We start from the raw sequence: 54,565 nt of genomic DNA, 5'->3' as shown, positions 1-54,565 counted from the left end.
CGTAGGTGCCGAAGCTCCAGATGTTCCCCTCGACGTCCCGGGCCATGTAGTCCCGAGCGCCGTAGTCCTGGTCCGTCGGGGGCATCAGGATCTCCGCGCCATGGTCAACGGCGCGCTGGTGGTGGGCGTCCACGTCGTCCACCACGACGTACACCCCGGTCGGGCCCGCGCCCCGCATGGCCTCGTCGAAACGGCCGCCGCGGCCCTTGGAGCCGAGCATCACCGCGCCGTTGCCCAGCACCAGTTCGGCGTGCTGCACCAGGCCGTCCTCGCCCTCGTACACCGACAGCTCCGTGAAGCCGAAGGCCTCGGTGAGCTGCTTGACGGCCGCCTTGGCGTCCGCGTACAGCAGCGTGGGGTAGATGCTCGGTCGCCCGTCCGTGCCTGCCATGCCGATCACTCCCTTGCGAGTCGGTCCCGTGCCGTGAGCCGGTGGCGGCCGAAGAGTCTTCGGCCCGCGGTTCAGTCTGGCACCCGCCACTGACAACGCCCCGGGCTCCGGCACGGACGCGTCGGAGGGGGGAGCGCCCACGCAGGAGCGCCGCCCCCGAGGGGTGACCCGCTCGACGCAGCGCACACCCGCACCCTGAAAAAGCGCTTGCACGCCCCCGTTAGACTGGTCCCCATGGCCATTCTCCTCGCGCATTAGACGGCGGGAACGTCCTCAGCCGCCCATCCCGCCACCCACTGCCCTGGAGTCTGTCCGTGATCTCCGCTTCCGGCATCGAGCTGCGCGCCGGTGCCCGCATCCTCATCGAGAACGCCTCCTTCCGCGTCGCCAAGGGCGACCGCATCGGCCTGGTCGGCCGCAACGGCGCCGGCAAGACCACCCTCACCAAGGTCCTGGCCGGCGAGGGCATCCCGGCCGGGGGCACCGTCACCCGCTCCGGCGAGGTCGGCTACCTCCCGCAGGACCCCCGCACCGGCGACCTGGACGTGCTCGCCCGTGACCGCATCCTGTCCGCGCGGGGCCTGGACGTGCTGATCCGCAAGATGCGTGAGAACGAGCAGCGGATCGCCGTCGGCAAGGGCGCCACCCGCGAGAAGGCGATGAAGCAGTACGAGCGCCAGGAGACGGAGTTCCTCACCAAGGGCGGGTACTCCGCCGAGGCCGAGGCCGCGACCATCGCCGCCGCCCTCAACCTGCCCGACCGCGTGCTGGGCCAGCCCCTGCACACCCTCTCCGGCGGTCAGCGCCGCCGTATCGAGCTGGCCAGGATCCTGTTCTCCGACGCGGACACCCTGCTGCTGGACGAGCCGACCAACCACCTCGACGCGGACTCGATCATCTGGCTGCGCGACTACCTGAAGACCTACCGCGGCGGCTTCATCGTCATCTCGCACGACGTCGACCTGGTCGAGACGGTCGTGAACAAGGTGTTCTACCTCGACGCCAACCGGTCCGCGATCGACATCTACAACATGGGCTGGAGGCTGTACCAGCAGCAGCGCGAGGCCGACGAGAAGCGCCGCAAGCGTGAGCGCGCCAACGCCGAGAAGAAGGCCGCCGCGCTCAACGCCCAGGCCGACAAGATGCGCGCCAAGGCCACCAAGACGGTCGCCGCGCAGAACATGGCCCGCCGCGCCGAGAAGCTGCTGTCCGGTCTGGAGGAGGTGCGGCAGCAGGACAAGGTCGCCCGCCTGCGCTTCCCCGAGCCCGCGCCCTGCGGCAGGACGCCACTGACGGCCGAGGGCCTGTCGAAGTCGTACGGCTCGCTGGAGATCTTCACCGACGTCGACCTGGCCATCGACAAGGGCTCCCGGGTCGTCATCCTCGGCCTCAACGGAGCGGGCAAGACCACCCTGCTGCGGCTGCTCGCGGGCGTGGAACAGCCCGACACCGGCATGGTCGTCCCCGGCCACGGCCTCAAGCTCGGCTACTACGCCCAGGAGCACGAGACCCTCGACCCCGACCGCACGGTGCTGGAGAACATGCGCTCGGCCGCCCCCGACATGGATCTCGTCGAGGTCCGCAAGGTGCTGGGCTCCTTCCTGTTCTCCGGCGACGACGTCGACAAGCCGGCCGGCGTCCTCTCCGGCGGCGAGAAGACCCGTCTGGCGCTCGCCACCCTGGTCGTCTCCTCCGCGAACGTCCTGCTCCTCGACGAGCCGACCAACAACCTCGACCCGGCCAGCCGCGAGGAGATTCTCGGCGCGCTGCGCACCTACAAGGGCGCGGTCGTCCTGGTCACCCACGACGAGGGCGCGGTGGAGGCGCTGCAGCCGGAGCGGATCATCCTGCTGCCCGACGGCGTCGAGGACCTGTGGGGCGCCGACTACGCGGACCTCGTCGCCCTGGCTTGACCGAACGGTTGATCAACTGCGTATGGATCATTCGGCCCATCGGTGATCCATCATCTGTGTGAGATCTCCTCGTACCGGGGTGTGTCCTACATCGATTTCCCGGCCGAGCCCTTATCTGCCAAGGGCTCGGCCGCCGTGCACCGCTGACCAGGCACTTCGCGGAAGAACCCGTTCGGCGGTACGCACGCGATCGCGTGGAGTGGCCGATTCCGTATGTGCGCACGCGCTCCTGTCGTCACAACCCTGTCTCACGGACCTTGCCGAATGGGTGGCCATCACGCCCCGGAGGGGTGATCATGAGGGGACCAGAGCGCACTTCCCATGAGGAGGCACGGGTGGCCGAGACTCTGAAGAAGGGCAGCCGGGTGACCGGCGCCGCGCGCGACAAGCTCGCGGCAGACCTGAAGAAGAAGTACGACGCCGGGGCGAGCATTCGGGCGTTGGCCGAGGAAACCGGCCGCTCGTATGGCTTCGTCCACCGGATGCTCAGCGAGTCGGGTGTCACGCTTCGTGGGCGTGGCGGGGCGACGCGGGGCAAAAAGGCCACGACGGCCTGACCGCGGGCGGCCCATCGGCTTTCGATGGTGGCCACCCGGTCGGTCGACCGATCGGCCGGGTGGTTACTGTGCAGTCACTTGAGGATGCCCAGGTACGGCATCCTGGACGACCGCACCCATCGGAGGCGCTCCATGGAATCGCCCGAGCACGACCTTGATCCTGTACCCGGCAAGGGTGCCGGACCGGTACTCGACAAGGACGGCGTGCGGCTCACCGTCGACGACGCGATCGCCACGGTGACGCTGACCAACCCGGCCAAGCGCAATGCGCAGAGCCCCGCCCTGTGGCGGGCGCTTGCCGAGGCCGGGCGGCTGCTGCCGGGCTCCGTCCGCGTCGTGCTGCTGCGCGCCGAGGGCAAGTCGTTCTCGGCGGGGCTCGACCGGCAGGCGTTCACGCCCGAGGGCTTCGACGGTGAGCCGTCGTTCATCGATCTCGCCCGTGGCGGCGACGCCGAGCTGGACTCGACCATCGCCGAGTACCAGGAGGCCTTCACCTGGTGGCGGCGCAGCGACATCGTGTCCGTCGCGGCTGTACAGGGACATGCCGTCGGCGCGGGCTTCCAGCTGGCGCTCGCCTGTGATCTGCGCGTCGTCGCGGACGACGTGCAGTTCGCCATGCGCGAGACCAGCCTCGGGCTGGTGCCGGACCTGACCGGTACGCATCCGCTGGTGGGGCTGATCGGCTACGCCCGCGCGCTGGAGGTCTGCGTGACCGGGCGGTTCGTGACCGCCGAGGAGGCGGTGAGCACGGGGCTGGCCAATCTCGCCGTGCCCCTGGACCAGCTCGACGTGGCCGTGGCGGACCTGACGGCGGCGATCCTGGCCGCCCCCCGGAACGCCGTGATCGAGACCAAGGCGCTGCTGCGCGGTGTCCAGGGACGGTCGTACGAGGAGCAGCGCCAGGCCGAGCGGGCGGCCCAGGCCCGGCGGCTGCGGGACCTGGCCGGCGTCGGCGAGTGAACGGTCAGCCCACCGCGGTGACCACCACCGCCACCGTGGGCTGATCCCCGAGCGCCTCGCCCGCCGCCGCACGCACCTGCCGGGCCACGTCCACGGTCCGGTGGGCCGCGTCGACCGCCACCTCCACCCGGACGTGGCGGCGCGGCAGGGCGGTGCCCGTCCGCCGTTCCTCGACGTGCACCGCGCGGCCCAGGCCGCCCAGCGTGCCCGTCAGCCGGGCCACGCCCGGGACGGCCAGTACGGCCGCTGCCACCCGGCGCTCCTCCGTCCCCGCCGCGTCCCCCGCCGTCGGCGGCTCGGGCGGTTGCACGGGGGCGGCCTCCGGCGCCCGTACGGCGGCCTCCGGCTGCTCGTCCAGCAGGGCCGTCACCCGCAGGTCGATGTCGCCGACCGTCAGGCCGAGGCCCTGCGCCGCGGCGGCCGCCAGGGTCCCGCGGAGGCGGGCCGCCGTCGCCGGGAGCGGCTCGTCCGCGGTTGCCGCGAACTCCGCCGACACGCGCAGAGAACCCGGCGACAGGGCGCTGGGCGGGGCCGGCACCGCGGGTTCGTGGGTCTCCTCGGGATCGCCCGGAGAGATCCGCAGGGCGCCCAGCCGCACACCCCGCACCTCCTGCGCCGCGCGCCGCAGCACCGCATTCGCCGCGCTCTCGGCGATCCACGCGGCATCCCGCGGGCCGCCCAGCGGCAGCAGCCTGCCGAGCGCCAGTTGGTGCCGCACCGTCCGGGTCCACCCGTCCGCCGTCGTCATTGCTCCAGCCTGCCGCATCCCTGGCGCGCGATCGCGCCGATCCGCCTACCGTGGATCGGGGACGACGACCGAAGGGACGCACGGCCATGACCGACGTGACGGAGCAGAACCGGACGAGGACCCCCGAGGGCGACAAGGACGTGCCGGAGACACCCGCGACCCGCAGGGCCCAGGCGACCCGCCGCGGTGGGGGTGACCCCGCCGCCCGGGGGCGGACCACCATCGCCGACGGAGTCGTGGAGAAGATCGCCGGGCTGGCCGCGCGCGACGTGCTCGGTGTGCACGCCATGGGCGGCGGGCTGTCGCGGACCTTCGGGGCCATGCGCGACCGGGTGCCCGGCGGTACCAAGTCGGTCACCCGGGGCGTGAAGGCCGAGGTCGGCGAGGTGCAGACCGCGCTCGACCTCGAAATCGTCGTCGACTACGGCGTATCGATCACCGACGTGGCACGCGCCGTCCGGGAGAACGTGGTCGGGGCCGTGGAACGGATGACGGGGCTGGAGGTCGTCGAGGTCAACATCGCCGTCAGCGACGTGAAGCTCCCCGAGGAGGAGGAAGAGGAACCGGAGCCGCGAATCCAGTGACGTACCGCCGACCGGGCGACCGCACACGTGAGGACGGGCCGAGGACGCTGAGGAGCGCACGATGAGCATGGCCGTCGCCGGCATGATCGCCGGCATGGCGCTGGGCTTCGCCGGGTACTTCGGCGGCTTCGGCGCCTTCCTGCTGGTGGCGGCCCTGGGTGCCGTCGGCTTCGTCGTCGGCCGGTTCCTGGAGGGGGACCTGGAACTCGGCGACTTCTTCCGCCCGCGCGACCACCGCCGGCGGTGACCCCGATGGGCGGCGGGACCGGCGAGGTCCGCAGATCCCCGGCCACCGTCGCACCGGGCGAGCGCGGCGCGATCCGGATCGCGGACCGCGTCGTCGCGAAGATCGCCGCGCAGGCGGCGCGCGAGGCGCTCGGGGCTCTGCCGCCGGACGCCGCGGCGCCGCACGCCACGGTCGTCGTGCGCCGCCACGCCCCCGGCTCCGCCCGAGCGGAACAGACCCCGGCCGACTCCGCGCACGTGCGGGTGTTCCTCGATCTCGGCTATCCCTGTGACATCGGCGCCCGCTGCCGCGCGGTGCGTCACCAAGTGGTCGAGCGGGTAGGCGCCTTGGTGGGAATGCGGGTGCCGGAGGTCGCCGTCCGGGTGGAACGGCTGCACCTGGTACCGGCACACGGCGCTGCACAGGGGAGGACGCGATGAGCGAGCCCCGGGGTACCGAGAGCACCACACAGCCCCTGCCCGTCATCGAGAGGGCGGCCGACGACGCACCCGGCCCGTCCGAGGCGGCGGCGGACCACGAGCCCCCGCCCGTGCTGGACGGCGGGAACGGGCGCACGCACCGCTTCTGGTCCTCCCGCCGGATCCCGGCCGGCATCGTCGCGCTGCTGCTCCTGATCGTCGCCGGGGCGTTCCTGTACGACGTCGTGGCCGTGCGTGCGCACCGGCCCGGCCTGCGCTGGCGGCGCGAGCTGGCCCGGCAGCTGGCCGCACGTCCGCTGGACGACACCTGGGTCCTGGTCGGCGCGGGCGTCACCGCGGTCCTCGGCCTGTGGCTCGTCGTGCTGGCGGTCACCCCCGGTCTGCGGAGCCTGCTGCCGATGCGGCGCCCGCACCCCGACGTACGGGCGGCACTGCACCGGGACGCGGCCGCCCTCGTGCTCAGCCACCGCGCCATGGAGATCGCCGGAGTGCAGTCGGTACGGGTCCGGCTGCGCCGCAGAAGGGCCGACGTGCGCGCACTGTCCCACTTCCGCGAACTCGACGAGGTGCACGCCGACCTGGACATGGTGCTCGCCGACGCGATCAGGGCACTGGGGCTGGCCCGGCCCCCCGCGCTGTCGGTGCGCGTCGCGCGGCCCAGGCGGAAGGGGTGAGGGCGTGAGCGGGGTCGTCAACCGAGTGCTGATCGGGTTGGTGGGACTGGTGCTGCTCGTGCTCGGCGGCTCGGTGCTCGCCGTCGGGCTCGGAGTGCGGCCGCCGTCGTGGTGGATTCACAGCGGCCGTCACGACGTCCTGCTCAGCACCGCCGAGCGGACCCGCTGGCGGGACGCCGGCTGGTGGTGGCCCACCGTCATCGCCGTGCCGGCCGTCCTCGTGCTGCTCGCCCTGTGGTGGCTGACGGCGGTGCTGCGCCGGCGCCGGCTCGGCGAGGTGCTGGTGGACACCGGCGACGGCGAGAGCGCACTGCTGCGCGGCCGGGCACTGGAGGACGTACTGGCCGAGCACGCCGAGGACCTGGACGGCGTACAGCGCGCCGAGGTCCGTCTGACCGGGCGCCGCCACGCCCCCGCGACCCAGGTGCGGCTCCTGCTGGAGCCGCACGTGGACCCGGGGACGGCGCTGCGCGACCTCACCGACCGAGCCCTGGCCCACGCCCGGGATTCGAGCAACCTCAGGGCCCTGCCGGCGGAGGTACGGCTGAGGTGCGTCAAGCACCGTGCGGAACGGGTGAGTTGACCCCAGGGGAACCGCGCGACCGGCCACGGACGGCCACCGGCGGACGCGTGACCACCTCGCCGTCCCGAACGAGCAGCCGCTCAGAACCCGCTGCGGGCCCCACCATCCACCGGAACCATGATCCCCGTCAGATACGACGCGGCCGGCGACAACAGGAACGCTGCCGTACGGCCGAACTCCTCCGGGGTGCCGTACCTCCGCAGCGGAATGCGGGCCTCGTTCGCCGCCCTGGTCGCCTCCGGATCCGCCGACAGCCCGTCCAGCTCGCGCACGCGATCGGTGTCGATGCGGGCCGGGAGCAGACCGACGGCACGGATGCCGCGTGGCCCCAGCTCGTCCGCGAGGGACTTGGCGAACCCGGCGAGACCGGGCCGCAGACCGTTGGAGATGGTCAGCCCGGGAATCGGCTCGTACACCGAACCGGACAGCACGAATCCGATGACCCCGCCCTCCTCCAGCTCGGCGGCGGCCGCCCGGGCCAGCCGCACCGCGCCCAGGAACACCGACTCGAACGCCGACCGCCACTGTTCGTCGGTGTTGTCGGCCAGGAACCCCGGCGGCGGACCGCCGACGCTGACCAGGACACCGTCAAAGCCGCCGAAGTGTTCACGGGCGGTCGCGATCAGCCGTGCGGGAGCGTCCTCGTCCGCGTTGTCGACGGCCACCCCGACGGCGTTCGGGCCCAGCTCGGCCGCCGCGCCGGCGACCCGCTCCTCGTCCCGGCCCGTGATGACCACCTTCGCGCCGTCGGCGACGAGCTCGCGCGCCGCGGCGTTGCCCAGCCCGCGCGTGGCCCCGGTGACGACGTACACCCGGTCCTTAAGTCCAAGATCCATGGCCCCTATCCTGCCCGCCCGACCCCGTACCGGGCGAGGGGTGTGCGCACCGGGCCGGTGGAGGGCGCGGACCTCAGACCGCGGCCGGTTCGGTGTCCTCGGCGGCTTCCTGCGCCGCCTTCGCCCGCTCCCGCGCCTCGCGACGGGCCAGGATCACCCAGCCGACGGGGACGCCCGCCGCGAACAGCCACCACTGGATCGCGTAGGGCAGGTTGATGTCCCCGAGGCCGACCCAGCTGGTGTCCTCCTTGGGGGAGGGGATCAGCTCGGGGCTGCCGCCCTTGGGGGCGGGCGCGGTCAGTTCGATGTAGCCGCCGAGCATCTCCTTGGCGGAGGTGTCGCCCGAGGACCGCAGCAGCGTGCCGACCTGCTCGCTGTTGATCAGTATGACCTGGCGGTCCGGCAGCCCCTTGACGTTCTTGATGCCGCTCGCGGCCGTCGTCTCGTCCTGCATCAGCCGGCCGGTGACCGTGATGCCGCCACTGGCGGGTGCCGGGATCTTCGGAAAGGCCGTCTGCGAGGAGGGTGAGGCGATCCAGCCCCGGTTGACCAGGAGCGTCCTTCCGTCGTCCAGCACGAACGGGGTCAGGACGTGATAGCCGACCTGGTCGTCCGCGTTGGTACGGCGGCGCACCACCAGTTCGTGCGCCGTGTCGAAGTGGCCCCTCGCGGTCACCCGGCGGTAGATGTCCTTGTGCGCGACCGTGCCGCCGACCGAGGTGAGGGACTCCGCGGGCACGGGCGTCGCCGCCAGCGAGGCGTTGATCACCTTGTTCAGCGCCTGACGGTGGTCGTGGCGGTGCAGCTGCCAAAAACCCAGCCTGATCATCGTCGGGATGAGCAGAAGGGCCACCAGGGTGAGGATCACCCACTGGCGGGTCAGAAGGAAGCGGTACACCCCACGACGGTACCTCTCGGGCCGTGCGGTCCGGTCGGCAGGGGTGTGCTCAGACGCGGTCGACGATCCCGACATTCCCCTCCGCGCGGGCGCAGTGGGCGCCGCAGTACCAGTGGCCCTCGGCCTCGACTCCCTGCCCGATGATCTGGACCCGGCAGTGTTCGCAGATCGGTGCCATCCGGTGGATCGCGCACGCGAAGCAGTCGAACACATGTACAGCGCCCTGGGCGTGCACCTCGAAGGTCATTCCGTAGTCATTGCCGCAAACTTCGCATCTCGCCATGCGCCACAGGGTGAGCCGTGGGTGCGGTGCGGGCGAGTGGGCGGCGGGCGAGTCGCCGCGCAATCACCCGTCTGACACCCGCAGCCGGCCGGTAAGGATCAGCAGACGGCGGAACCGGAACCGGACACCCCTGGTCCGCCGGAACCGGACACCCCTAGTCCGCCGGCTCCACGTCCCGCAGCAGCTGCCCGAAAGCCGCCTCGTCCACCACCGGTGTCCCGTACTGCCGCGCCTTGACCACCTTGGACGTACCCGAGTCCGGGTCGTTGGTGACGAGCAGGCTGGTCAGCCGGGACAGGCTGGAGGCGACGTGCAGCCCGGCCTCGGTGGCGCGGTCTTCCAGCAGCTCGCGTTCCACCGAAGTGTCACCCGAGAAGGCGACCCGCATGCCCTGCTTGAGGCGTTTGCCCTCTTCGTAGCGGCCGGGGTTGGGGTGGGGGCATGCGGGTCTTTTGCGGGCCGGACGCCAACTGCTCGTCCGGTAGCCCCCGTAGCCGCCCGACTGCTGTCGTGGCAGGGGGCGGTCCGACCACTCCGTCAGCGGCCGGCACTCGTGCAGCGGCAGACGGAGGCCGCCCGCCGCCGCGGCCCGCAGACTGGGGCGGAACGCCTCGGCCAGCACGCGCGCGTCGTCGAGCGCGTGGTGTGCGCGCCGCTGCACGACGCCGAAGTGCGCCGCGAGCGACTCCAGCTTGTGGTTGGGCAGCGGAAGACCCAGTTCCTTGGAGAGCGCGATGGTGCACAGCCGCTGGCGCACCGGAGCCTCGCGCCTCGCGCGCGCGTACTCCCGCGCGATCATCTGCCAGTCGAACACCGCGTTGTGCGCGACGAGCACCCGCCCCCGGAGCCGGTCCGTGAACTCCTCGGCGATGTCGCCGAACAGCGGCGCGCCTTCGAGCACCTCGCTCGTCAGGCCGTGGATCCACACCGGCCCGGGGTCCCGCTCGGGGTTGACGAGCGTGTACCAGTGGTCCTCGACCTCGCCGCGCCCGTCCAGCCGGTAGACCGCCGCGGAGATGATGCGGTCGTCCCGGGCCAGGCCGGTGGTCTCCACGTCAACGACCGCGTATCCCTTCGGATACGCGGCCGGCCACGGTGTGGGCGAGGACGCTGCCCTCGTGCGGTCTTCGAGCATGGTCACTGAGGATACGGGCCAGGACTGACAGTCCCGCACGCACACGTGACGCCCAAGAAGCAGCAAAAGGAAGGAAGTGGGTCATTCTCCCGTTCCGGGCGGCGCCAGCAGGGATCGCACCAACGCCCGTACGGAGCTGACGAACAGCCGCTCCGCGTCCACCGGACGAGCCAGCGCGCGAGCCAGCGCCGGGTCGTCCCCGGCGGCCGCGGCACTCCACAACTCGCCCTCGCCGGGGCGCTGCGCGGGGGCGCGCTCGCGGTTGCGTTCCACCAGGACGTGGCCGACGACATGGAACTGCACGGCCCGGAGGAGCTCGGCGGCCCGCACCCCGCGCAGTCCCGCCGCGTGCGCCTCGCGCACCAGCGCCTGCTGGGCGGGCAGGAACATCCGCTCGGTCAGGCCGCGTTCGTGGACCATCGCCACCAGGTGCGGCCGGTCGCGCAGCTGCCGGCGCAGGCAGCGGGCGACGGAGACCACCCGCTGCTCCGGCGTGCGCCCCCTCGGAAGTATCTCGCCCAGATCGGCCACGGTCCGCTCCACGAGCGCGTCCAGCAGGGCCTCGCGGCCCCCGACGTGCCAGTAGATGGACGTGACGGCGGTCCCCAGCTCGGCGGCGAGCTTGCGCATCGTCAGCGCGCGCGGACCCTGGCGCCGCACCAGCTCCGCGGCGGCCGTCAGGACCTCCTCCCGGGTCAGCGCGCTTCTGGCCATGCTCCCTCCAAGTGCCGTACGTGCACGGGTATTTACCCTTCGCGCCGTCTGCTGTAACTGTGTTACAGGTGACGGCCCATCAGAAGAAGGGCGGTACGGCACATGGCACGCGTACGCTACGGAGCCCTCGGCGAGGCGGAGATCGTCGCCGCGCGCACCGCGAGCTCGCACCTTCCCGACATCTGGTCCACCGGGGTGGTGGCTCTGTGGGAGACCGACCCGGACGCGGTCGCCGCGGTGCTGCCGCCCCCGCTCAAGCCCACCGGGCGGCCCCTGGTCCGGGTGAACGTCAGCACGGTCGACCTGCCGGGTTACCCCCTGGGCGCGGGCTCGTTCGCGGTCGCCGCCGCCCATGGCGACGTCGACGGCTGGTACCCGCTCGTCATGCCGATGACCCACGAACGCGCTCTCACCGGCGGACGTGAGGTCTTCGGGGAGCCGAAGAAACTCGGCGAGGTGACCGTCGAGCGCGACGGCTCCGCCGTACGCGCGGCACTGGCCCGGCACGGGATCGTCTTCGTCGAAGTGCGCGGGGCGGTCACCGGCGAGCTGCCGCTGCCGGAGCCCACCCGGAAGACCGACTTCTACTTCAAGTTCCTTCCCGCGGTGGACGGCTCCGGCTTCGACGCCGGCCCGGTGCTGGTGCACTGCGTGCGCCACGAGAAGGTGCGGCGCCTGGAACGGGTCACCGGCGAGGTCGTCCTGCGCGAGTCGGTGTACGACCCGGTCGCCGACCTCCCGGTCCGCCGCCTCCTCGGCATCACCGTCGGCGAGAAGACCAGCGACCAGCGCGGCCGGGTCGTCGAACGCGTGGACCCGCAGTCCCTGCTGCCCTACGTCCACCAGCGCTACGACGACCCGCGGCAGATCCACGACGGACCGCCCGAGGGGAGCGCGTGATGGAGCTGTGCGGTGGACAGGTGGCCGTCGTCACCGGCGCGGCCGGCGGCATAGGGCTGGCGATGGCCCGGCGGTTCGCGGCCGAGGGCCTGAAGGTGGTGCTCGCCGACGTCGAGGAGGCCGCCCTGGACAAGGCCGCGGCGGACCTGAGCGCCGAGGGCGCCGACGTGCACGCGCGCGTGGTGGACGTCGGCGAACGGGACCAGGTCCGCGACCTCGCCGAGTCGGCCTACGAGCGGTACGGCGCCGTCCACGTCCTGTGCAACAACGCCGGGGTCGGCTCCGGCGCCGAGGGCCGCATGTGGGAGCACGAACCCAGCGACTGGGCCTGGGCCTTCGCCGTCAACGTGTGGGGCGTCTTCCACGGCATCCAGGCCTTCCTGCCGCGCATGCTCGCCTCCGGCGAACCCGGCCATGTGGTCAACACCTCCTCCTCCGACGGCGGGATCGCCCCGCTGCCCACCGCGTCCGTGTACGCCGTCACCAAGGCGGCCGTCGTGACGATGACCGAGTCCCTGTACGCCCACCTGAAGGCGGAGCACGCGCGCGTGGGCGCCTCGGTGCTCTTCCCCGGGCCGCACATGCTGCGGACCGGCTTGTGGGAGTCGCACCGCAACCGCCCCGCCCGGTACGCCAAGCAGCGGCCCCGCAGGACCCCGTACCGCAGCCTGGACCAGTGGGAGGCCGCGATGCGGGCGGCGGGCAGGGAGGCCCGCTTCACGCCGGTCGAGGAGGTCGCGGACCTCGTCGTGGACGGCGTACGGGCCGGACGCTTCTGGCTGCTGCCACCGAGCGAGCACAGCGACGCACAGATCAGCGCGCGGGCGCAGTCGATGCTGGACCGCGCGAACCCTTCGTACCTCGAAACCTTCGTTCTGGACTGAGGGATCGTCGTGACCGACCAGGACCCCTATCTGATCATCTCCTCCGACTGCCACGCCGGACTCCCCACCGAGGAGTACCGGCCCTACCTGGACTCACGCTTCCACCGGGACTTCGACGAGTTCCTCGCGGGCCGCGACCGGCGCCGTGAGGAGATGACACGACTCGGCGTCCGCAACGAGGCGTTCGCGAGCAAGTGGTTCCAGGACAACGAGGAGGGCCTGCGCGGTGGCTGGGACAGCGCACAGCGTCTGAAGGAGCTCGACGGCGACGGAGTGGCCGCCGAGGTGGTCTTCCCGGACGCCGACGCCGTCGACAGCCGGACCGCCGCACCCTTCGGCGTCGGCCTCGGGCTGTCCGGCGACCAGGATCCGGACCTCGGCATGGCGGGCGCCCAGGCGCACAACCGGTGGCTCGCGGACTTCGTCTCGGAGCATCCCGAGCGGCACTGCGGGGTGGCCCTGCTGCCCGTCACGGCCGAGCCCGGCAAGGTGGTCGCAGAAGTGCACCGGGCCAGGGAGTCCGGCCTCGGCGCGCTGATGATCCCCGCCATGTGGGCCGACCGGGAGCCCTACCACCACCGCCGCTACGACGCCGTGTGGGCGGCGGCCGCGGAGTGCGGGATGCCGGTGGTGACGCACTCGGGAGCGGCACCGCGCCACGAGTACGGCGACCACCTGGGCATCTACGTCTCCGAGGTGACCTGGTGGCCCGCCCGGCCCCTGTGGTTCCTGCTGTGGTCCGGAGTCCTCGAACGCCATCCGGGCCTGCGCTTCGGCGTGGCGGAGTCGGGCTGCTGGTGGCTGCCGAACCTGCTGTGGTTCATGGACCGCCTCTACCTCGGCGCGCACGGCGGCAAGAAGCTCTCCCCCTTCCAGGAGCTGAAGCGCCCGCCGCACGAGTACCTCGACCGCCAGCTGTTCGTCTGCGCGACCAACACCAAACGCCGCGAACTCGCCCAGCGTTACGAGATCGGCGTCGACAACATCCTCTGGGGCAGCGACTTCCCGCACCCCGAGGGCACCTGGCCCGACACACGCGCATGGCTGCGGCGCACCTTCCACGACATCCCGGTGGCGGAGACCCGCCGCATGCTGGGCCTGGCCGCCGCCGAGGTGTTCGGCTTCGACATCGGCGAACTGGCCCCGCTGGCCCGCCGTATCGGACCCACCCCGGCCGACCTCGGCCAGCCGGACGACCAACGGGCCGTCGAGGCCTCCTGGGCCCGCTCGCGCGAGGCGGGCCGCCACTGGCTGAAGGACGAGGACTTCCCGGTGCTGGGGGTGGACCGATGAACACGCCGGACAGCACGCACGACCGCTACACGGTCGTCTCCGCGGACTGCCACGCGGGAGCCGACCTGCTGGACTACCGGCCCTACCTGGAGCGGCGGTTCCACGACGAGTTCGACGCGTGGGCGGCGACGTACGTCAACCCCTACGAGGACCTGCTCGCCGACACCGCCGACCGCAACTGGAACTCCGGGCGCCGGCTGGCGGAGCTGGAGGAGGACGGGATCGTCGCGGAGGTGGTCTTCCCGAACACCATCCCGCCGTTCTTCCCCTCCGGCTCCCTGATGGCCCCGGCCCCGACCGCGGCGGAGTTCGAGCGCCGCTGGGCGGGCCTGCGGGCCCACAACCGCTGGCTGGCCGACTTCTGCGCGGCGGCACCCGGCCGCCGGGCGGGCGTCTTCCAGATCCTCCTGAACGACGTCGACGAGGCCGTGAAGGAGATCAGGTGGGCGGTGCGGGCAGGGCTGAAGGGAGGCCTGCTGCTGCCCGGCACCCCGCCGGGTTCGGGTCTGCCGGAGCTGTACTCCACGACCTACGACCCGATCTGGGCGGTCTGCGAGGAGCTGGACGTCCCCGTCAACCACCACGCCGGCTCGGCCTCGCCACCGCTCGGCGACGAACCGGCCGCGCGGGCCGTGTTCATGGTCGAGACGACCTGGTTCTCCCACCGCGCGCTGTGGCACCTGGTCTTCGGCGGAGCCTTCCGCCGCCACCCGGGCCTGAAACTGGTGCTGACCGAGCAGGGCTCGGGCTGGGTCCCGGGCGTGCTCGACATGCTGGACTACTACCACGGCCGCCTGCTCGCCACGGCGACGGACGCGGCCACGGCGGAGGCGAAGTTCGGCGCGGGCCTGGCGGACCGCATGGGCAGGGCGCCCTCCGAGGTGTGGCGGGACAACTGCTACGTCGGCGCGAGCTTCATGCGCCCGCACGAGGTGCCGCTGCGGGACCGCATCGGGCTCGACCGGATCATGTGGGGCAGCGACTACCCGCACGACGAGGGCACCCACCCCTACTCCCGGGAAGGCCTGAGGTACGCGTACGCGGGTGTGCCGAGGGAGGAGGTCGCGGCGATGGTCGGCGGCAACGCGGCCCGCGTCTACGGCTTCGACCTGGACGCGCTGGACGCGATCGCGGCGAAGGCCGGCCCGACGGTGCGGGAACTGGCGCAGCCGCTGACCGAACCGCCGGCGGACGCTACGAGTCCGGTGTTCGCGCGGGGAGCGTCGGTACGGGTCTGGTGACGGCCCGGGTGCCTATCCTCCGTCCTGTGACGGAACCCACGCACGACGAGGCGCACAGCGGCGCGCTCGGCTCCCGCCTCAACTGGCTGCGGGCCGCCGTTCTGGGCGCGAACGACGGCATCGTCTCCACCGCGGGCCTCGTGGTCGGCGTGGCCGGCGCGACCGACTCGCGCTCGGCCCTGCTGACCGCCGGGCTGGCCGGTCTGCTCGCCGGGTCGATGTCGATGGCGGCGGGCGAGTACGTGTCGGTGTCGACCCAGCGCGACTCGGAGCGGGCGGCGCTGTCCCTGGAGAAACGGGAGCTGCGCGAGCAGCCGCAGGCCGAGCTGGAGGAACTGACGCAGTTGCTGGCGGAGCGCGGCCTGACGCGCGAGCTGGCCAGGGAGGCGGCCGAACAGCTCACGGCCCGCGACGCCCTGAAGGCGCACGCGCGCGTGGAGCTCGGCATCGACCCCGACGAGCTGACGAACCCCTGGCACGCGGCCTGGGCCAGCTTCCTGGCCTTCACCGTGGGCGCCCTGCTCCCCCTCCTCGCCATCGTCCTGCCGCCCCCGTCCTGGCGGCTGGCCGTCACCGTCCTGTCCGTCCTGGGCGCCCTCGTCCTCACCGGCTGGAGCAGCGCCCGCCTGGGCGCGGCGAAGCCGGGCCGAGCGGTACTGCGCAACGTCGCCGGCGGGGCGCTGGCGATGGGGGTCACTTATGTGGCGGGGGTGTTGCTGGGGGCTGCTGGGGCCTAGGCGTACTGACCTGGGTCTCCCGGAGGCGAGTTCCGGCCTTGCGAGCGGCTCGCGCGAGCGACGGCGTACCGTGGAGTGCGCTCGATCACCCCTTGGGCATTCCTCCGACGCCGAGACCGAGAAGGATCCTCGCCATGCGCGCCACGACCATCCACGCCCCCTACGACATACGGGTCGAGGAGGTGCCCGAGCCGGTGGTGCAACTGCCCACCGACGCCGTCGTGCGCGTGCTGCGCGCCTGCATCTGCGGCAGCGACCTCTGGGCGTACCGCGGTGTGTCGGCGCGGCAGCCGGGGCAGCGGATCGGGCACGAGTTCCTCGGCGTGGTCGAGGAGACCGGCGCCGAGGTGAGCACCGTCAGGCGCGGTGATCTCGTCGTCGCCCCCTTCGTATGGTCCGACGGCGTCTGCGACTACTGCCGCGAGGGGCTGACCACCTCCTGCGAGCACGGCGGCTTCTGGGGTTCGGGCGGCTCCGACGGCGGCCAGGGCGAGGCCGTACGGGTGCCCTTCGCCGACGGCACCCTCGTCCAGCTGCCCAAGGACGCCGCGTCCGACGACCACCTGCTCGCGGCGCTGCTGACCCTGTCCGACGTGCTCGGCACCGGCCACCACGCGGCCCTCGGCGCGGGTGCCCGCCCCGGCGCCACCGTCGCCGTCGTCGGCGACGGGGCCGTGGGGCTGTGCGCGGTGCTCGCCGCCAAGCGGCTGGGCGCGGAGCGCATCATCGCCCTCGGCCGCCACCAGGTCCGCACCGACATAGCGCGCGGTTTCGGCGCCAGCGACGTCGTGGCCGAGCGCGGGGACGCGGCCGTGGAGGCGGTCCGTGAGCTCACCCGCGGCCAGGGCGCACACGCCGTCGTCGAGGCGGTCGGCACCGAGCAGTCGATGCGTACGGCGGTCGGCATCGCCCGGGACGGCGGCGCCATCGGTTTCGTCGGTGTGCCGCACGGCAGCGGCACCGGCCTGGACCTCGATGTCATGTTCGACCGGAACATCGCGCTGCGCGGCGGTGTCGCGCCGGTCCGCACCTACATACCGCAGCTGCTGCCCGACATCCTCGCCGGGACGATCGACCCGTCGCCGGTCTTCGACATGACGGTCGGCCTGGAGGGCGTGCCCGACGGCTACAAGGCCATGGACGAGCGCCTCGCGCTCAAGGTGCTCGTCAGCAACGGCTGAGCGGAGCCGGGCAGGGCTCCTCAGGACCAGCGGATCGGGAGCGGCAGCGCGGTCAGCAGCCCCGACACCACGACCACCACACCGAGGGCGAGGACTTCCGCACGCGCGGGGGTGCACGCGGTCAGCGGGTCGGGCGCCCGGCTGAGCCGGATCCGGGCCCAGAGGGCGAGCAGGGCGACGGCGGCCACGAGGATCACCTTGGCGAGCAGGGTGCGCCCGTAGGCCGTCGTCGTCAGCTGGTGCAGCACCGTGTCCGTGGGCATCCGGCGCAGGGTGCTGCACACGCCGGTGGCGGTCACCCCGGCGAACAGAACGGCCGCCACGCGCGCGTAGTGGCCGAGGAGGGCGGCACCCGCCTCGGTGCCCCGCCACGTCCGCAGCGTGCGCAGTCCGTGCAGCAGCCCGCCCGTCCACAGGGCTGCGCAGGTCAGATGCGCGATGGTCAGCGCGGAGCCGACCAGCGGGCTGTGCTCGGTGGTGGGGTGGGCGCGCAGGGCCTCCGCCACCATCACCGCCGTCACCGGCCAGATCTGTGTCGCGGGGCGGCGCGACACCGCGCACAGGCCGGCCACGAGGAACGCGTTCACCTCGAGCAGGGCGAGCGAGCCGTCCCGGGTCCGGTAGAGGCCGCCCACGTCGATCTGTCCGAGGCTGTGCGGGACCAGGTCGCCGGTGGCCACCACGGAGGCGAGGCCCAGGGCGGCGAGGAAACCGACGGCGGCCGCGGTCGGGGACCAACTGCGCGGCATCCGCTCGGGCGCTCCAGGGATGCGCCGGGCGAGCCGGTTCGCGAAGAGTTCGCCGACCGGAACGCATATCGCGGCGAACAGCACCGTACGCAGCAGGGCTATGCCACCGGCACCGGGGGCGGCGGCCTCCCCGGTGCCGTGGAGCGCGGCGGACGGTCCGAGCAGCGGGATCAGCGCGGCGAGCGTCACCAGGGCGAGGACGGCGGTGGCGCGGACCGTCGCCGCCCGGCGGCCCGGCCCTCCCGCGCCGGCCGCCTTGCTGGGCGGTCGTATCAGCGTCACCCAAGGATCTTCACCAGCTGCTGCGAAAGGGGGCAAGTGGGCGCAAGCAACTGGGGGAACGGCATTCCGCCCGACGGGATTTCGATGTGCCCCGGGACGCTCACGCCCACTGGGCCGGGTCCGTCCCCCAGGGCCCCGGAGGCCGCGCCCAGCCGACCGGCCCACCGGCGAAGCCGACGGGCGGCAGGGCGTGGCGCAGCTTCCCGATCCGGCTGTCGGTCTCCCCGAGCCAGGGATCCGGCCGGTCGTACGGAGCACCTTCGACTGTGCCCGCCCCCGCGCCGCCCGCGCCCCGGCTCATGAGCCACGCCGCCGTCCGTGCCAGCGCCAGCCGTACGACCCGGCTGCCGCCCTCCTGCGACTGCTCGGTCAGCGCCCGCAGCACCGCCGCCGCGAGCAGATAGCCGGTGCCGTGGTCCAGGGCCTGCGCGGGCAGCGCACCGGGCCGCTCGGCCGATCCCTCGGTCGCCGCGATGCCGGTGGCGACCTGCACCAGGCTGTCGAACCCCCGGCGGCCTGCCCACGGCCCGTACGCACCCCACGCCGACAACTGCGCGACGACGAGGCCGGGCCGGCGCTCGGCCAGCGCCTCGGGGCCGAGACCGAAACGGTCCAGGGCGCCGGGCCGGTATCCGGTGACGACGACGTCCGCCGCGGCGAGCAGGTCCTCGAAGGTCCGCCGGTCCGCCCCGAGATCCAGGGTCGCCGACCGCTTGCCGAAGCCCGTGTCCGCGTGCTGGTCGGCCAGTTCGGGCAGCCCCGGTGCGTCCACCCGCAGCACGTCCGCGCCCAGCAGGGCGAGCGTACGGGTGGCGACCGGGCCCGCGATGACCCGGGTCAGGTCGAGCACGCGCAGTCCGGCGGCGGGCAGCAGGGGAGCGCCCTCGGCCGGCGGGAGCACGCGGGTGCGTGTCGCGTCCAGCCGCTCCCGCTCGACCAGTGGCCGCGCGGCCACCGCGGCGCCCTGCGGGTGCGCGGCCCACTCCTCGGGGGTGCGCAGCGCGACGGCCAGGCCCCCTGCCGCGTACACGGCCTCCTCGACCTCCAGCGCCCGCCGCCCGGCCAGCGCGGATTCCACGGCCGACTCCGCCGGGGCCCGGCCCTCGGCCGGATTCAGCGCGGCCAGCAACCGCTCCCGGTGGTGTGGGTAGTTGGCGTGCGTGCGCACCCAGCCGTCCGCCGTCCGCCACCACCGTGACAGCGGGGCGAAGGCGACCGGCGCCCGCCCGTCGATCAGCAGATGCCGTTCACTGACGAACGCGGTGGCCACGGCGCCGTCGTCCACGCGGACCGCGGGCACCTCGGCGAGTCCCGCCCGCCGTGCCCCCAGCTCCGCGGCGGCCAGCGCGCACACCCCCGTACAGGCCCGCGCCAACTCGCGCACGGGAAGCCGTGCTTCGAGCGCTCCCCGCCGCACGAGGGTGGACACCCGGGAGAGCAGGGCGGGATCGCCGCCCAGCGCCGTCCATGCGAACTCGATGTCGGTCATGGCGGCACTATGCCGGGTGGACGGAATCAACATGGACGGAAGGGGGCCGGGCGGCGACAGCCCGCCCGGCCCCTCTCGGCGTGGAGTCGTTCAGGAGGACGGGCCGACCGCGCGCAGCGCGTTGACGATCCCGAATCCGTAGAAGCCGTTGACACGCTTGCCGCCCACGCAGGTCGCGTCCACGACCCCGTCGCCGTCCCCGTCATAGGGGGCGGTCGGGCAGCCCGGGTTGTCCGCCTGCGCCTTGAGCAGCGCCTGCAACTGGGCCGGGGTGGCGTGCGGGTGGGCGGACTTCAGCAGGGCGGCCACGCCGGCCACGTGCGGGGTGGCCATCGAGGTGCCCTGCAGGAAGCCGTACTGGTTGTTCGGCAGCGTGGACAGGATGCGGCCGTTCTTCGACGGCGTGTCCGGGATCTGGTACTTGTCGCCACCCGGTCCGGCGACGTCGATGACGCCCTCGCCGTAGCTGGAGTAGTACGACTTGGCCCCCTTGACGCCGACCGCGCTGACCGTGACGACGCCCGGCAACTGGGTCGGCACGTCGAAGCACTTGTGCGGGTCGACCGTGCGGTTCACGGGCGTGGAGTCGTCGGGGCTGGAGGCGTCGGTCAGGGTCCTGGCGTCGAGGTCGTCGTTGGAGTTGCCGGCCGCGGCGACGCTCAGGGTGCCCCGGCTCTGGGCGTACAGCTGGGCCCGGTTGACCGCGTCGACGATGGCCCGCTGGTCGGGGTCGTCCAGGCAGTTGTACAGCCACGGGTCCACGTAGTAGCTGTTGTTGGTGATCTGCACGCCGTGGTCGGCGGCGAACACGAAGGCACAGACGACGCTTTCGGGGTAGAAGAGCTGGCTCGCGTCCGGCTGGGCGACGGTGATGCCGGCGACCTTCACGCCGGGCGCCACGCCCGCGACCCCGATGCCGTTGCGGGCCGCGGCTATCTCGCCCGCCACATGGGTGCCGTGGTAGTGGCCGGCGTCCACCGGCCGCCAGGAACCGTACGTGGTGTCCGCCTTGCCGCTGACACAGTTCGCGGACTGGGACGGGGAGAAGTTCGGGGCGATGTCCGGGTGCGTGTCGTCCACGCCGGTGTCGATGACGGCGACGGTGACGTTCCTGCTGCCCGGGTTGATCTTCGCTGCCTGGTCGGCGCCGATCGCCCGCAGGTCCCACTGGTCGGCCTCGAGGGGCTCGCTGTCGCCGGCCGAGGCCTTCTCGGCCTTCGCGGCCTCCGCCTTGGACAGGTACTGCACCGCGCCCTCGTCCGTCGTCCCGGCCGCGGTCACCGGAGTGGTGCGCGTGGCACCCGCCGACTGGACCCCGCGCACCGCGCGCATCTGCCGGGCGAAGTCGGGGTTCGAGGAGTGGACGACGATGACGCCGATCCTGTCGTATGCGACCACGACGGTTCCGCCCGCCGCGGTGATCGCCTTCTGCACCGACTCGATCGTGCGACGGTCCGGCTTGGCGTTGACGACGTACGCCAGGGTGGGCGCGTCCGCCGCCTGCGTCGCGGCCGGGGCGCCGGGTGCCGCCGATGCCGCCGTCGGGAGGAAGCCGAGCGAGGCGGTCAGCGACAGCACGACCGGCACGGCGAGGGCGAGCCGGCGTCTGGAACGCAGATGAGCCATGGGATCTCCACATCATCCGGGTACAGCACGGCCCGGGACACGGGTGGTCCTCGGGCAGGTACATGACGGGTGGTGCAGGGCGAAAGCTATCTGCCCGAATCACCGGCCAGCAATGACTTGGCAATGACTCGCCAGGACGACTTGCGAAAGAACTCATAGGACTTGAACCGGTCCTCGCGTGGCGCCGTGGACCTCGGACAGGGAGCACGAGCACGATCGAGCCCCCTGTCGCAACCGCATCCGCCAACGCCGAGGAGACTCCGTGGCCACCGAGACACCGCCCCCCTCGAAAACCCAGGTCAGGCTCCCCTCCACCGAGGAGTTCGCAGCGGCGCAGGGGAGCCCGGAGTTCGATGAACTGCGCCGCTCCTACCGCTCCTTCGCCTTCCCGCTGACGGTCGCCTTCATCGCCTGGTACCTGCTGTACGTCCTGCTGTCGAACTACGCGGGCGACTTCATGGGCACCAAGCTCGTCGGCAACGTCAACGTCGCCCTGGTGCTGGGTCTCGCCCAGTTCCTCACCACGTTCCTCATCGCCTGGTGGTACGCGCGGCACGCCGCGGCCAAGCTCGACCCCAAGGCGGAGGCCATCAAGTCCCGGATGGAGGGCGGAGCATGAGCCCCGCGATCACCCCCGCGATCAACCCCACGCTCACGCTCGCGGCCGGCGAGGCGAGCCGGCACCGGCCGCTGATCATCACCCTGTTCGCGGTGTTCGTCGCCGCGACCCTCGTCATCACCGTCTGGGCCGGCCGGCAGACCAAGGACGCCGCCGACTTCTACGCCGGCGGCCGCCAGTTCACCGGATTCCAGAACGGGCTCGCCGTCTCCGGCGACTACATGTCCGCCGCGTCCTTCCTCGGCATCGCCGGCGCCATCGCCCTGTTCGGGTACGACGGCTTCCTGTACTCCATCGGTTTCCTGGTCGCCTGGCTGGTCGCCCTGCTCCTGGTCGCCGAGCCGCTGCGCAACTCCGGCCGGTACACCATGGGTGACGTGCTGGCGTACCGCATGCGCCAGCGCCCGGTCCGTACGGCGGCGGGCACGTCCACGATCGTCGTGTCGATCTTCTACCTGCTGGCACAGATGGCGGGCGCGGGCGTCCTGGTGTCCCTGCTCCTCGGCATCACGAGCGACGGCGGCAGGATCGGCATCGTGGCGCTGGTCGGCGTCCTGATGATCGTCTACGTGACCATCGGCGGCATGAAGGGCACCACATGGGTGCAGATGGTCAAGGCCGTCCTGCTCATCGTGGGCGCCCTGCTGCTGACCTTCCTGGTCCTGCTGAAGTTCCACTTCAACGTCTCCGACCTGCTCGGCTCGGCCGCCGACAACAGCGGCAAGGGCGCCGCCTTCCTGGAGCCCGGCCTCAAGTACGGCGCCACCGGCACCACCAAGCTGGACTTCATCTCGCTCGGCATCGCCCTGGTGCTCGGCACCGCGGGACTGCCGCACATCCTGATCCGCTTCTACACGGTGCCCACCGCAAAGGCCGCCCGTAAGTCGGTGATCTGGGCGATCGGCCTGATCGGTGCCTTCTACCTGATGACCCTCGCCCTCGGCTTCGGCGCCGCCGCGCTGATCAAGCCGGACGAGATCATCGCCTCCAACAAGGCGGGCAACACGGCGGCTCCGCTGCTCGCGCTGCACCTGGGCGGGGTGGACTCCAACTGGGGCGCCATCCTGCTCGCCACCATCTCCGCGGTCGCCTTCGCCACGATCCTCGCGGTCGTCGCGGGCCTGACGCTCGCCTCGTCCTCGTCCTTCGCCCACGACATCTACGCCAACGTCATCAAGAAGGGCACCGCCACCGAGAAGCAGGAGGTGAACGCGGCCCGCTGGGCGACCGTCGGCATCGGCGCGGTCTCGATCCTGCTCGGTGCCCTGGCCCGTGACCTGAACGTCGCCGGCCTGGTGGCGCTCGCCTTCGCGGTCGCCGCCTCCGCCAACCTGCCGACGATCCTCTACAGCCTCTTCTGGAAGCGGTTCACCACCACGGGAGCGCTGTGGTCGATCTACGGCGGCCTGGTCACGGCGGTCGGCCTGGTGCTGTTCTCGCCGGTGGTCTCCGGCAAGCCGACGTCGATGTTCACCTCCGTCGACTTCCACTGGTTCCCGCTGGAGAACCCGGGCATCATCTCGATCCCGGTCGGCTTCCTGCTCGGCATCGCCGGCACGCTGCTGTCGAAGGAGGAGCCGGACACCGGCAAGTACGCGGAACTGGAGGTACGGTCACTGACGGGCACCGGGGCGCACTGAGACCTTCGTACGGGCGGCCGCGTCGTGAAGACCGTCGTGCGGATCCCCGTGGGGATCGTAGGCACCTACGACGCGGCCGCGTCCTACCTCGTGGGATCGGGTGCTGTCGATGTCACTGCGGTCACGTAGGCTCGCAGGTGACGGAAAACTAGCGATCGGCGACGAGGGAGGGGGCCCACGTGCTCATCGACACCTACGGCCGGGTGGCCACCGATCTGAGGGTCTCGCTGACCGACCGGTGCAACCTGCGCTGCACCTACTGCATGCCCGAGGAAGGCCTGCAGTGGCTGGCCAAGCCCGACCTGCTCACGGACGACGAGATCGTCCGCCTGATCGACATCGCGGTCACCTCCCTGGGCATCAAGGAGATCCGGTTCACGGGCGGGGAGCCCCTGCTGCGCCCCGGCCTGGTCGGCATCGTCGAACGCGTCGCCGCCCTGGACCCGCGTCCCGAGATGTCCCTCACCACCAACGGCATCGGCCTCAAGCGCACGGCGAAGGCACTGAAGGCGGCGGGCCTGGACCGGATCAACGTCTCCCTGGACACCCTCCGCCCCGAGGTCTTCAAGGCCCTCAGCCGCAGGGACCGGCACAAGGACGTGATGGAGGGCCTCGGTGCCGCCCGCGAGGCCGGACTGACCCCGGTCAAGGTGAACACGGTCCTGATGCCGGGGCTGAACGACGACGAGGCCCCCGACCTGCTGGCCTGGGCCGTGGAGCACGACTACCAGCTCCGCTTCATCGAGCAGATGCCCCTGGACCCCCAGCACGGCTGGAAGCGCGAGGGCATGGTGACGGCCGCCGACATCCTCGCCTCCCTGCGCACCCGCTTCGAGCTGACCCCGGAGGGGGCCGGGGAACGCGGCTCGGCGCCGGCCGAGCGCTGGATCGTCGACGGCGGGCCGCACCGCGTCGGCGTCATCGCCTCCGTCACCCGGCCGTTCTGCGCGGCCTGCGACCGCACCCGCCTGACGGCCGACGGTCAGATACGCACCTGCCTGTTCGCCACCGAGGAGACCGACCTGCGCGCCGCCCTGCGCTCCGGTGCCCCCGACGAGGAGATCGCGCGCATCTGGCGCCTGACGATGTGGGGCAAGAAGGCGGGCGCGGGCCTGGACGACCCGTCCTTCGTCCAGCCGGAACGGCCGATGTCGGCGATCGGCGGGTGAGCGCCCCCGGCCGGCCCTCACGCGCCTTCCGGCGCCTCCCACTCCGCGAGCAGGACCACGTCCTTCAGGAACCCCCGCACGCCCAGGAACTGCGACAGATGCTCCCGGTGCTCCTCGCACGCGAGCCACGTCTTGCGCCGCTGAGGGGTGTGGATCTTCGGGTTGTTCCAGGCCAGCACCCACACGGCGGCGGCACGACAGCCCTTGGCGGAGCAGATCGGCGTCTCGTCACTCACAGCTTCGTCTCACCAGCGCAGTAAACCCGGTAAACAAGGCGACGCCGAGCAGCCACGGGGGGAGCTGCCCGGCGTCGGTCCGTCGCTCCGACGGGGGATGCGGAGCGCGTAGGCAGTATGTCACGGGTAACCCGTCGCCCGGCACTGGAACAACATGATTGATCTGAGCTTTTCTTGAGCTTGGCGCGGGTCCGTCTTCCGCTTACCGTCCTGCGCCGGGCCGGTGGTCGCGCTCACGCACCGCCGCGCGGTTCACTTCCCGCGCCCGCCGGGGGATCCGACACCACATCCTCCGGAGAGGACTGCGCGGAGCCGTCGTCCGCCTGCGGCGGCGGTGAGATCATCGTCCGCATCGGCGTCGTCACGAACGTCGAGGGGAGCGACGGCGCCCGCTCGCGGCCCGCGTTCGCAATGACCACGGCGATGTAGGGCAGCGTCAGCCCCAGCACCAACGCCACGATCGCCACGTACCGTTCGACGTTCCAGAGCGACACCGCGAGGATCACCGACACCGTACGGATCGACATCGAGATGACGTACCGGCGCTGCCGGGCCCGCACGTCCTCCTGGAGCCCCGTCCGGGCTCCGGTGATCCGGAACACCTGGACGCCGCCGTCGCCATGCTGCTTCCGCATCACAATCCACCATCCGCCCGCATCGGACTCGCCCGGCCCGCGCCGGGTCGGTAACCGGTCGGGAACACCGGCCCGCACTGCCTCCACGGTACGCCGCGGGCGGGCCGCCTTCGAGACCGGGGCCCGTGGCCTGCCTGCACGAACGGCCCGCGCATGCTCCGGGTGGGCGACCTGCGCGCGCTCGCGGCGTTCCGCGCCCCTGCCGTCCGGCACCACCGACATGCGTCGCACGGCCGACCGGCCGACACTGGGCGTAATGCTCACGTCGAGCCGGACGAGGAGGCAGCCATGGGCTGGTTGTGGGCGATCATCGTGGGATTCGTGCTGGGCCTGATCGCGAAGGCGGTCATCCCGGGCAAGCAGCACAGCCCACTCTGGCTGACCACCATCTTCGGCATGCTCGGCGCCATCGCCGGCAATGCGATCGCCCGCGCGTTCGGTGTCGCCGAGACCCGCGGCATCGACTGGACCCGGCACCTCTTCCAGCTCGTGGCCGCGATCATCATCGTCGCCGTCGGCGACATGGCGTACATGGCGTTGTGGGGCGACAAGAAGAGGCAGCAGGCCTGAGCGCGCGTTGGACGCGCGCAGGAGACGTGCTCAGGAGAAGGGGGGCGGTCCGCGCAGGGCCGCCCCCCTTCTCACATGCTGATTCAGCTACCCGTGACCTCGACCGCCGCCAGGTTCTTCTTGCCCCGGCGCAGCACCAGCCAGCGGTCGTGCAGCAGGTCCTCCTTGGCGGGGACGGCGTCCTCGGAGGTGACCTTGGCGTTGTTCACGTAGGCACCGCCCTCCTTGACCGTCCGGCGCGCGGCCGACTTGCTGGCCACCAGGCCCACCTCGGCGAACAGGTCGACCACCGGGCCGAGCTCGGCGACCTGGATGTTCGGCACTTCGGACAGGGCCGCGGCCAGCGTCCTGCCGTCGAGCTCCGCCAGCTCGCCCTGGCCGAACAGGGCCCTGGACGCGGCGATTACGGCGGCCGTCTGGTCGGCGCCGTGCACCAGCGTCGTCAGCTCCTCGGCCAGCGCGCGCTGCGCGGCCCGGGCCTGCGGACGCTCCTGGGTCTGCTGCTCCAGCTCCTCGATCTCCGCACGGGACCGGAAACTGAAGATGCGCAGGAACTTGGAAACGTCCCGGTCATCGGCGTTCAGCCAGAACTGGTAGAAGGCGTACGGCGTGGTCAGCTCCGGGTCGAGCCAGACCGTGCCGGACTCCGTCTTGCCGAACTTGGTCCCGTCCGCCTTGGTGATCAGCGGCGTGGCCAGCGCGTGCACCGCGGTGTGCGGCTCGACCTTGTGGATCAGGTCGGCGCCCGCCGTGAGGTTGCCCCACTGGTCGCTGCCGCCCGTCTGCAGCGTGCAGCCGTGCCTCCGGTACAGCTCCAGGAAGTCCATGCCCTGCAGGATCTGGTAGCTGAACTCGGTGTAGCTGATGCCCGCGTCGGAGTGCAGCCGCCGGGCGACGGCCTCCTTCGAGATCATCTTGTTGACCCGGAAGTGCTTGCCGATGTCCCTCAGGAAGTCGATGGCCGACAGACCCTGGGTCCAGTCCAGGTTGTTGACCATGGTCGCGGCGTACGGCCCCTCGAAGTCCAGGAACCTCTCGATCTGGCCGCGCAGCCGCGCCACCCAGCCGGCCACCACCGCGGGGTCGTTGAGCGTGCGCTCGGCAGTCGGCTTCGGGTCGCCGATGAGACCCGTCGCGCCCCCGACCAGGCCCAGCGGACGGTTGCCCGCCTGCTGGATCCGGCGCATGGTCAGGATCTGCACGAGGTTGCCGAGGTGCAGACTGGGCGCGGTCGGGTCGAAGCCGCAATAGAACGTGACGGGACCGTCCGCGAACGCCTTGCGCAGTGCGTCCTCGTCGGTGGAGAGGGCGATGAGCCCCCGCCACTTCAGCTCGTCGACGATGTCCGTCACGGTTCTCGTGTCTCCTCGGTGATCACTGGGGCAGTCGGGTGACAGCCGACTACGAGGTTATACGCCCTGACTGACAGAGCTCATGTTGAAATCCGGAACCCGCAGGGCGGGCATCGCGGACCTGGTGAAGTAGTCGCTCCACTCCCTGGGCAGCGTCTTCTCGCTGCGCCCGGCCTCCACGGCCCGGCCCAGCAGGTCCACCGGCGACTCGTTGAACCTGAAGTTGTTGACCTCCCCGGTCACCTCCCCGTTCTCGACGAGATAGACGCCGTCCCGGGTCAGGCCCGTCAGCAGCAGCGTCGCCGGGTCGACCTCGCGGATGTACCACAGGCAGGTCAGCAGCAGCCCGCGCTCGGTGCCGGCGACCATCTCCTGCAGGGAGCGGTCCGAGCCGCCGTCCAGGATCAGGTTCCCGATCGCCGGGGCCACCGGCAGCCCGGTCAGGCCGGCGCTGTGCCGGGTGGTCGTCAGGTGCTTCAGCTTGCCGCCGCCGATCCACTCGGTGGCGTGCGTGGGCAGCCCGTTGTCGAACACCGACTGGTCCCCGTCGGAGGAGTGGGCGACCACGAAGGGGGAGCACTCCAGGCCGGGCTCGTTCGGGTCGCTGCGCAGGGTCAGCGGCAGCTCGCTCAGCTTGTCGCCCACGCGTGTGCCGCCGCCCGGCTTGGAGAACACCGTCCGCCCCTCGGCCGCGTCCCGGCCCGAGGACGACCAGAACTGGTAGATCACCAGATCCGCGACCGCGGTCGGCGGCAGCAGCGTCTCGTAGCGCCCCGCGGGCAGCTCGACGCGCCGCTCGGCCCAGCCCAGCCGTACGGCCAGCTCCGCGTCCAGCGCCGCCGGGTCGACGTCCTTGAAGTCCCGAGTGGACCGCCCCGCCCACGCCGAGCGGGTCCGGTCCGGCGACTTGGCGTTCAGCTCCAGGGAGCCGTGGGGCTGGTCGTGGCGAAGACGCAGCCCGGTCGACGTGCCGAGGTAGGTCGACACCGACTCGTGGTTGGCGAAGCCGTACAGCTCCCGGCCACCCGCCCGCGCGCGGGTGAACGACTCGCCGAGCGCCGGAGCGAAGTCCGCGAACACCGCCGACGAGGTCTCGGCCGGCGGGTCGGTGAAGTCGGGCGACTGCGGCACGTCCGTGACCAGCGGCTGGGCGTCCTCGGCGGGACCGGCCCCGCGCGCGGCGGCCTCGGCGGCCCGCACCAGGGGCTCCAGCTCGTCCGCGGTCACCGCGGACCTCGACACGACGCCCGAGGCCGTCCCCTGCCTGCCGTCGACAGTGGCGACGACGGTGAGCGTGCGCCCGCGCGTGACGCCGTTCGTGGTCAGCGCGTTGCCCGCCCAGCGCAGGTTGGCCGTGGAGTGCTCGTCGGCGATCACGACACAGCCGTCGGCCCGGGACAGTTCGAGGGCGCGCTCCACGACCTCGTGCGGCTTGTTCGTACGCGGGCTCATCGACCGGCCTCCTGGGTCGTGTTCAGGATGTTGACTCCCTTGAAAAGGGCTGAGGGGCAGCCGTGCGAGACGGCCGCGATCTGGCCCGGCTGGGCCTTTCCGCAGTTGAAAGCCCCTCCTAGGACGTAGGTCTGGGGGCCTCCGACAGCTTCCATGGAGCCCCAGAACTGGGGGGTGACCCCCTGATATGCAAAGTCCTTGACCTGCCCCTCAAGGCGGCCGTTCCGGATCATGTATGCCCTCTGACCCGTAAACTGGAAGTTGTAGCGCTGCATGTCGATGGACCAGGACCGGTCCCCGACGACGTAGATGCCCCGGTCGACGCCTCCGATCAGGTCCTCCGTCGACATTCCGGCCGGATCCGGCCGGAGCGACACGTTCGCCATGCGCTGCACCGGCACATGGTCGGGGGAGTCGGCGAAGGCGCATCCGTTGGACCGGTCGAAGCCCGTGAGCTTCGCGATGCGCCGGTCCAGCTGGTAGCCGACCAGCGTGCCGTCCTTCACCAGGTCCCAGGACTGCGCCTCGACCCCCTCGTCGTCGTAGCCCACGGTCGCCAGGCCGTGCTCGGCGGTGCGGTCGCCCGTGACGTTCATCAGCTCGGAGCCGTACTTCAGCTTGCCGAGCCGGTCGAAGGTGGCGAAGGAGGTGCCGGCGTACGCGGCCTCGTAGCCGAGGGCCCGGTCCAGCTCGGTGGCGTGACCGATGGACTCGTGGATCGTCAGCCACAGGTTGGACGGGTCGACCACCAGGTCGTACAGGCCCGGCTCGACGCTCGGCGCCCGCATCTTGCCGGCGAGCAGCTCCGGGATCTGCGCCAGCTCGTCCTCCCAGTCCCAGCCGGTGCCCGTGAGGTACTCCCAGCCGCGCCCGACGGGCGGTGCGAGGGTGCGCATCGAGTCGAACTCGCCGCTGGACTCGTCCACCGACACCGCGGTCAGCTGTGGATGCAGCCGCACCCGCTGCTGGGTGGTCACGGTCCCGGCGGTGTCGGCGTAGAACTTGTTCTCGTGCACGGTAAGCAGCGAGGCGTCGACGTGGTTGACGCCGTCGGCCGCGAGCAGCCGGGCACTCCAGTCCGCGAGCAGCGCGGACTTCTCCTCGTCGGGCACGGTGAAGGGATCGATCTCGTACGAGGAGACCCATGTCCTGTCGTCGTGCACGGGCTCCCCGGCGAGTTCCACCCTCTCCTGCGACCCGGCCGCCTTGATCACCTGGGCGGACAGCTTCGCCATGGCCACGGCCTGCGAGGCGACCTTCGCCGCGGCGTCGAGCGTCAGGTCCACACCGGACGCGAAGCCCCAGGTACCGCCGTGCACGACCCGTACCGCGTATCCGAGGTCGGTGGTGTCCGACGAGCCGGCGGGCTTGGCGTCCCTGAACCGCCAGGACGCGCTGCGCACCCGCTCGAACCGGAAGTCGGCGTGCTCGGCGCCGAGGGCACGGGCGCGGGCGAGGGCGGCGTCGGCCAGCGCCCGCAGCGGAAGGGCCGTGAAGGCTTCGTCGATGGAATGAGGCACCGAGGTCTCTCCCTGTTGTCGTGACCCGTGGTCGCTCCGATCATGTCGCGCGGGCCGGGACGGGGCCACACCTTTCCGGCCCCAGTCCACTGTTTTCTGTAGGGACTCGACAGTGAGTCCCCCATGCCACTGTCGGTGCCCGATTGTCCGCGGGCGCGGCCGGACCGATAGGTTTTCGGTGAAGCCGCCTGTCATCCACTGTGGTCGGGCGGGTTGTCGGACCGCTTCAGACCGCTATCGAAAGGGTGATCCGTTGAGCCGCTCGGTTCTCGTCACCGGAGGCAACCGGGGCATTGGCCTCGCCATCGCCCGCGCGTTCGCCGACGCCGGCGACAAGGTCGCGATCACGTACCGCTCGGGCGAGCCGCCGGCCGGCTTCCTCGCCGTCAAGTGCGACATCACCGACCCCGAGCAGGTGGAGCAGGCCTACAAGGAGATCGAGGCCCAGCACGGCCCGGTCGAGGTGCTCGTCGCCAACGCCGGCGTCACCCGGGACCAGCTTCTGATGCGCATGACCGAGGAGGACTTCACCTCCGTCATCGACACCAACCTCACCGGCACCTTCCGCGTCGTCAAGCGCGCCAACCGCGGCATGCTGCGCGCCAAGAAGGGCCGTGTCGTCCTGATCTCCTCGGTCGTCGGTCTGCTCGGTTCGGCGGGGCAGGCCAACTACGCCGCCTCCAAGGCCGCCCTGGTCGGCTTCGCGCGCTCCCTCGCCCGTGAGCTGGGCTCGCGCAACATCACCTTCAACGTCGTCGCCCCCGGCTTCGTCGACACCGACATGACCCGGGCGCTCAACGAGGAGCAGCGCGAGAGCATCATGACGCAGGTGCCGCTCGGCCGTTACGCGCAGCCGGAGGAGATCGCCGCGACGGTGCGGTTCCTCGCTTCGGACGACGCCTCGTACATCACTGGAGCCGTCATTCCCGTTGACGGCGGACTGGGAATGGGTCACTGATCACCATGAGCGGAATTCTCGAGGGCAAGCGCGTCCTGATCACCGGTGTGCTGATGGAGTCCTCCATCGCCTTCCACACCGCCAAGCTGGCCCAGGAGCAGGGCGCGGAGATCATCCTCACCGCGTTCCCGCGGCCCACGCTGACCGAGCGCATCGCCAAGAAGCTGCCGAAGCCCACCAAGGTCATCGAGCTCGACGTCACCAACGACGAGCACCTCGGCCGCCTGGCCGACATCGTCGGCGAGGAGCTCGGCGGTCTCGACGGCGTCGTCCACTCCATCGGCTTCGCGCCGCAGGACGCGCTCGGCGGCAACTTCCTCAACACGCCGTTCGAGTCGGTGTCCACCGCCATGCACGTCTCGGCGTTCTCCCTGAAGTCGCTGACCATGGCCTGCCTGCCGCTGATGCAGAACGGCGGCTCGGTCGTCGGCCTCACCTTCGACGCCTCCTTCGCCTGGCCGCAGTACGACTGGATGGGCCCGGCCAAGGCCGCCCTGGAGGCCACCAACCGCTACATGGCGCGAGACCTGGGCAAGCAGAACATCCGCTGCAACCTCATCTCGGCCGGCCCCATCGGCTCGATGGCCGCCAAGTCCATCCCGGGCTTCGCCGAGCTGGCCTCGGTGTGGGACAGCCGCTCTCCGCTGGAGTGGGACCTGAAGGACCCCGAGCCGGCCGGCCGCGGTGTGGTCGCCCTGCTGAGTGACTGGTTCCCGAAGACCACCGGCGAGATCATCCACGTGGACGGCGGGCTGCACGCCATCGGCGCCTGACACTGCCGCCGACGCCCGGTCGACGATCGAAGGCCCGCATCCCCGGGATGCGGGCCTTCGGCGTACCGGAAGGCCGCGCCCCGTTGTCCTCGGGGAGCCGTTCGGGGCGGTGTGCCCGGCTCCGCGGCGCGTTGTGTCCGGCTCCCGCGGCGCGTTGTGTCCGGCTCCGCGGCGCTGCCGGCCGACCGTCCGGAGCGTCACCCGTTCGGCTCAGCCGGCCGGGCGGGGCGGCCGCCCGCCCCCGCACGCTGGGAGTGCGCGCTCACCTCTCGCTTTCCTCCCCAGCACGGCCGAGGAGGTCCCCCTTGTGCGCCTGCCCCGCAGCCTGGCCTCAGTGACCGTGGCCTTCGCTCTCGTACTGTCCCTGCCGTACGAGGCGATGCCCCACGCGCGCGTGCACGCCGGGCAACCCACGGCGTCCGAGCCGTTCGGGTCGACGTGCCGCGCCGGTGTCACCGGCTCCCGGGTGACCGCCTACTGCCACAACCCCTATCCGGGGACCGACCGCGTCAGCCTGCACGTGGAGTGCGCCCGCTGGTGGGACCTGGACAGCGACGGTCCACCCGTGGACGCCGGGCCCGCGCAGACCGTACGGCTCACCGGCCGCTGCTGGAAGGAGGTCCGCTCGGCGTGGATCAGCCACGAGCGGGCGGGTTGAGCCGCCCCGGCCGGCACAGGAACGGGTAGCTCGCGGCCTCCGTGCCCGCCGCCTCCGCGTCACCGGCGCGGATCGCGTCGAGCAGCCGTGTGTGGTCCATGTGCGTCTCGGGGGTCAGATCCGCGCCGACGTCCGCGCGCAGCCAGTCCCGCAGCACCTCGCCCAGGTCCGCGTACATCGCCGTCATGACGTCGTTGTGGGAGGCGGCAATCACCGCGAGGTGGAACGTCGCGTCCGCGGTGACGAAGGCCTCCGCCTGGCCGGACTCCCACGCCTCCTCGCGCCGCAGCAGCAGCCCGTCGAGCTGCTTGAGGTCCTTCTCGGTGCGCCGTTCGGCGGCCAGCCTCGCCGCGGCCGACTCCAGCGTGGAGCGCAGCTCCGCGATGTGCCGCGGGTCGGCACCGGCGAAGCGGCGGTGCATCACGCCCGCCAGCTCGCTGGTCGCCACGACATAGGTGCCGGAGCCCTGACGGATGTCCAGCAGGCCGTTGTGCGCGAGTGCGCGCACGGCCTCGCGGACGGTGTTGCGGGCGACACCGAGTTGCTCCACCAGTTCCGGCTCCGTCGGGATACGGGAGCCGACCGGCCACTCGCCCGAGGTGATCTGGTTCCGCAGGGCCGCGATGACCTGCTCGGACAGCGCGGACCGGCGCGGATGGTTCAGGGGCATGACTCACCTTCGCACGCGGGGCCCGGAAGCAGACGACCAGGCCAGGGACAGCCAATCATCCTATGATTCTATGATGGGCCCCATGGCTAGCGAGGAAATCCGGACGACGATCTCAACGACCGAACGCACCCCGGCCGCCACCGCCGCCTCCCGGGAACCGGGCGCACCCGCCACGCGCGCGTGGACGACGCGTCTGGTGGTCGTCGGCATCGTGCTCTCCGCCGTGAACCTCCGTCCCGCCATCACCAGCCTGGGCGCCCTCCTGGAGGAGGTTCGCGCCGGGCTCGGCATGAGCGGCAGCGTGGCAGGGCTGCTCACCTCCGTGCCTCCACTCTGCTTCGCCGTCTTCGGCGTCATGGCACCCCGGCTGGCCCGCCGCTTCGGTCCGGCCGCGGTGGTGTGCGCGGGCATGGTCGCCATCAGCGCCGGGCTGGTGATCCGGCCGTACATGGGCGGCATCGGCGGCACGGCCGGCTTCCTGGCCGCCAGCGCGCTCGCCCTCATGGGCATCGCCGTCAGCAACGTCCTGATGCCGGTCATCGTCAAGCGCTGGTTCCCGGACCGGGTGGGTTCCATGACCGGCCTGTATTCCATGGCGCTCGCCCTCGGCACCTCGGCCGCCGCCGCGGTGACCGTGCCCCTGACCGGCGCGCTCGGCAGCGGCTGGCGGGCGGGGCTCGTCGCGTGGGCGGTGCCCGCGGCGGTGGCCGTACTGCCGTGGCTGCCGCTGATACGGGGCCGGGAAGCGGCGCCCGCCGGGCAGGCGTCCGCGGGGCAGGCGTCCGCGGGGCAGGTATCCGCAGGGCAGGCGTTCGCCGGACGGGAAGCCGGGCGTGCGAAGCCGCCCCCCGCACTGCGGATCACCCGGAGCCGCACCGCCTGGGCTCTGGCCGTCTTCTTCGGGCTCCAGGCCACCGCCGCCTACATCACGATGGGCTGGATGGCGCAGATCTTCCGGGACGCCGGTGTGCCCGCGGGCACGGCCGGCCTGCTGCTCGCCGTGACGATGGTGATGGGCGTGCCGCTGGCCTTCGTCATCCCGCGGCTGGCCACCCGGCTGCCCCACCAGGGCCCGATCGTCCTCGCCCTCGGGGCTTGCGGCCTGGCCGGCTACGCAGGTCTGTACTTCGCGCCGGCCGGGGGCGCCTGGGCATGGGCCGCGCTGCTCGGCATATCCAACTGCGCCTTCCCGCTGGCGCTCACCATGGTCGGCATGCGGGCCCGTACCGGCGCGGGCGTGGCTCAGCTGTCGGCATTCGCCCAGAGCACCGGCTACCTGATCTCCATCCCGGGGCCGCTGCTGGTCGGCGTGCTCTATCAGAGCAGCGGCGGCTGGGGAGTCCCGATCGCGCTCATGAGCGCCCTGATGCTCCCGCAGATGGCGGTCGGCTTCCTGGCGGGCCGCGACCGCACGGTGGAGGACGAGACGGGACACTGACACGGCCCGTGCCGGCCCTCCGGGGCCCGGCGAAGCGGCGGCCGACCGGGTGACCCCCGCGGCCCGAGTGGGGACGAAGGGTGCAACACTGGGCGCATGCAGCCTGTGCTCGACCCGAACCCGAAGAACAGCCAGAAGAAGATGCTGCTCGTCTTCGGCTCGTTCTTTGCCATCTTCATCATCATCGGCATCATCGCGACCATCGCCTCGCCGTGACCGTCTCCTGCCCTGGTGGTGGGTCCCATGGTGGGGCTGTCCCCACCATCCCCTAGGGGGTGAGGGTCAGGGTCAAGTGGGTGGACCACCGGATGGGTTGGGGCGCTCGGATTCCGTAGCTTCGAAGTGTGACCGCGACAGGCGGTGCACGGACCACTCGAAGACCAGCGGAGGCGATCATGTCGGCCCGTACGCACACCCGGCCGCACCCGGCGACCAGGGGCGGCGTCGAGATACGGCTGCCGTGGTGGGCCCTGGCCCTGCCGGCCCTGGCCTTCGGCACGCTCCTCCTCCTGATACTGAACCCGTCGAACGCCCACGCGGCCACCGGCGACCCCGCGATCAACCAGCTGCTCCAGTACGTCCAGGAGCTGCTCACCCGCTGACGCGGCACGGTGGCGGGTGCCGGCGAGCGCCGGACCGCCGGCGCGGCCCTCGTTCCCCGCGAAGCCGCATGTCAACTCCCTGCGCCCCGTGGCCTGTTTCATGCGAAGCTGGATCTCATGAGCGTCGCTGAACCCCGCAGGATTGTCCTCTTCCGGCATGCGAAAGCCGACTGGCCACAGGTGAACGACCACGAGCGACCGCTCGCTGAGCGGGGCCGCATGGACGCCGCAGTCGCCGGACGCAAGCTGGCCGACACCGGTGTCCACTTCGACCTGGCCCTGTGCTCCACCGCGGTCCGGACCCGCGAGACCTGGAAGCTCGCCGTCCACGAGCTGCCGCATCGGCCGAAAACCGTCTATGAGGAGCGGATCTACGAGGCTTCGCCCGGCGAGCTCATCTCCGTGCTCAACGAAACCCCCGACGACGTGCAGAGCCTGGTCATGATCGGCCACAACCCGGGCATCCAGGGCCTGGCCGAGGTCCTCTCCGGCTCGGCCGAGGAGGAAGCCCGCGAGCGGATGAGCCGCCGCGGCTTCCCGGCCGCCGCCTTCGCCGTCCTGTCCTTCGACGGCTCCTGGAAGGGCCTGGAACCGGGCGTGGCCACGCTGACCGACTACTGGGCGCCCTCGGAGTAGGCCAACGGAGAGCAGCCGACGAAAACAGACGAACACACGGGGCCCGGCACCCGCGGGGTGCCGGGCCCCGTGCTGCCCAAGCGGCTCAGTCCGCCGTGTGGGCGTCCGCCGACTCGACCTCTTCGCGGGTGACCCCGAGCAGATACAGCACCGTGTCGAGGAACGGCACGTTCACCGCGGTGTGCGCCGCCTCCCGTACCACCGGTTTGGCGTTGAAGGCGACCCCGAGCCCGGCCGCGTTCAGCATGTCCAGGTCGTTGGCGCCGTCGCCGATCGCCACGGTCTGCGCCAGCGGCACACCCGCCTCCGCGGCGAACCGGCGCAGCAGCCGCGCCTTGCCCGCCCGGTCCACGATCTCGCCGGTCACCCGGCCCGTGAGCCTGCCGTCGACGATCTCCAGCGTGTTCGCCTGGGCGAAGTCCAGCCCGAGCCGTTCCTTGAGATCGTCCGTCACCTGGGTGAACCCGCCCGAGACGACGCCCACTTGGTAGCCGAGCCGCTTCAGCGTGCGGATCAGGGTGCGTGCGCCCGGGGTCAGCCGGACCTCACTGCGGACCTTGTCCACCACCGAGACGTCCAGGCCCTGGAGCAGCGCCACCCGTGCGTGCAGCGACTGCTCGAAGTCCAGCTCCCCGCGCATCGCGGCCGCCGTCACCTCGGCGACCTTGTCCTCGCAGCCGGCGTGTGCGGCGAAGAGCTCGATCACCTCGTCCTGGATGAGTGTCGAGTCCACGTCCATCACGACCAGGCGCTGCGCCCGCCGGTGCAGACCCGCCGCGACGACCGCGACGTCCACACCGAGCGCCGCCGCGTCGGTGACCAGGGCGGTGCGCAGGGGCTCCGTCGCCACCCCGGACACCGCGAACTCCACGGCCGTGACCGGGTACTTGGCGAGCCGGAAGATGCGGTCGATGTTGCCGCCGGCCCTGGTGATCCGTGCGGCGATCTGCGCCGTCGCCTCGGCGGTGAGCGGGTGGCCCAGAACGGTCACCAGCGAGCGTCCGAGGCCGCGCGGCCGGTTGTCGCCGCGACCGGAGATGATCTCCGCCTGCATCTTCATCGACTCGGCCCAGCTGTGCACGGTGGCCCGCAGGTCACCTTCCACCCCCGTGGGCGGCTGGGTCACGAGCGCGCACAGCACGATCCGGCCGCGGGTGACCACCTGCTCGATGTCGACCACGTCGACGGAGTAGGCCGCGAGGGTGTCGAAGAGCCCGGCCGTGATACCCGGCCTGTCCTTCCCGAAGATCTTGACGAGAAGGGTGGGTGCGTCGGAGGTCTGCGAAGCGCTCATGGTGTTTCCACCGTATCCGGCACCCAGTGCCTCCTGCCCCTCAGGTCCGCCTGACGGACACGGAACACTGGGTGTCGTCCGGGTGGCGAGCGCCCGACGGCCCGGCTGCGGCTTCCGGCACCTCTCGGCTCAAGGTCGCCGGCGGGTCACCGACGTCTGCGGACGCATGGCCGCGGGCCGGCCGGAGGTACGCCCACGTCACGGCCGCTTCTTCGGCGGCCTGGGCGGGGGAGGGGGCGGCGGTCCCTCGTCGGGCGGGGGCGGAGGCCACTGAGCCGGGCGCGAGGCCGGACTGTGCTGCGGCTTCCGCAGCGGCGGGGGCAGGGGTCCGGCCACCGTGGGGGAGCCGTAGACGTCCCGGGCGGGTGGTGGTGCATCGGGCTTTTGCTGCTGGTCGCCGGGCGTCCGCGCACGCCCCCGGGGTCCTGCGGCACCGGGATGCCCGCCGGGGTACCGCCGCTCGTCGCCCGGCGGGCGGCCGGCGGGCGGCCGCGCGTCCTGCGGTTCCCGGAGTTCGTCGGGCAGCCGCAGGTACGGATTGGTGGCCGGGTTCGGCGGCCGGTACGGCGTGCTCGGCGTGTACGGGCCGACCCGCGCGCCGGAGGCCGGCCGGCCGCCGCCTTCGCCCGGAGGCACCGGTATGACCGCGTCACCCAGTGCCAAGGGCGCCGCCCGCCTCCCCGCCGCCCCGGTCGCCGAAGCCAGGAGCGCCCCGACGGCCCCCGCCCCCGCACCCCACACGACGCCCAGCAGTAACGCCGCGCCCAGGTGGCCGTGCAGCACGATCCCGGCACCGAAGGCATCGAAGCCCAGCACGGACAGCGAGGCGTCGACCGACACCTTCGTCAGCCGGGCCAGCAGCGGAAGGGCCGCCGCTGTGACCACCGCCAGTCGCAGGGCGCACCGCCCGGCGAAGCCGAGGGCACCCGATCCGGTCCCGACCGGCGTCCGTACCGCCGTCAGTACCCCCGCGAGCAGCATCATCAGCGCCGCAGCCACCCCCAGCAGCCACACCCGGCCGTCGAGTTCGGCCAGCCGCCCCAGGGTGACCGGCTGATCGGAGTGCACGGTGAGCAGTTTGTCCAGGGGGTCGGGCAGCAGCTTGGCCAGTTCGCCGGTCGCCCGGCCGTCCCACGGCACGAACAGGCCGATCGGGATGCCCAGCCACACCCCGTTCGGTGCGCCGAGCAGCGCGGCGCCGGCGACGCGCTCGGGGTGGGCGTCGCCGATCGCCGCGTACGCCGCCGCCGCGAGCCCCGCCGCCACCGCAACCACCAGCACGGCGACCAGAGAGGACACCGCGGGCCTTACCACCCGGTGCATCGCCTCCCAGCCGCGCGGCAGCGGGGTGCGGCGCGAGGCGAGCAGGGCGATCAACAGGATCCCGGCCGACCAGCCGAGCCCGCCCAGCACCGTCGGGGCGGTGTCGACGCTGAAGCCGACCGCCGCCTTGGCGTCGATGAGCTTGCCGATGTTGTCCGGCAGGAGCCCGCCGATGTCCCCCAGGTCGCCGAGCCCGGGGATGCGGACACCCCCCGACCCGCCGGTGCCGGGCAGCTTGCCCAGCCCCAGCGAAGCCCCGTCGATCGTGATGACGTCGTGCCCCGCCCAGGCAAGACCGCCCAGCATCGCCACGTAGAGCACCACCACCGCCCCCGCCCGGGCGAGGAGTTCGGCGGAGGTGATGACAACCCCCGCCGTACGCAGGGACCGTAGGAAGAACCAGGACAGCAGCAGCGCGCCGACCAGGCTCACCCCCAGTGGCGTGATCTGGATGGCGGTGTGCGCCTGTGCGCCGCTCAGTCCGAAGGCGGACACATCGCCGGACGGCGTGACCGAACCACCCGCCCCCAGTGCCACCACCGCCGCGGTCATCGGACCCAGCGACCCGGCCGAGTCCGCCCACAGCAGATGCAGGCCCAGTGCGGCGGTGCCCGCCATCCCCATCAACGCCCAGCTAACGGAAGCGATTGCGGACAGCACGATGTCGGACCACGGCAACCGTGCGCCGTGCCTCGCGGTCTCGACTCCCGTGGCAGCGCTCATGCCAGACCCCCCGATCCGCGGCGCGGCATGGCAGCCGCGCATGTCCCCCTCGCGGGGGAATACCACTCTCCGGCCCGGTTTCAACCCCGTCAACGGAAACAGTCGAAGCGCGCGTTACGTACTCATGACAAGGCCCGGGTTTCGGTCACAGGGCGGAGCCTGAAATAGTTCCCCACGATGTTCGACATCCCTAGACTCCCCGTGATGGGGGTAACTCGGGGGACAACTCAGTGGGGCATGGAGTGCCGGAACTCGTACTGGAATCTAATGGACGGACCTGGACGCTCGACCCGTCCAGGCATTACACCCTCGGACGCGATCCGCAGGGAGACATCGTCTTCGACGACGCCAGGGTGTCCTGGCGCCACGCCACGGTCAGCTTCAACGGCCGCAGTTGGGTCATCGAGGACCACGGCAGCACCAACGGCACGTTCGTGCGGGGGCAGCGGATCCAGCAACTGGACATCGGCCCCGGTACGGCGGTGCACCTCGGCAACGCGACCGACGGTCCGCGTCTGAACCTCTCGGGTGCCGCGGCCGCGGTGGCCGCGCCGCAGGCCCAGCCCGAGCAGCAGCCGTACGCCGCCCAGGGTGCCAACCCCGGCTGGGCGCAGCAGGCGCCGCAGCCGCAGCCCGCACAGGCCGGCTGGCAGCAGCCGCCGCAGTCGCAGCAGGCGCCGTCGATTCCGCAGCAGCAGGGCCCCGGTGGTGGCGCGGGGGCGCCGCCGGTCCACGGCGACCGCAGCCCGACCACGTTCCACCAGTTCTCGCTCGGCCGCGTGATGCGCATCGGCCGCGCCCTGGAGAACGACCTGGTGGTCTCCGACCTCCAGGTCTCCCGCAACCACGCGGAGTTCCACGCGACTCCCGACGGCCGCTTCGAGATCCGCGACCTGGGCTCGCACAACGGCACGTACGTCAACGGCCAGCCGATCGCCAAGGGCGGCTCGGCGGTGCTCGGCCCGACCGACATCGTGGGCGTCGGCCACTCGACCTTCCGGATCGTCGGTGACCGGCTCGAGGAGTTCGTCGACACCGGTGAGGTCTCCTTCTCCGCCCGTCACCTGACCGTGACGGTCGACGGGGGCAAGCAGATCCTCAAGGACGTCTCGTTCGGCGTCCCGGAGAAGTCTGTCATCGCGGTCATCGGCCCGTCCGGCTCCGGCAAGTCGACGCTGCTCAAGGCGCTCACGGGTTACCGCCCGGCCGACCAGGGCGAGGTTCTCTACGACAACAGGAACCTCTACAAGCAGTTCGCCGAGCTGCGCCAGCGCATCGGTCTGGTTCCGCAGGACGACATCCTGCACAAGGAGCTGACCGTCAAGAAGGCCCTGAAGTACGCGGCCAAGCTGCGTTTCCCGGCCGACACCACGGCCGCCGAGCGCGAGGCCCGCATCGACGAGGTGCTGCGCGAGCTGAAGCTGGACATCCACAAGGAGAAGAAGGTCACCTCCCTCTCCGGTGGCCAGCGCAAGCGAGTGTCGGTGGCGCTGGAACTGCTCACCAAGCCGTCGCTGATCTTCCTGGACGAGCCGACCTCCGGTCTGGACCCGGGCATGGACCGCGACGTCATGCAGTTGCTGCGCGGCCTCGCCGACGACGGCCGTACGGTCCTCGTCGTCACCCACTCGGTGGCCGAGCTGGCACTGTGCGACAAGCTCCTGGTGATGGCGCCCGGCGGTTCCGTCGCCTACTTCGGTCCGCCGGAGGAGGCGCTGAACTTCTTCGGCTACGACAGCTGGGCCGACGTCTTCTCCGCTTTCGAGAACTACCGCGACTACGACTGGGCGGGCCGCTGGAAGGGCTCGCAGCACTACCAGATGTACGCCGCCGACATCGACGCGGTCGCGCCGCAGTCCGTACACATGCCTCCGCCGCAGGCGATGAAGCCGCCCAAGCCGCAGGGCTGGGGCTCGCAGCTGCTGACCCTGATCCGGCGGTACGTGGCGGTCATCGCGTCCGACAAGGGCTTCCTGGCGCTGACGGTGATCCTGCCGGCGGTGCTCGGCGCGGTCAGCCTGCTCATCGACAGCAAGAAGGGCCTGCTGGTCAACCCGGTCAACCCCAGGACCGGCATCCACATCCCGAACGGCACGGCGACCACGGTGCTGTTGATCCTCGCGGTCGGCGCCTGCTTCGCGGGCGCCGCGAACTCCGTCCGTGAGCTGATCAAGGAACGGGTCATCTACGAGCGGGAGCGCGCGACCGGCCTGTCCCGCTCGGCGTACCTGATGTCCAAGGTGGTCGTGCTCGGTGCCGTCACCGTGCTGCAGGGCCTGATGGTCGGTGTGATCGGCTTCTCCAGCCGCGAGATCCCCGCTCAGGGCCTGGTCCTCGGCAACGCGACGCTGTTCGAGCTGTGCCTGCCGATCATGGCGCTCGGCTTCACGTCGATGATGTTCGGACTGGTCATCTCCTCGCTGGTGAAGACCGCCGAGAAGACCATGCCGCTGCTGGTCATGTTCGCGATCGTCCAGGTGGTCTTCACCGGCTGTCTGTTCACCCTGAACGGCACCGTCGGCGTCAACCAGTTCTCGTACCTGATGCCGTCGCGCTGGGCGGTGGCCGCCGCGGGCGCCACCCTGGACTTCAACAACATCGCCCCGAACACCGACGATCCGACCAACACCGACCCGCTGTGGAACCACACGGCCGCGGCCTGGAGCCTGGACATGATCGCGCTGATCACGCTGGGCGTCGTCTGCGGCTTCCTGGTGGCGCGCTTCCTGCGCCGCCACGAGCCCGAGGTGATGCGCAAGTAGTCGCGTCCTGTGCGGCTGGTCACGCACACGAACCGTGACCGGGCCCACACGACGGCAAAGGGCGGCACCCCGATGGGGTGCCGCCCTTCCGCGTCTTGTCAGAGGTCCGCGCCGACCTCAGTACGCGCTGTTGACGTTGTCGATCGAACCGTACTTGTTGGCCGCGTAGTTGGCGGCGGCGACGATGTTGGCGACCGGGTCGTAGATGCTCGAGGACGTGCCCTTGACGTGGTACGCGTTGAAGGTGGGCTGGATCACCTGGAGCAGGCCCTTGGACGGGATGCCGTTGACGGCGTTGACGTCCCAGTTGTTGATGGCCATCGGGTTGCCCGAGGACTCCCGCATGATGTTGCGGTGCAGGCCGTTGTAGGAGCCGGGGATGTTGTGCTGCTTCATGATCGCCAGCGCCTGCCGGATCCAGCCGTCCAGGTTGTTGCCGTAGCTGGTCTTGGCGGCGACCGGCTGGATGTCCAGGCGCTGGATGGACCGGCTGGCGGCATCCTGGGCCCGGCGCGCCTGCTCGGCCTTCTGCTGGGCCGCGGCCGCGGCGGCGGCCTTCTGCTTCAGGGCGACCTCGGCGGCGGCCTTCTGCTTGGCCTCGATGGCCTCGATCTTGACGCTGGTGGCGGCGAGCTGGCTGGTGACGCTGGCCTTGATGTCCTTGACCGGCGTGGAGGCGACCTGCACGGGAGCGGCGGAGACGGCCGCGGCGGGCGCCTGAGTCTCGGCGTGGCTGGGAGCGGCGGAGAAGGCGAGGGCGGCGACGCCGAGCATGGTCGCACCGGTGACGGCGAGCTTGTGGGTCTTGTTCAGGGAGCGACTATGGCGACGGATGCGGATGTTTGCGGGCATGGCGAAATGGACCTCTTCGATAGCGCGGAGGTCGCTCTCCGGACTGCGGGGGAGGGGCTCCTTCCCGCACGAACGCCGCGAGCGGAAACCCGCGGCGCCGAGCGACGGCAGTAATTGTTAGCGGCCGCAAAATCCGCTGGCAAAGGTGTGACGTACTATCCCCGATAGTGGAACGGGAACTGACAAAACGGGACAGACGGGGGCGTCTGTCCCGTTCGTGGGGGGATCGGGCATCTCCTATGTACCTTCGTACGTGATGTGCGCCCTATGTGCGGCCTCACATCGCGGGAGAGGTTTACTCACCGATCGTTGCCGTTGCAACGCTCTGTGTGAGCGATATCCGTGGGCAGGACGAGATGCACGTCGCCGAACTCGTGCCAGAGGTAGCGCCCGCGCAGCGCCTCCTCATAACCGCGGCCGATCGCCTCCCGTCCGGCCACCGCCTCCAGCATCAGCAGATGGGAGGCCTCCGGCTCGTGCAGCCCCGTCAGCAGCCCGTCCACGGCCCGCACCCCGCGCTCGGGCGTGACCACCAGATCGGTCCACCCCGCGGCTGCCCGGACCACCCCGTCGGGAGCGACCGCGGACTCAACCGCCCGCACGGCCGTCGTCCCCACCGCGATCACCCGGCCCTTACCCGCCCTGACCGCGTTGATCAGCCGCGCCGACGACCGAGGCACCGCGAACCGCTCCGGATACGGCGGCTCGTGCGCCTCGGCCGAGGCGACCCCCGTGTGCAGCGTGATCGGTGCGAACTGCACGCCCCGGCTCACCAGCTCCGCCACCAGCCGTGCCGTGAAGGGCCGCGCCGCGCTCGGCATCTCCGCGCTGCCCGCCCCGTCACCCTGCGGAACCGCGAACACCGTCTGGTACACCGACAGCGGCTGGTCCCGCTCCGTATAGGAGTAGCGAATGGGCCGGCCGTGCTCCCGCAGCAGCCCGAGCACCTCCGTCCCGGCCACCCGTGCCCACCACAGCCGCTCGCCCCGCGCGCTCAGCGGCTCCTCCAGCACCAGACCCCCGCCTCCGGGAAGCCGCACCTCTGTTCCCGCGGGCCTGCCCGCACGCGCGCGCGTGGTGCCCCTCCCGTCCGGATCCCGCAGTTCGACCGCCCACCGCCCGTCGTCCCCTCGCGTGGAGAAGTGCACCACCACGCGCGCGTGTCCGATCCGGCCGTCCACCGCGGCCGCGAGCGTGGGAGAGGTGTTCACCACGAGCAGGTCCCCGGGCCGCAGCAGCCCGGGCAGATCCGCGAAGACGTGGTGCGACACCTCGGTCCCGCGCGACACCAGCAGCCGTACGGCATCCCGGTCCAGACCGGGGCCGCGCTGCTCGGCCGGCACTCGCGCCGACAGCTCCCCGGGTATCCGCAGCGCGAGCGTCATCGGGCATCCGCCAGGGACGGCGCCGCGTACCGGCCACTGGCCGGACGCTCGTCGAGCAGCCGCAGGAAGGCCGGCACCACACTGGCCGGCTCCGGCCGCGGACCGGCATCGTCCGGTACGGCCGCCGCGTACAGGTCCGTGGCCATGTCCCCCGGGTCCACCGCCCACACCCGCAGCCACGGCTCCTCCACGGCGAGCACCGCCGCCAGGTGGTCCAGCGCCGCCTTCGAGGCCCCGTATCCGCCCCATGTCTCATACGCCTCGGCAGCCGCGTCCGAACTGACGGTGATCACGGCACCGGCCGTCGACTCCCGCAGTAGCGGCAGCGCCTCCTGGACCACGCCCAGCGCGGCCACCGTGTTCACCTCCAGTGCCCTGCGCAGCCCGTCCAGCGGCAGCTTCGCCAGCGGTACCAGCGGCTCGGCTCCCAGTGCGCTGGCGTTGTGCACCAGCAGATCGACACCGCCCAGCTCGCGTGCCGCCGCCACCAGCCCCGCCCGGTGCCCGGCGTCCGTGACGTCCCCGGGCAGCGCCTCCACCCGCGTTCCGTGCGCGGCCACGGCCGCGGCCGCCTCCGTCAGGGCCCCTGCACCCCTGGCATCCAGCACCAGATTCCATCCGCGCGCCGCCAGGGCCTCGGCCAGCGCCCGCCCCAGCCCCTTGGAGGCCCCCGTGATGATCGCTACCGGCATGACACCCGTCCCCATGACACCCGTCCCCTTCGTCGTCCGCGCCTCCTGATCGGCGTGCCGTCACCGTAGGAACCCCGCCCCCGCGCCGCCTCGGCCGCGGGCCGTATGACGGCGGGGCCCTTCGCCTTAAGGCGTCGGGCCCCGTCCCCGCGGCCTCGGCCGCCGGCCCGTCCTGGGCCGCAGGTCCTAGGACCAGCGCCGCAGGTCGGGCCGTCACGGGTCCGATCCCCGGTGTCACACCCCGCCGGTACCGTGAGGACATGAGTCAAGCCCCCCGGTCCGGCCTCGCCGCGGTGAGCTCCGCGCTGCTGGCCATGAGCAGGCATCTGGAGGTGCGCGACGTCCTGAAGACGATCGTCGCCTCGGCCCGCGAGCTGCTCGACGCGCAGTACGCCGCCCTCGGTGTACCCGACGACCACGGCGGCTTCGCCCAGTTCGTGGTCGACGGCGTCAGCGACGAGCAGTGGCGCGCCATCGGCCCGCTCCCGCGCCAGCACGGCATCCTCGCCGCGATGCTGCGCGAGGCCAGGGCCGAACGGCTCGCCGACGTGCGCAAGGACCCCCGCTTCGAGGGCTGGCCGTCCGCCCACCCCGAGATGTCCGACTTCCTGGGCCTGCCGATCCGCGACGGCGACGAGGTCATCGGAGCCCTCTTCCTCGCCAACAAGAACTGCGAGAAGGCGGCGGGGAGTTGCGGCTTCACACAGGAGGACGAGGAACTCCTGTCGATCCTCGCCCAGCATGCCGCCATAGCCCTGACCAACGCCCGCCTCTACGAGCGCAGCCGCGAGCTGACCATCGCCGAGGAGCGCTCCCGCCTCGCCCACGAACTGCACGACGCGGTCAGCCAGAAGCTGTTCTCCCTGCGCCTGACCGCCCAGGCCGCCACCGCACTCGTCGACCGCGACCCGGTGCGCGCCAAGGGCGAGCTGCAGCAGGTGGCCACGCTCGCCGCCGAGGCCGCCGACGAACTGCGCGCCGCCGTCGTCGAGCTGCGACCCGCGGCCCTCGACGAGGACGGCCTGATCGCCACCCTGCGCACCCAGATCCAGGTCCTCGACCGCGCCCACACCGCCCGCGTGACCTTCGCCGCCCGCGGCTTCCGCGCGCTTCCGGCCGCCCAGGAGGAGGCGATGCTCCGCGTCGCCCAGGAGGCGCTCCACAACGCGCTGCGCCACTCGGGCGCGGGGCGCGTCGACGTCACCCTGGGTCGCCGCGGCTGTGGCGCCGTCCTGCGGGTCACCGACGACGGCGGCGGTTTCGACCCGCATACGGTGCGCCGGGCGGGACGCCACCTGGGGCTGGTCTCCATGCGGGACCGGGCGAGCGGCGTCGGCGGCAGCCTGACGGTGGAGTCGGCGCCCGGCAAGGGCACGGTGATCGAGATGGAGGTCCCCGGTGGCTGACGCAATCAAGGTGCTGCTCGTCGACGACCACCAGGTGGTCCGCCGAGGTCTGCGCACCTTCCTTGAGGTACAGGACGACATCGAGGTCGTGGGCGAGGCCGCGGACGGCGCCGAGGGAGTCGCCCGGGCCGAGGAACTGAGACCCGACGTCGTCCTCATGGACGTCAAGATGCCGGTCATGGACGGCGTCCAGGCCCTGCGTCGGCTGCGCGAACTCGACAACCCCGCGCGCGTGCTGATCGTCACCAGCTTCACCGAGCAGCGCACCGTGGTCCCGGCGCTGCGCGCCGGCGCCGCGGGGTACGTGTACAAGGACGTGGACCCGGACGCGCTCGCCGGAGCCATCCGCTCGGTGCACGCCGGACACATCCTGCTGCAACCCGAGGTCGCCGACGCCCTGTTGTCCCAGGAGGAGAACAACACCGGTCAGAGCCGGGCGGGTGCACTGACCGAGCGGGAGCGCGAGGTACTGGGCCTGATAGCGGACGGCCGCTCGAACCGCGAGATAGCCCGCGCCCTGGTGCTCTCGGAGAAGACGGTCAAGACCCACGTGTCGAACATCCTGATGAAACTCGACCTGGCCGACCGCACCCAGGCCGCGCTGTGGGCCGTACGCCACGGCCTCACCAACTGAAGGGCCCTCACCACGGCAATGCGGAGGGTCCCGTTCCGGACTGAGATTCATACCGTCGTGGTAATGCCACCCGGATGGCGCAACCTCCGCGGATCCCCGCCGTTCTCCAGTGCGTGCTGCGGCGACTGCCGCGGCAGTCGCAACGAAGGGCTGAGAAGTGAAGAACCTGAAGAAGGCAGCGGCCGTGACGATGGTGGCCGGCGGACTGGTCGCCGCCGCTGCCGGAATGGCCTCCGCCACCGACGGCGCCTGCGCCGCGGGCGCGGCCAAGGGCTCCCCGGGCGTCGTCTCGGGCAACGTCATCCAGGCCCCCGTGGACGTCCCGGTCAACGCCGTCGGCAACAGCGTCGACGTCATCGGCGTCCTGAACCCTGCCTTCGGCAACCTCGGCCTCAACCACTGAGACCCACGAGCGGCTGCCGTCGCGAGTGCCGGCCTCCCGGGTGCGTACCACCCCGGGAGGCCGGTCATCACCGGTCATCATGTCCGCCCGTCGGCGGTCGTGCCACTGCGGCGGCACGGGCAGGGGCTCGGCCGAGGCTCAGCGCACCCCTCTTTCCCGTTCCTCCACCACGGAGTTGTACGCCGCGACCTGAGCTCGCCTCGCCGTCCGCTCCACCGGCCGCAGCGCAGCCGCCCGCGCTCCCATCTCGGACGCGCTGACCGCACCGCCGTGCCCGTTCTCATGGGCCAGCGAGATCAGCACCCCCACCCGCCGCGCCATCTCCAGCACCCGCACCGCCCGCGACGGATACCCCGGCGCCAGCACCTCCCGCCCCCGATCGGCCCGCGCCCGGTACGCATCGATCGCCGCATCCGCCACGGGTCCCGACCCGGCGACATCCAGCCGCGACAGGACCTCCGTCGCATCCCGCAGCGCCTCGGCCAGCTCCCGTTCCGCCTCACCCAGCGAGGGCACGTCGGCGGGCGGCGCCTCCCGCACCGGCAGCACGTGCCAGACCACCTCGGCGTGCACATCACCCGCCGGCCCGGCCTCGTACACCTCGGGCACCAGGCCGAAAGCGGCGCCGTGACAGATCACGGCCTCCTCGGCGTCCAGGGCCCGCGCATTGAACTCGGGCGGCCCGCTCAGCCCCAGCGGATGCCCCGGCGCGGGCAGCGCCACCCGCATCCCGGTCACCCCGAGCCTCCGCAGCCGCCCCAGCGCGAGCGTGAGCCCCACGGGCGCGGGCTCGCCGGGCAGTCCCTCGACCCGATGTACCGCGTCCTCCCCGACCACCGCCAGCACGGCGTCGTCCGGTGAGACAAGTCCGGCGAACAGGGCATTTCCCCAGGCTGCAAGGCGTCCAGAGCGCGGTTCCGAGTACATGCCTCCACCCTAAGGACCGGACCGATGGAACTGCCCGCCCGAACGGTGGCGTAGATTTCATGGGGGCTGCGCCCACCGGCGCGGCGGACCGAGCCACAGGCGTACGCGACGGCCGAGACCGGCGGCACACTGCAAGGGGAGACAACGCGCTCATGAGCGATGTTCTGGAGCTTCAGGACGTATCCGTGGTCCGCGAGGGCCGGGCTCTGGTGGACCAGGTCTCCTGGTCGGTCAAGGAGGGCGAGCGCTGGGTCATCCTCGGCCCGAACGGCGCCGGCAAGACCACCCTCCTGAACGTCGCCTCCAGCTACCTCTTCCCCAGCAAGGGCACCGCCACCATCCTCGGCGAGACCCTCGGCAAGCCCGGCACCGACGTCTTCGAGCTGCGCCCCCGGATCGGCGTGGCCGGAATCGCCCTGGCCGAGAAGCTCCCCAAGCGCCAGACCGTCCTGCAGACCGTTCTCACCGCCGCGTACGGCATGACCGCCGGCTGGCACGAGGACTACGAGGACGTCGACGAGCAGCGCGCCCGCGCCTTCCTCGACCGCCTCGGCATGAGCGACTACCTGGAGCGCAGGTTCGGCACGCTCTCCGAGGGCGAGCGCAAGCGCACCCTCATCGCCCGCGCCCTGATGACCGACCCCGAGCTGCTCCTGCTCGACGAGCCCGCCGCAGGCCTCGACCTCGGCGGCCGCGAGGACCTCGTCCGGCGCCTCGGCCGGCTCGCCCGCGACCCCATCGCCCCCTCGATGATCATGGTCACGCACCATGTCGAGGAGATCGCCCCCGGCTTCACCCACGTTCTGATGATCCGCCAGGGCAAGGTCCTCGCCGCCGGTCCGCTGGAGCTCGAACTGACCTCCCGCAACCTCTCCCGCTGCTTCGGCCTCCCGCTCGTCGTCGAACAGGTCGGCGACCGCTGGACCGCGCAGGGCCTCCCGCTGTCCTGACCCGCTCCGCTCGCGCCCTGTCCGCGCCACGATCCCCGGTCCTACCATGACCCCGTGAACGACATCGAGGCGTGGGTGTGGTGGCTCGTCGGCGCGGCAGCGCTCGGAATCCCGCTCGTGGTGACCGCGATGCCGGAGTTCGGCATGTTCGCGGTCGGCGCCGTCGCGGCCGCGGTCTTCGCCGGACTCGGCTTCGGCCCCGTGGTCCAGGTCCTGGCCTTCGTCATGGTCTCGGTCGCCCTCATCGCCGTGGTGCGGCCCATCGCGGCCCGGCACGGCAGGCAGCGCCCCCAACTGGCCACGGGCGTGGACGCATTGAAGGGCAAGCAGGCCCTCGTACTGGAACGCGTCGACGGCTCCGGCGGCCGTATCAAGCTCGCCGGAGAGGTCTGGTCGGCGCGCTCGCTCGACACCGACCGCGCCTACGAAGCCGGCGAACAAGTGGACGTCGTGGACATCGAGGGGGCCACGGCGATCGTCATGTGACCCCGCACAACGACGGGACGACCCGGGCACGACGTGGGCGCGACGCAACTGCGGCGAAGACCCCACGAGGCACGCGACGGTCTGTCAGACTCGACCAGCAAGATCTTCAACAGCCATAGGATCTTCCGAAAGCGCCGAGGCGGAGAAGGGTACGGGGAGCGACGATGGAACCGGTCATCATCGTCTTGATCATTCTGGTGGTGTTGGTCTTCATCGCCCTGATCAAGACCATCCAAGTCATCCCGCAGGCCAGCGCCGCCATCGTGGAGCGCTTCGGCCGCTACACGCGGACGCTCAACGCGGGCCTCAACATCGTCGTTCCGTTCATCGACACCATCCGCAACCGCATCGACCTGCGCGAACAGGTCGTGCCGTTCCCGCCCCAGCCGGTGATCACCCAGGACAACCTGGTCGTCAACATCGACACCGTCATCTACTACCAGGTGACCGACGCCCGGGCCGCCACCTACGAAGTCGCCAGCTACATCCAGGCGATCGAGCAGCTCACCGTCACCACGCTGCGCAACATCATCGGCGGCATGGACCTGGAACGCACCCTGACCTCCCGCGAGGAGATCAACGCAGCCCTGCGCGGCGTCCTGGACGAGGCCACCGGCAAGTGGGGCATCCGCGTCAACCGCGTCGAGCTGAAGGCCATCGAACCGCCGACCTCCATCCAGGACTCGATGGAGAAGCAGATGCGTGCCGACCGGGACAAGCGCGCCGCGATCCTCACCGCCGAAGGTACGCGCCAGGCCGCCATCCTCACCGCCGAAGGCGAGAAGCAGTCCCAGATCCTGCGCGCCGAAGGTGAGGCCAAGGCCGCGGCCCTGCGCGCCGAGGGCGAGGCCCAGGCCGTCCGCACGGTCTTCGAGGCGATCCACGCCGGCGACCCGGACCAGAAGCTCCTCTCCTACCAGTACCTCCAGATGCTGCCGAAGATCGCCGAAGGCGATGCCAACAAGCTCTGGATCGTCCCCAGCGAAATCGGCGACGCCCTGAAGGGCCTGTCCGGCGCCATGGGCAACTTCGGTCCGCTGGGCGGAGGTTCGGGTGGCGGCGGGGGCACCGTCCCGCCCCAGAACAACGGCCCGGGCACGGAACGCCGCGAGCGGCCGTCGATCGACTGAACGGACACGGCAAGCGGGGCCCGCCTTCACCCCGAAGACGGGCCCCGCTTGCCGTACGGACCAGTCGTACGGACTATGCAGCCGGCTGGGACAGCCACTCCGGCAGAGCCTCGAAGTCCTCCTGCCCCAGCGCCAGCAGCATCGCATCCGCAGGCGTCGGCTCGAACGGCTGCCGCAGCAGCGCCATTCCCGCCTCCTGCGGAGTCCGGTCCGCCTTGCGGTGGTTGTCCTCCGCGCAGGCCGCGACCGTGTTCAGCCAGGTGTCCTGCCCGCCGTGCGACCGCGGCAGCACGTGGTCCACGGTCGTCGCCCGCCTGCCGCAGTACGCGCACCGATGCCGGTCCCGTACCAGCACACCCCGCCTCGACCACGGTGCTTGTCTTCGGAAGGGCACCCGTACGTACCGGCACAGCCGGATCACCCGGGGCGCCGGTATGTCGACCTCGGCTCCCCGCATGCGCAGTTCGGGATGGGCCTGTTCGACGACGGCCTTGTCCTGAAGCACCAGAACGACGGCTCGGTTCAGCGTCACCGTCGACAGCGGCTCGAAGCTCGCGTTCAGGACCAGTGTGTCCCGCATTCCAGCCCACCTCCCGTGTGCACCGGCCCACCCCATGGCGGGCTGGGATCAACTCTGGCCGTGCACGCCGAGATGGACAACGCAATATCTGCTGCTCCACGAGGGGGCGATCCCTCGCGTCCCCCGGCAACAAAAATGCCCGCCCCTGATCACATGCAAGACCAGGGGCGGGCAAACGTTCAGTGAACCCTTGGCAGACTCCGTGCGCTGCGTCAGCCCTTGCCCGGGTTCTCGTACTCGCCGATCAGCTGCGCCCGCGCCAGGGCGTGGAACCGCAGGTTGAAGCCCACCACCGCGGGAGAGGCGTCCGCGTCTGGACCCAGCTTCTCCTGGTCCACGGCATACACCGTGAAGACATACCGGTGCGGTCCGTCCCCGGGCGGCGGTGCGGCACCGCCGAAGTCCTTCGTCCCGTAGTCGTTCCGCGCGTGCACGGCACCCTTGGGCAGGCCCTCGAACCTGCCACTGCCCGCACCCGCCGGCAGCTCCGTCACCGAGACCGGGATGTCGAACACCACCCAGTGCCAGAACCCGCTGCCCGTCGGGGCGTCCGGGTCGTAGCACGTCACGGCGAAGCTCCTGGTCTCCGGCGGGAAGCCCTCCCACCGCAGGTGCGGCGAGAGATTCCCGCCCGAGTGGACCTGGGCGTCCTGAAGCGTCGCGCCCTCCTGGACGTCGTCGCTCGTGACCGTGAAAGACGGCACGGGCGGATGGAAGTCGTGGGGGAGCGGCCGCCTCTTGAGCTCGGTCACCTCGGTACCTCCTGATCGGTTCCTGGGCGATTCCTGATCAACGGAATCATCAGTTCCCGAGCCTAGAACCAGTTGCGCCTGCTGCCGACCTCGGCGATCCACTGGTGGAGGTACGCCGCCCAGTCGGTCCCGTGGTAGTCGTGCAGACCCACCTGGAACGTCCGGTACGTGTCACTGCCCTCGCTGAACAGTCCGGGCTTCTTGTCCATCTCCAGCACGACGTCCATCGCGTGCTCGTCGGCCACGAAGCTCAACTCGACCTGGTTCAGACCCCGGTACTGCGACGGCGGGTGGAACTCGATCTCCTGGTAGAAGGGCAGCCGCTGCCGCGTACCGCGGATGTGGCCGCGCTCCATGTCGGCGTTCTTGAAGCGGAAGCCCAGCTGGATGAACGCGTCCAGGATCGCCTTCTGCGCCGGCAGCGGGTGCACGTTGATCGGGTCCAGGTCACCGGAGTCCACGGCGCGCGCGATCTCCAGCTCCGTGGTCACGCCGATGTGCATGCCCCGCAGCGCCTGCCCGTCGATCATCGTGACCGGAGTCTCCCAGGGAATGTCGAGTCCGAACGGCACCGCGTGCACGGCGCCCGCCCGCAGCTCGAAGGCCCCGCCGAGCCGCACCTTCGTGAACTCGATGTCCTGCTTGTACTCCTGGTCGCCGCTCTCGACCTCGACCCTGGCCTGAAGCCCGACCGACAGCCCCTCGATCTGCTGGTTGACGGACCCTCCATGGATCCGCACCTCGCCCTGGACGACACCGCCGGGAACGACGTTGACCTCGTTCAGCACCGTCTCGACCGACGCCCCACCGGCCCCGAGGCTCGCGAGCAGCTTCTTGAACGCCATGACTCTCCCTTTAAGCGTGGATCCCTGATCCGTACATACGCGATCCGACCGCGGCCGGTTCCGCGCCCACACCCTGGCAAGCGGAGGAAATCTTGACCAGCCCTTGGCGCCCACCCGTCTGGACTAGGCTCGGACGGCATGATCGCGCCCTCGGACCGTACGCCCCTGCCCAGAGAGTTCTTCGACCGCCCTGTCCTGGAGGTCGCCCCCGACCTGCTGGGCCGCATCCTCGTACGCACGACCCCCGACGGCCCGATCGCGCTCCGCCTCACCGAGGTCGAGGCCTACGACGGCCCGAACGACCCGGGCTCCCACGCCTACCGCGGCCGCACCCCCCGCAACGACGTGATGTTCGGTCCGCCCGGCCACGTGTACGTCTACTTCACCTACGGCATGTGGCACTGCATGAACCTGGTGTGCGGTCCGGAGGGCCGGGCGAGCGCGGTCCTGCTCCGCGCCGGCGAGATCGTCGAGGGCGCCGAACTGGCCCGCACCCGTCGAGTCTCGGCCCGCAACGACAAGGAACTCGCCAAAGGCCCGGCCCGCCTGGCCACGGCCCTGGACGTGAACCGGGCCCTGGACGGCACCGACGCCTGCGCCACCGGCGACACGCCCCTGCGGATCGCGACGGGCACCCCCGTGCCCTCCGACCAGGTACGCAACGGTCCCCGCACCGGCGTCGCCGGAGACGGCGGGAACGGCGACGTCCATCCATGGCGCTTCTGGGTGGCCAACGACCCGACCGTGAGCCCCTACCGGGCCCACATCCCGAGGCGCCGCCGAAGTTGACGCGTGCCTGGAAGATGCGTAACGTAGCCCGAGCCGCTGAACCGGGTACGGCGATCGCCAGCAGCCGGAGCGGCCAACCCACTACCAACGTGAAACCCCTCAGCGGGGTCGTTTCGGATGTGCTTGCATGCCCGAATTCGAGTCCGCGGAACCCGATTAGGAATCGGGCGGGGGAATCGGCTAAAGTAGTGAATGTCGAAAGGCCGACGGACAAAAGTCCAGAGCCCAAGGCAATCCCGCCGACAGGGAATCGGATCGAGAAAAGATCTGATAGAGTCGGAAACGCCGAAGGGAAGCGCCCGGAGGAAAGCCCGAGAGGGTGAGTACGAAGGAAGCGTCCGTTCCTTGAGAACTCAACAGCGTGCCAAAAGTCAACGCCA

At 71.5% G+C, this 54,565-nt stretch carries 58 protein-coding genes (1 of these 58 cut by a window edge); 33 read left to right on the top strand and 25 right to left on the bottom strand.

What is annotated here, in order from left to right; all coding sequences use genetic code 11:
* Positions 1-391: the 5' portion of a VOC family protein gene (locus AB0A61_RS05400; protein WP_361286442.1), read on the bottom strand. The gene continues 20 nt to the left of window position 1, outside the view; only the first 391 of its 411 coding nucleotides appear in the window; it begins with the start codon at positions 389-391; its stop codon lies off the left edge, out of view.
* Positions 392-705: 314 nt separating this feature from the next.
* Between AB0A61_RS05400 and abc-f the strand changes: the two genes are divergently transcribed.
* The 3 genes from abc-f (at position 706) to AB0A61_RS05385 (ending at position 3,821) form a co-directional block, all read left to right on the top strand.
* Positions 706-2,304 (top strand): ribosomal protection-like ABC-F family protein, encoded by a 1,599-nt coding sequence (gene abc-f / locus AB0A61_RS05395; RefSeq protein ID WP_361286439.1) that lies wholly within the window; start codon positions 706-708, stop codon positions 2,302-2,304.
* 335 nt (positions 2,305-2,639) lie between these two features.
* Positions 2,640-2,861: a helix-turn-helix domain-containing protein gene (locus AB0A61_RS05390; RefSeq protein WP_053128672.1), complete on the top strand. Its 222-nt coding sequence runs from the start codon at positions 2,640-2,642 to the stop codon at positions 2,859-2,861.
* A gap of 132 nt (positions 2,862-2,993) precedes the next feature.
* Positions 2,994-3,821 carry an enoyl-CoA hydratase/isomerase family protein gene (locus tag AB0A61_RS05385; protein WP_361287295.1) on the top strand — a complete coding sequence of 276 codons (828 nt, stop codon included), beginning with the start codon at positions 2,994-2,996 and terminating at the stop codon, positions 3,819-3,821.
* A 4-nt stretch (positions 3,822-3,825) separates the two neighbouring features.
* On the opposite strand, the gene AB0A61_RS05380 is transcribed toward AB0A61_RS05385, so the two are convergent.
* On the bottom strand, positions 3,826-4,569 hold the full coding sequence (locus AB0A61_RS05380) for a nucleopolyhedrovirus P10 family protein (protein WP_361286435.1): 744 nt from the start codon (positions 4,567-4,569) through the stop codon (positions 3,826-3,828).
* 86 nt (positions 4,570-4,655) lie between these two features.
* On the opposite strand from AB0A61_RS05380, the gene AB0A61_RS05375 reads away from it, so the two are divergent.
* From AB0A61_RS05375 to amaP, 5 genes are all read left to right on the top strand, one after another.
* Positions 4,656-5,153: an Asp23/Gls24 family envelope stress response protein gene (locus AB0A61_RS05375; RefSeq protein WP_361286432.1), complete on the top strand. Its 498-nt coding sequence runs from the start codon at positions 4,656-4,658 to the stop codon at positions 5,151-5,153.
* Positions 5,154-5,214: 61 nt separating this feature from the next.
* Positions 5,215-5,400, top strand: coding sequence for a hypothetical protein (locus tag AB0A61_RS05370; RefSeq protein WP_141362204.1), 186 nt, complete (start codon positions 5,215-5,217; stop codon positions 5,398-5,400).
* Positions 5,401-5,405: 5 nt separating this feature from the next.
* Positions 5,406-5,819, top strand: coding sequence for an Asp23/Gls24 family envelope stress response protein (locus tag AB0A61_RS05365; RefSeq protein WP_361286428.1), 414 nt, complete (start codon positions 5,406-5,408; stop codon positions 5,817-5,819).
* Positions 5,816-6,493, top strand: coding sequence for a DUF6286 domain-containing protein (locus AB0A61_RS05360; RefSeq protein ID WP_361286425.1), 678 nt, complete (start codon positions 5,816-5,818; stop codon positions 6,491-6,493). The genes AB0A61_RS05365 and AB0A61_RS05360 overlap by 4 nt, the downstream gene beginning before the upstream one ends.
* Positions 6,494-6,497: 4 nt before the next feature.
* Entirely contained in the window at positions 6,498-7,076 is a 579-nt protein-coding gene (amaP, locus tag AB0A61_RS05355) for an alkaline shock response membrane anchor protein AmaP (RefSeq protein WP_361286422.1), read from the top strand.
* 80 nt (positions 7,077-7,156) lie between these two features.
* Here the strand turns inward: amaP and AB0A61_RS05350 are convergent, their stop codons facing one another.
* From AB0A61_RS05350 to AB0A61_RS05330, 5 genes are all read right to left on the bottom strand, one after another.
* Positions 7,157-7,912 (bottom strand): SDR family oxidoreductase, encoded by a 756-nt coding sequence (locus AB0A61_RS05350; RefSeq protein ID WP_361286419.1) that lies wholly within the window; start codon positions 7,910-7,912, stop codon positions 7,157-7,159.
* Positions 7,913-7,985: 73 nt separating this feature from the next.
* Complete coding sequence (locus AB0A61_RS05345) at positions 7,986-8,810, bottom strand: SURF1 family protein (protein WP_361286416.1); 825 nt, start codon at positions 8,808-8,810, stop codon at positions 7,986-7,988.
* A 49-nt stretch (positions 8,811-8,859) separates the two neighbouring features.
* Positions 8,860-9,093 carry a hypothetical protein gene (locus AB0A61_RS05340; protein ID WP_361286413.1) on the bottom strand — a complete coding sequence of 78 codons (234 nt, stop codon included), beginning with the start codon at positions 9,091-9,093 and terminating at the stop codon, positions 8,860-8,862.
* 154 nt (positions 9,094-9,247) lie between these two features.
* Positions 9,248-10,228 (bottom strand): DEDDh family exonuclease, encoded by a 981-nt coding sequence (locus AB0A61_RS05335; protein ID WP_361286410.1) that lies wholly within the window; start codon positions 10,226-10,228, stop codon positions 9,248-9,250.
* A gap of 81 nt (positions 10,229-10,309) precedes the next feature.
* Complete coding sequence (locus AB0A61_RS05330) at positions 10,310-10,942, bottom strand: TetR family transcriptional regulator (RefSeq protein WP_361286407.1); 633 nt, start codon at positions 10,940-10,942, stop codon at positions 10,310-10,312.
* 102 nt (positions 10,943-11,044) lie between these two features.
* Between AB0A61_RS05330 and AB0A61_RS05325 the strand changes: the two genes are divergently transcribed.
* From AB0A61_RS05325 to AB0A61_RS05300, 6 genes are all read left to right on the top strand, one after another.
* Positions 11,045-11,842, top strand: a complete 798-nt coding sequence (locus AB0A61_RS05325; RefSeq protein ID WP_361286404.1) for an acetoacetate decarboxylase family protein — start codon at positions 11,045-11,047, stop codon at positions 11,840-11,842.
* Positions 11,842-12,726, top strand: a complete 885-nt coding sequence (locus AB0A61_RS05320; RefSeq protein ID WP_361286402.1) for an SDR family NAD(P)-dependent oxidoreductase — start codon at positions 11,842-11,844, stop codon at positions 12,724-12,726. The genes AB0A61_RS05325 and AB0A61_RS05320 overlap by 1 nt, the downstream gene beginning before the upstream one ends.
* A gap of 9 nt (positions 12,727-12,735) precedes the next feature.
* On the top strand, positions 12,736-14,019 hold the full coding sequence (locus AB0A61_RS05315) for an amidohydrolase family protein (RefSeq protein WP_361286399.1): 1,284 nt from the start codon (positions 12,736-12,738) through the stop codon (positions 14,017-14,019).
* Positions 14,016-15,260: an amidohydrolase family protein gene (locus tag AB0A61_RS05310; RefSeq protein ID WP_361286396.1), complete on the top strand. Its 1,245-nt coding sequence runs from the start codon at positions 14,016-14,018 to the stop codon at positions 15,258-15,260. Before AB0A61_RS05315 ends, AB0A61_RS05310 begins: the two co-directional genes overlap by 4 nt.
* Positions 15,261-15,286: 26 nt before the next feature.
* The gene (locus AB0A61_RS05305) at positions 15,287-15,997 is read left to right on the top strand and encodes a VIT family protein (RefSeq protein WP_361286393.1); all 711 of its coding nucleotides are present in this window, start codon (positions 15,287-15,289) and stop codon (positions 15,995-15,997) included.
* Positions 15,998-16,131: 134 nt separating this feature from the next.
* Positions 16,132-17,178 carry a zinc-dependent alcohol dehydrogenase family protein gene (locus AB0A61_RS05300; protein WP_361286390.1) on the top strand — a complete coding sequence of 349 codons (1,047 nt, stop codon included), beginning with the start codon at positions 16,132-16,134 and terminating at the stop codon, positions 17,176-17,178.
* Positions 17,179-17,198: 20 nt separating this feature from the next.
* Here the strand turns inward: AB0A61_RS05300 and AB0A61_RS05295 are convergent, their stop codons facing one another.
* From AB0A61_RS05295 to AB0A61_RS05285, 3 genes are all read right to left on the bottom strand, one after another.
* The gene (locus tag AB0A61_RS05295; protein WP_361286387.1) at positions 17,199-18,209 is read right to left on the bottom strand and encodes a CopD family protein; all 1,011 of its coding nucleotides are present in this window, start codon (positions 18,207-18,209) and stop codon (positions 17,199-17,201) included.
* Between the two features lie 100 nt (positions 18,210-18,309).
* Entirely contained in the window at positions 18,310-19,698 is a 1,389-nt protein-coding gene (locus AB0A61_RS05290; protein WP_361286384.1) for a CoA transferase, read from the bottom strand.
* A 90-nt stretch (positions 19,699-19,788) separates the two neighbouring features.
* Positions 19,789-21,324, bottom strand: a complete 1,536-nt coding sequence (locus AB0A61_RS05285; RefSeq protein WP_361286381.1) for a S8 family serine peptidase — start codon at positions 21,322-21,324, stop codon at positions 19,789-19,791.
* A 262-nt stretch (positions 21,325-21,586) separates the two neighbouring features.
* On the opposite strand from AB0A61_RS05285, the gene AB0A61_RS05280 reads away from it, so the two are divergent.
* The 3 genes from AB0A61_RS05280 (at position 21,587) to moaA (ending at position 24,752) form a co-directional block, all read left to right on the top strand.
* The gene (locus AB0A61_RS05280) at positions 21,587-21,943 is read left to right on the top strand and encodes a DUF485 domain-containing protein (protein ID WP_361286378.1); all 357 of its coding nucleotides are present in this window, start codon (positions 21,587-21,589) and stop codon (positions 21,941-21,943) included.
* The gene (locus tag AB0A61_RS05275) at positions 21,940-23,583 is read left to right on the top strand and encodes a cation acetate symporter (protein ID WP_361286375.1); all 1,644 of its coding nucleotides are present in this window, start codon (positions 21,940-21,942) and stop codon (positions 23,581-23,583) included. Before AB0A61_RS05280 ends, AB0A61_RS05275 begins: the two co-directional genes overlap by 4 nt.
* Positions 23,584-23,762: 179 nt before the next feature.
* On the top strand, positions 23,763-24,752 hold the full coding sequence (gene moaA, locus AB0A61_RS05270; protein ID WP_361286372.1) for a GTP 3',8-cyclase MoaA: 990 nt from the start codon (positions 23,763-23,765) through the stop codon (positions 24,750-24,752).
* Positions 24,753-24,769: 17 nt separating this feature from the next.
* Here the strand turns inward: moaA and AB0A61_RS05265 are convergent, their stop codons facing one another.
* Both AB0A61_RS05265 and AB0A61_RS05260 read right to left on the bottom strand, forming a co-directional pair.
* Entirely contained in the window at positions 24,770-24,988 is a 219-nt protein-coding gene (locus AB0A61_RS05265) for a hypothetical protein (RefSeq protein WP_361286370.1), read from the bottom strand.
* Between the two features lie 233 nt (positions 24,989-25,221).
* Positions 25,222-25,623: a DUF3099 domain-containing protein gene (locus tag AB0A61_RS05260; protein ID WP_361286367.1), complete on the bottom strand. Its 402-nt coding sequence runs from the start codon at positions 25,621-25,623 to the stop codon at positions 25,222-25,224.
* 288 nt (positions 25,624-25,911) lie between these two features.
* On the opposite strand from AB0A61_RS05260, the gene AB0A61_RS05255 reads away from it, so the two are divergent.
* The gene (locus AB0A61_RS05255; protein ID WP_361286364.1) at positions 25,912-26,193 is read left to right on the top strand and encodes a GlsB/YeaQ/YmgE family stress response membrane protein; all 282 of its coding nucleotides are present in this window, start codon (positions 25,912-25,914) and stop codon (positions 26,191-26,193) included.
* An 83-nt stretch (positions 26,194-26,276) separates the two neighbouring features.
* On the opposite strand, the gene tyrS is transcribed toward AB0A61_RS05255, so the two are convergent.
* From tyrS to AB0A61_RS05240, 3 genes are read right to left on the bottom strand one after another with little or no spacing between them, the layout of a single operon-like run.
* Positions 26,277-27,545 (bottom strand): tyrosine--tRNA ligase, encoded by a 1,269-nt coding sequence (gene tyrS, locus AB0A61_RS05250; RefSeq protein ID WP_361286362.1) that lies wholly within the window; start codon positions 27,543-27,545, stop codon positions 26,277-26,279.
* A gap of 57 nt (positions 27,546-27,602) precedes the next feature.
* A complete protein-coding gene (locus AB0A61_RS05245) occupies positions 27,603-28,997 on the bottom strand; it encodes a TldD/PmbA family protein (protein WP_361286359.1) in 1,395 nt (464 codons plus the stop codon).
* Positions 28,994-30,517 carry a TldD/PmbA family protein gene (locus AB0A61_RS05240; protein ID WP_361286356.1) on the bottom strand — a complete coding sequence of 508 codons (1,524 nt, stop codon included), beginning with the start codon at positions 30,515-30,517 and terminating at the stop codon, positions 28,994-28,996. The genes AB0A61_RS05245 and AB0A61_RS05240 overlap by 4 nt, the downstream gene beginning before the upstream one ends.
* Positions 30,518-30,770: 253 nt before the next feature.
* On the opposite strand from AB0A61_RS05240, the gene fabG reads away from it, so the two are divergent.
* From fabG to AB0A61_RS05225, 3 genes are all read left to right on the top strand, one after another.
* Positions 30,771-31,475 carry a 3-oxoacyl-[acyl-carrier-protein] reductase gene (gene fabG, locus AB0A61_RS05235; RefSeq protein WP_361286353.1) on the top strand — a complete coding sequence of 235 codons (705 nt, stop codon included), beginning with the start codon at positions 30,771-30,773 and terminating at the stop codon, positions 31,473-31,475.
* 5 nt (positions 31,476-31,480) lie between these two features.
* The gene (gene fabI, locus AB0A61_RS05230) at positions 31,481-32,248 is read left to right on the top strand and encodes an enoyl-ACP reductase FabI (RefSeq protein WP_361286350.1); all 768 of its coding nucleotides are present in this window, start codon (positions 31,481-31,483) and stop codon (positions 32,246-32,248) included.
* Positions 32,249-32,555: 307 nt separating this feature from the next.
* Positions 32,556-32,906, top strand: coding sequence for a hypothetical protein (locus tag AB0A61_RS05225; protein WP_361286347.1), 351 nt, complete (start codon positions 32,556-32,558; stop codon positions 32,904-32,906).
* Here AB0A61_RS05225 and AB0A61_RS05220 read toward each other — a convergent pair.
* Complete coding sequence (locus AB0A61_RS05220; RefSeq protein WP_361286344.1) at positions 32,884-33,576, bottom strand: FadR/GntR family transcriptional regulator; 693 nt, start codon at positions 33,574-33,576, stop codon at positions 32,884-32,886. The two genes, AB0A61_RS05225 and AB0A61_RS05220, sit on opposite strands and share 23 nt — an antisense overlap.
* Before the next feature lie 82 nt (positions 33,577-33,658).
* Between AB0A61_RS05220 and AB0A61_RS05215 the strand changes: the two genes are divergently transcribed.
* The 4 genes from AB0A61_RS05215 to AB0A61_RS05200 all read left to right on the top strand — a co-directional run bounded on the left by AB0A61_RS05215 (position 33,659) and on the right by AB0A61_RS05200 (position 36,252).
* Positions 33,659-35,014, top strand: coding sequence for an MFS transporter (locus AB0A61_RS05215; RefSeq protein ID WP_361286341.1), 1,356 nt, complete (start codon positions 33,659-33,661; stop codon positions 35,012-35,014).
* Between the two features lie 96 nt (positions 35,015-35,110).
* The gene (locus tag AB0A61_RS05210; RefSeq protein ID WP_361286338.1) at positions 35,111-35,230 is read left to right on the top strand and encodes an SGM_5486 family transporter-associated protein; all 120 of its coding nucleotides are present in this window, start codon (positions 35,111-35,113) and stop codon (positions 35,228-35,230) included.
* Between the two features lie 179 nt (positions 35,231-35,409).
* Positions 35,410-35,616 (top strand): hypothetical protein, encoded by a 207-nt coding sequence (locus AB0A61_RS05205; RefSeq protein ID WP_361286335.1) that lies wholly within the window; start codon positions 35,410-35,412, stop codon positions 35,614-35,616.
* A 117-nt stretch (positions 35,617-35,733) separates the two neighbouring features.
* The gene (locus tag AB0A61_RS05200; RefSeq protein WP_361286332.1) at positions 35,734-36,252 is read left to right on the top strand and encodes a histidine phosphatase family protein; all 519 of its coding nucleotides are present in this window, start codon (positions 35,734-35,736) and stop codon (positions 36,250-36,252) included.
* Between the two features lie 85 nt (positions 36,253-36,337).
* Here the strand turns inward: AB0A61_RS05200 and serB are convergent, their stop codons facing one another.
* Both serB and AB0A61_RS05190 read right to left on the bottom strand, forming a co-directional pair.
* Positions 36,338-37,546: a phosphoserine phosphatase SerB gene (serB, locus tag AB0A61_RS05195; RefSeq protein WP_361286329.1), complete on the bottom strand. Its 1,209-nt coding sequence runs from the start codon at positions 37,544-37,546 to the stop codon at positions 36,338-36,340.
* 198 nt (positions 37,547-37,744) lie between these two features.
* A complete protein-coding gene (locus tag AB0A61_RS05190) occupies positions 37,745-39,592 on the bottom strand; it encodes a streptophobe family protein (protein WP_361286326.1) in 1,848 nt (615 codons plus the stop codon).
* Between the two features lie 242 nt (positions 39,593-39,834).
* On the opposite strand from AB0A61_RS05190, the gene AB0A61_RS05185 reads away from it, so the two are divergent.
* Positions 39,835-42,354: an FHA domain-containing protein gene (locus tag AB0A61_RS05185; RefSeq protein WP_361286323.1), complete on the top strand. Its 2,520-nt coding sequence runs from the start codon at positions 39,835-39,837 to the stop codon at positions 42,352-42,354.
* A gap of 117 nt (positions 42,355-42,471) precedes the next feature.
* Here AB0A61_RS05185 and AB0A61_RS05180 read toward each other — a convergent pair whose 3' ends face one another.
* The 3 genes from AB0A61_RS05180 to AB0A61_RS05170 all read right to left on the bottom strand — a co-directional run bounded on the left by AB0A61_RS05180 (position 42,472) and on the right by AB0A61_RS05170 (position 45,283).
* A complete protein-coding gene (locus AB0A61_RS05180; protein ID WP_361286320.1) occupies positions 42,472-43,206 on the bottom strand; it encodes a transglycosylase SLT domain-containing protein in 735 nt (244 codons plus the stop codon).
* A gap of 299 nt (positions 43,207-43,505) precedes the next feature.
* Complete coding sequence (locus tag AB0A61_RS05175) at positions 43,506-44,591, bottom strand: S-adenosylmethionine:tRNA ribosyltransferase-isomerase (protein ID WP_361286317.1); 1,086 nt, start codon at positions 44,589-44,591, stop codon at positions 43,506-43,508.
* Positions 44,588-45,283 carry an SDR family NAD(P)-dependent oxidoreductase gene (locus tag AB0A61_RS05170; RefSeq protein WP_361286314.1) on the bottom strand — a complete coding sequence of 232 codons (696 nt, stop codon included), beginning with the start codon at positions 45,281-45,283 and terminating at the stop codon, positions 44,588-44,590. The genes AB0A61_RS05175 and AB0A61_RS05170 overlap by 4 nt, the downstream gene beginning before the upstream one ends.
* A gap of 260 nt (positions 45,284-45,543) precedes the next feature.
* Between AB0A61_RS05170 and AB0A61_RS05165 the strand changes: the two genes are divergently transcribed.
* The 3 genes from AB0A61_RS05165 to AB0A61_RS05155 all read left to right on the top strand — a co-directional run bounded on the left by AB0A61_RS05165 (position 45,544) and on the right by AB0A61_RS05155 (position 47,726).
* A complete protein-coding gene (locus tag AB0A61_RS05165) occupies positions 45,544-46,689 on the top strand; it encodes a GAF domain-containing sensor histidine kinase (RefSeq protein ID WP_361286311.1) in 1,146 nt (381 codons plus the stop codon).
* A complete protein-coding gene (locus AB0A61_RS05160) occupies positions 46,682-47,323 on the top strand; it encodes a response regulator transcription factor (RefSeq protein ID WP_361286308.1) in 642 nt (213 codons plus the stop codon). Before AB0A61_RS05165 ends, AB0A61_RS05160 begins: the two co-directional genes overlap by 8 nt.
* A gap of 157 nt (positions 47,324-47,480) precedes the next feature.
* Positions 47,481-47,726: a chaplin gene (locus AB0A61_RS05155; RefSeq protein ID WP_361286305.1), complete on the top strand. Its 246-nt coding sequence runs from the start codon at positions 47,481-47,483 to the stop codon at positions 47,724-47,726.
* Positions 47,727-47,864: 138 nt separating this feature from the next.
* Here the strand turns inward: AB0A61_RS05155 and AB0A61_RS05150 are convergent, their stop codons facing one another.
* On the bottom strand, positions 47,865-48,653 hold the full coding sequence (locus AB0A61_RS05150) for a hypothetical protein (RefSeq protein WP_361286302.1): 789 nt from the start codon (positions 48,651-48,653) through the stop codon (positions 47,865-47,867).
* 152 nt (positions 48,654-48,805) lie between these two features.
* On the opposite strand from AB0A61_RS05150, the gene AB0A61_RS05145 reads away from it, so the two are divergent.
* From AB0A61_RS05145 to AB0A61_RS05135, 3 genes are all read left to right on the top strand, one after another.
* A complete protein-coding gene (locus AB0A61_RS05145; RefSeq protein ID WP_361286299.1) occupies positions 48,806-49,603 on the top strand; it encodes an ABC transporter ATP-binding protein in 798 nt (265 codons plus the stop codon).
* 54 nt (positions 49,604-49,657) lie between these two features.
* Positions 49,658-50,089 (top strand): NfeD family protein, encoded by a 432-nt coding sequence (locus tag AB0A61_RS05140; protein ID WP_361286296.1) that lies wholly within the window; start codon positions 49,658-49,660, stop codon positions 50,087-50,089.
* Positions 50,090-50,253: 164 nt separating this feature from the next.
* On the top strand, positions 50,254-51,219 hold the full coding sequence (locus AB0A61_RS05135) for an SPFH domain-containing protein (RefSeq protein ID WP_361286293.1): 966 nt from the start codon (positions 50,254-50,256) through the stop codon (positions 51,217-51,219).
* Positions 51,220-51,292: 73 nt separating this feature from the next.
* On the opposite strand, the gene AB0A61_RS05130 is transcribed toward AB0A61_RS05135, so the two are convergent.
* The 3 genes from AB0A61_RS05130 to AB0A61_RS05120 form a co-directional block, all read right to left on the bottom strand.
* Positions 51,293-51,799, bottom strand: a complete 507-nt coding sequence (locus AB0A61_RS05130) for an HNH endonuclease (RefSeq protein ID WP_361286290.1) — start codon at positions 51,797-51,799, stop codon at positions 51,293-51,295.
* Between the two features lie 212 nt (positions 51,800-52,011).
* The gene (locus tag AB0A61_RS05125) at positions 52,012-52,551 is read right to left on the bottom strand and encodes a YbhB/YbcL family Raf kinase inhibitor-like protein (protein WP_361286287.1); all 540 of its coding nucleotides are present in this window, start codon (positions 52,549-52,551) and stop codon (positions 52,012-52,014) included.
* 62 nt (positions 52,552-52,613) lie between these two features.
* On the bottom strand, positions 52,614-53,396 hold the full coding sequence (locus AB0A61_RS05120; RefSeq protein ID WP_361286284.1) for a sporulation protein: 783 nt from the start codon (positions 53,394-53,396) through the stop codon (positions 52,614-52,616).
* Between the two features lie 138 nt (positions 53,397-53,534).
* Here AB0A61_RS05120 and AB0A61_RS05115 point away from each other — a divergent pair, with 138 nt between their 5' ends.
* On the top strand, positions 53,535-54,185 hold the full coding sequence (locus AB0A61_RS05115; RefSeq protein WP_361286281.1) for a DNA-3-methyladenine glycosylase: 651 nt from the start codon (positions 53,535-53,537) through the stop codon (positions 54,183-54,185).
* Positions 54,186-54,565: the final 380 nt, after the last annotated feature.

It is taken from the genome of Streptomyces sp. NPDC046197, assembly GCF_040646295.1.
In the GTDB taxonomy this organism is placed as follows: domain Bacteria; phylum Actinomycetota; class Actinomycetes; order Streptomycetales; family Streptomycetaceae; genus Streptomyces.
This window is presented reverse-complemented; position numbering and strand designations above follow the sequence as displayed.

What these genes read in the sequence shown, in the direction of transcription:
- AB0A61_RS05370 (WP_141362204.1), top strand. Translation starts at nt 5,215, where the DNA reads ATGAGCATGGCCGTCGCCGGCATGATCGCCGGCATGGCGCTGGGCTTC.
- AB0A61_RS05260 (WP_361286367.1), bottom strand. Translation starts at nt 25,623, where the DNA reads ATGCGGAAGCAGCATGGCGACGGCGGCGTCCAGGTGTTCCGGATCACC.
- AB0A61_RS05170 (WP_361286314.1), bottom strand. Translation starts at nt 45,283, where the DNA reads ATGCCGGTAGCGATCATCACGGGGGCCTCCAAGGGGCTGGGGCGGGCG.
- AB0A61_RS05275 (WP_361286375.1), top strand. Translation starts at nt 21,940, where the DNA reads ATGAGCCCCGCGATCACCCCCGCGATCAACCCCACGCTCACGCTCGCG.
- AB0A61_RS05360 (WP_361286425.1), top strand. Translation starts at nt 5,816, where the DNA reads ATGAGCGAGCCCCGGGGTACCGAGAGCACCACACAGCCCCTGCCCGTC.
- AB0A61_RS05115 (WP_361286281.1), top strand. Translation starts at nt 53,535, where the DNA reads ATGATCGCGCCCTCGGACCGTACGCCCCTGCCCAGAGAGTTCTTCGAC.
- AB0A61_RS05300 (WP_361286390.1), top strand. Translation starts at nt 16,132, where the DNA reads ATGCGCGCCACGACCATCCACGCCCCCTACGACATACGGGTCGAGGAG.
- AB0A61_RS05200 (WP_361286332.1), top strand. Translation starts at nt 35,734, where the DNA reads ATGAGCGTCGCTGAACCCCGCAGGATTGTCCTCTTCCGGCATGCGAAA.
- AB0A61_RS05385 (WP_361287295.1), top strand. Translation starts at nt 2,994, where the DNA reads ATGGAATCGCCCGAGCACGACCTTGATCCTGTACCCGGCAAGGGTGCC.
- serB (WP_361286329.1), bottom strand. Translation starts at nt 37,546, where the DNA reads ATGAGCGCTTCGCAGACCTCCGACGCACCCACCCTTCTCGTCAAGATC.
- AB0A61_RS05310 (WP_361286396.1), top strand. Translation starts at nt 14,016, where the DNA reads ATGAACACGCCGGACAGCACGCACGACCGCTACACGGTCGTCTCCGCG.
- AB0A61_RS05330 (WP_361286407.1), bottom strand. Translation starts at nt 10,942, where the DNA reads ATGGCCAGAAGCGCGCTGACCCGGGAGGAGGTCCTGACGGCCGCCGCG.
- AB0A61_RS05145 (WP_361286299.1), top strand. Translation starts at nt 48,806, where the DNA reads ATGAGCGATGTTCTGGAGCTTCAGGACGTATCCGTGGTCCGCGAGGGC.
- AB0A61_RS05255 (WP_361286364.1), top strand. Translation starts at nt 25,912, where the DNA reads ATGGGCTGGTTGTGGGCGATCATCGTGGGATTCGTGCTGGGCCTGATC.
- AB0A61_RS05375 (WP_361286432.1), top strand. Translation starts at nt 4,656, where the DNA reads ATGACCGACGTGACGGAGCAGAACCGGACGAGGACCCCCGAGGGCGAC.
- AB0A61_RS05340 (WP_361286413.1), bottom strand. Translation starts at nt 9,093, where the DNA reads ATGGCGAGATGCGAAGTTTGCGGCAATGACTACGGAATGACCTTCGAG.
- AB0A61_RS05325 (WP_361286404.1), top strand. Translation starts at nt 11,045, where the DNA reads ATGGCACGCGTACGCTACGGAGCCCTCGGCGAGGCGGAGATCGTCGCC.
- AB0A61_RS05190 (WP_361286326.1), bottom strand. Translation starts at nt 39,592, where the DNA reads ATGAGCGCTGCCACGGGAGTCGAGACCGCGAGGCACGGCGCACGGTTG.
- AB0A61_RS05150 (WP_361286302.1), bottom strand. Translation starts at nt 48,653, where the DNA reads ATGTACTCGGAACCGCGCTCTGGACGCCTTGCAGCCTGGGGAAATGCC.
- AB0A61_RS05130 (WP_361286290.1), bottom strand. Translation starts at nt 51,799, where the DNA reads ATGCGGGACACACTGGTCCTGAACGCGAGCTTCGAGCCGCTGTCGACG.
- AB0A61_RS05215 (WP_361286341.1), top strand. Translation starts at nt 33,659, where the DNA reads ATGGCTAGCGAGGAAATCCGGACGACGATCTCAACGACCGAACGCACC.
- AB0A61_RS05365 (WP_361286428.1), top strand. Translation starts at nt 5,406, where the DNA reads ATGGGCGGCGGGACCGGCGAGGTCCGCAGATCCCCGGCCACCGTCGCA.
- AB0A61_RS05175 (WP_361286317.1), bottom strand. Translation starts at nt 44,591, where the DNA reads ATGACGCTCGCGCTGCGGATACCCGGGGAGCTGTCGGCGCGAGTGCCG.
- AB0A61_RS05285 (WP_361286381.1), bottom strand. Translation starts at nt 21,324, where the DNA reads ATGGCTCATCTGCGTTCCAGACGCCGGCTCGCCCTCGCCGTGCCGGTC.
- AB0A61_RS05335 (WP_361286410.1), bottom strand. Translation starts at nt 10,228, where the DNA reads ATGCTCGAAGACCGCACGAGGGCAGCGTCCTCGCCCACACCGTGGCCG.
- AB0A61_RS05320 (WP_361286402.1), top strand. Translation starts at nt 11,842, where the DNA reads ATGGAGCTGTGCGGTGGACAGGTGGCCGTCGTCACCGGCGCGGCCGGC.
- AB0A61_RS05165 (WP_361286311.1), top strand. Translation starts at nt 45,544, where the DNA reads ATGAGTCAAGCCCCCCGGTCCGGCCTCGCCGCGGTGAGCTCCGCGCTG.
- AB0A61_RS05220 (WP_361286344.1), bottom strand. Translation starts at nt 33,576, where the DNA reads ATGCCCCTGAACCATCCGCGCCGGTCCGCGCTGTCCGAGCAGGTCATC.
- fabI (WP_361286350.1), top strand. Translation starts at nt 31,481, where the DNA reads ATGAGCGGAATTCTCGAGGGCAAGCGCGTCCTGATCACCGGTGTGCTG.
- AB0A61_RS05290 (WP_361286384.1), bottom strand. Translation starts at nt 19,698, where the DNA reads ATGACCGACATCGAGTTCGCATGGACGGCGCTGGGCGGCGATCCCGCC.
- AB0A61_RS05210 (WP_361286338.1), top strand. Translation starts at nt 35,111, where the DNA reads ATGCAGCCTGTGCTCGACCCGAACCCGAAGAACAGCCAGAAGAAGATG.
- AB0A61_RS05180 (WP_361286320.1), bottom strand. Translation starts at nt 43,206, where the DNA reads ATGCCCGCAAACATCCGCATCCGTCGCCATAGTCGCTCCCTGAACAAG.
- AB0A61_RS05350 (WP_361286419.1), bottom strand. Translation starts at nt 7,912, where the DNA reads ATGGATCTTGGACTTAAGGACCGGGTGTACGTCGTCACCGGGGCCACG.
- AB0A61_RS05120 (WP_361286284.1), bottom strand. Translation starts at nt 53,396, where the DNA reads ATGGCGTTCAAGAAGCTGCTCGCGAGCCTCGGGGCCGGTGGGGCGTCG.
- AB0A61_RS05380 (WP_361286435.1), bottom strand. Translation starts at nt 4,569, where the DNA reads ATGACGACGGCGGACGGGTGGACCCGGACGGTGCGGCACCAACTGGCG.
- AB0A61_RS05245 (WP_361286359.1), bottom strand. Translation starts at nt 28,997, where the DNA reads ATGAGCCCGCGTACGAACAAGCCGCACGAGGTCGTGGAGCGCGCCCTC.
- AB0A61_RS05205 (WP_361286335.1), top strand. Translation starts at nt 35,410, where the DNA reads ATGTCGGCCCGTACGCACACCCGGCCGCACCCGGCGACCAGGGGCGGC.
- AB0A61_RS05135 (WP_361286293.1), top strand. Translation starts at nt 50,254, where the DNA reads ATGGAACCGGTCATCATCGTCTTGATCATTCTGGTGGTGTTGGTCTTC.